Origin of the sequence: Bradyrhizobium frederickii (assembly GCF_004570865.1) — a bacterium.
Taxonomy (GTDB): Bacteria; Pseudomonadota; Alphaproteobacteria; order Rhizobiales; family Xanthobacteraceae; genus Bradyrhizobium; species Bradyrhizobium frederickii.
In genome coordinates, this window is record NZ_SPQS01000018.1 from 115,344 (window position 1) to 173,014 (window position 57,671).

Annotated in this window: 47 protein-coding genes and 2 pseudogenes (2 of these 49 cut by a window edge); 26 read left to right on the plus strand and 23 right to left on the minus strand. The window is 60.0% G+C overall.

Annotated elements, in window-relative coordinates; genetic code table 11:
* Both E4K64_RS27715 and E4K64_RS27720 read left to right on the plus strand, forming a co-directional pair.
* A protein-coding gene (locus tag E4K64_RS27715) for an RHS repeat domain-containing protein (protein ID WP_135166319.1) crosses the window boundary here: on the plus strand, window positions 1-1,405 show its 3' portion. Its footprint begins 2,504 nt before the window's first position; 1,405 of the gene's 3,909 nt are visible here — the last part of the coding sequence; its start codon lies off the left edge, out of view; the stop codon is at window positions 1,403-1,405.
* Window positions 1,406-1,657: 252 nt separating this feature from the next.
* Window positions 1,658-2,782: an acyltransferase family protein gene (locus tag E4K64_RS27720; RefSeq protein WP_135166320.1), complete on the plus strand. Its 1,125-nt coding sequence runs from the start codon at window positions 1,658-1,660 to the stop codon at window positions 2,780-2,782.
* Between the two features lie 27 nt (window positions 2,783-2,809).
* Here the strand turns inward: E4K64_RS27720 and E4K64_RS27725 are convergent, their stop codons facing one another.
* Both E4K64_RS27725 and E4K64_RS27730 read right to left on the minus strand, forming a co-directional pair.
* Window positions 2,810-4,099, minus strand: coding sequence for a polysaccharide pyruvyl transferase family protein (locus E4K64_RS27725; protein ID WP_235884796.1), 1,290 nt, complete (start codon window positions 4,097-4,099; stop codon window positions 2,810-2,812).
* Window positions 4,100-4,190: 91 nt separating this feature from the next.
* Window positions 4,191-5,648, minus strand: a complete 1,458-nt coding sequence (locus tag E4K64_RS27730) for a lipopolysaccharide biosynthesis protein (RefSeq protein ID WP_135166322.1) — start codon at window positions 5,646-5,648, stop codon at window positions 4,191-4,193.
* Between the two features lie 288 nt (window positions 5,649-5,936).
* Here E4K64_RS27730 and E4K64_RS27735 point away from each other — a divergent pair, with 288 nt between their 5' ends.
* Window positions 5,937-7,031 carry a glycosyltransferase family 4 protein gene (locus E4K64_RS27735; RefSeq protein WP_235884797.1) on the plus strand — a complete coding sequence of 365 codons (1,095 nt, stop codon included), beginning with the start codon at window positions 5,937-5,939 and terminating at the stop codon, window positions 7,029-7,031.
* A 21-nt stretch (window positions 7,032-7,052) separates the two neighbouring features.
* Here the strand turns inward: E4K64_RS27735 and E4K64_RS27740 are convergent, their stop codons facing one another.
* Genes E4K64_RS27740 through E4K64_RS27755 form a run of 4 tightly spaced genes read right to left on the minus strand, consistent with a single transcriptional unit; the run spans window position 7,053 to window position 11,813 of the window.
* Window positions 7,053-8,144 carry an acyltransferase family protein gene (locus E4K64_RS27740; protein ID WP_135166324.1) on the minus strand — a complete coding sequence of 364 codons (1,092 nt, stop codon included), beginning with the start codon at window positions 8,142-8,144 and terminating at the stop codon, window positions 7,053-7,055.
* On the minus strand, window positions 8,141-9,247 hold the full coding sequence (locus E4K64_RS27745; protein WP_135166325.1) for an acyltransferase family protein: 1,107 nt from the start codon (window positions 9,245-9,247) through the stop codon (window positions 8,141-8,143). Before E4K64_RS27745 ends, E4K64_RS27740 begins: the two co-directional genes overlap by 4 nt.
* Window positions 9,248-9,256: 9 nt before the next feature.
* Window positions 9,257-10,594 (minus strand): hypothetical protein, encoded by a 1,338-nt coding sequence (locus E4K64_RS27750; RefSeq protein WP_135166326.1) that lies wholly within the window; start codon window positions 10,592-10,594, stop codon window positions 9,257-9,259.
* A 7-nt stretch (window positions 10,595-10,601) separates the two neighbouring features.
* Complete coding sequence (locus E4K64_RS27755; protein ID WP_235884798.1) at window positions 10,602-11,813, minus strand: acyltransferase family protein; 1,212 nt, start codon at window positions 11,811-11,813, stop codon at window positions 10,602-10,604.
* 572 nt (window positions 11,814-12,385) lie between these two features.
* Between E4K64_RS27755 and E4K64_RS27760 the strand changes: the two genes are divergently transcribed.
* The 3 genes from E4K64_RS27760 (at window position 12,386) to E4K64_RS27770 (ending at window position 15,888) form a co-directional block, all read left to right on the plus strand.
* Window positions 12,386-12,976: a hypothetical protein gene (locus E4K64_RS27760; protein ID WP_235884799.1), complete on the plus strand. Its 591-nt coding sequence runs from the start codon at window positions 12,386-12,388 to the stop codon at window positions 12,974-12,976.
* A 31-nt stretch (window positions 12,977-13,007) separates the two neighbouring features.
* Complete coding sequence (locus E4K64_RS27765) at window positions 13,008-15,209, plus strand: Wzz/FepE/Etk N-terminal domain-containing protein (protein ID WP_135166327.1); 2,202 nt, start codon at window positions 13,008-13,010, stop codon at window positions 15,207-15,209.
* 388 nt (window positions 15,210-15,597) lie between these two features.
* Window positions 15,598-15,888: a hypothetical protein gene (locus E4K64_RS27770; protein ID WP_135166328.1), complete on the plus strand. Its 291-nt coding sequence runs from the start codon at window positions 15,598-15,600 to the stop codon at window positions 15,886-15,888.
* A gap of 39 nt (window positions 15,889-15,927) precedes the next feature.
* Here the strand turns inward: E4K64_RS27770 and E4K64_RS27775 are convergent, their stop codons facing one another.
* Complete coding sequence (locus E4K64_RS27775) at window positions 15,928-17,358, minus strand: undecaprenyl-phosphate glucose phosphotransferase (protein ID WP_135166329.1); 1,431 nt, start codon at window positions 17,356-17,358, stop codon at window positions 15,928-15,930.
* 27 nt (window positions 17,359-17,385) lie between these two features.
* On the opposite strand from E4K64_RS27775, the gene E4K64_RS41640 reads away from it, so the two are divergent.
* From E4K64_RS41640 to E4K64_RS27785, 3 genes are all read left to right on the plus strand, one after another.
* Window positions 17,386-17,508 carry a hypothetical protein gene (locus tag E4K64_RS41640; RefSeq protein ID WP_283812336.1) on the plus strand — a complete coding sequence of 41 codons (123 nt, stop codon included), beginning with the start codon at window positions 17,386-17,388 and terminating at the stop codon, window positions 17,506-17,508.
* A gap of 189 nt (window positions 17,509-17,697) precedes the next feature.
* Window positions 17,698-17,919, plus strand: coding sequence for a hypothetical protein (locus E4K64_RS27780; RefSeq protein ID WP_135166330.1), 222 nt, complete (start codon window positions 17,698-17,700; stop codon window positions 17,917-17,919).
* A 50-nt stretch (window positions 17,920-17,969) separates the two neighbouring features.
* Window positions 17,970-18,707, plus strand: coding sequence for a metallophosphoesterase family protein (locus E4K64_RS27785; protein WP_135166331.1), 738 nt, complete (start codon window positions 17,970-17,972; stop codon window positions 18,705-18,707).
* A gap of 77 nt (window positions 18,708-18,784) precedes the next feature.
* Here the strand turns inward: E4K64_RS27785 and E4K64_RS27790 are convergent, their stop codons facing one another.
* Window positions 18,785-19,063 carry a hypothetical protein gene (locus E4K64_RS27790; RefSeq protein WP_126260569.1) on the minus strand — a complete coding sequence of 93 codons (279 nt, stop codon included), beginning with the start codon at window positions 19,061-19,063 and terminating at the stop codon, window positions 18,785-18,787.
* A gap of 329 nt (window positions 19,064-19,392) precedes the next feature.
* On the opposite strand from E4K64_RS27790, the gene E4K64_RS41245 reads away from it, so the two are divergent.
* Both E4K64_RS41245 and E4K64_RS27800 read left to right on the plus strand, forming a co-directional pair.
* A complete protein-coding gene (locus tag E4K64_RS41245; RefSeq protein WP_235884801.1) occupies window positions 19,393-19,914 on the plus strand; it encodes a hypothetical protein in 522 nt (173 codons plus the stop codon).
* Window positions 19,915-20,443: 529 nt separating this feature from the next.
* Window positions 20,444-20,680 carry a hypothetical protein gene (locus E4K64_RS27800; protein ID WP_135166332.1) on the plus strand — a complete coding sequence of 79 codons (237 nt, stop codon included), beginning with the start codon at window positions 20,444-20,446 and terminating at the stop codon, window positions 20,678-20,680.
* Between the two features lie 2,012 nt (window positions 20,681-22,692).
* Here E4K64_RS27800 and E4K64_RS27820 read toward each other — a convergent pair.
* Entirely contained in the window at window positions 22,693-23,031 is a 339-nt protein-coding gene (locus E4K64_RS27820) for an H-NS histone family protein (protein ID WP_135166334.1), read from the minus strand.
* Window positions 23,032-23,422: 391 nt separating this feature from the next.
* Here E4K64_RS27820 and E4K64_RS27825 point away from each other — a divergent pair, with 391 nt between their 5' ends.
* Complete coding sequence (locus tag E4K64_RS27825) at window positions 23,423-24,202, plus strand: hypothetical protein (protein WP_135166335.1); 780 nt, start codon at window positions 23,423-23,425, stop codon at window positions 24,200-24,202.
* A 19-nt stretch (window positions 24,203-24,221) separates the two neighbouring features.
* On the opposite strand, the gene E4K64_RS40600 is transcribed toward E4K64_RS27825, so the two are convergent.
* Both E4K64_RS40600 and E4K64_RS27835 read right to left on the minus strand, forming a co-directional pair.
* Window positions 24,222-24,530: a hypothetical protein gene (locus E4K64_RS40600; protein WP_167772295.1), complete on the minus strand. Its 309-nt coding sequence runs from the start codon at window positions 24,528-24,530 to the stop codon at window positions 24,222-24,224.
* A 2,524-nt stretch (window positions 24,531-27,054) separates the two neighbouring features.
* Window positions 27,055-27,996 (minus strand): alpha/beta fold hydrolase, encoded by a 942-nt coding sequence (locus E4K64_RS27835; protein WP_135166337.1) that lies wholly within the window; start codon window positions 27,994-27,996, stop codon window positions 27,055-27,057.
* Between the two features lie 234 nt (window positions 27,997-28,230).
* Here E4K64_RS27835 and E4K64_RS27840 point away from each other — a divergent pair, with 234 nt between their 5' ends.
* The gene (locus E4K64_RS27840; RefSeq protein WP_135166338.1) at window positions 28,231-28,827 is read left to right on the plus strand and encodes a phasin family protein; all 597 of its coding nucleotides are present in this window, start codon (window positions 28,231-28,233) and stop codon (window positions 28,825-28,827) included.
* 550 nt (window positions 28,828-29,377) lie between these two features.
* On the opposite strand, the gene E4K64_RS27850 is transcribed toward E4K64_RS27840, so the two are convergent.
* Window positions 29,378-30,364 (minus strand): VOC family protein, encoded by a 987-nt coding sequence (locus tag E4K64_RS27850; protein WP_135166340.1) that lies wholly within the window; start codon window positions 30,362-30,364, stop codon window positions 29,378-29,380.
* A 479-nt stretch (window positions 30,365-30,843) separates the two neighbouring features.
* On the opposite strand from E4K64_RS27850, the gene E4K64_RS27855 reads away from it, so the two are divergent.
* Window positions 30,844-31,641, plus strand: coding sequence for an alpha/beta fold hydrolase (locus E4K64_RS27855; protein WP_135166341.1), 798 nt, complete (start codon window positions 30,844-30,846; stop codon window positions 31,639-31,641).
* Between the two features lie 858 nt (window positions 31,642-32,499).
* Here E4K64_RS27855 and E4K64_RS27865 read toward each other — a convergent pair.
* The 8 genes from E4K64_RS27865 to E4K64_RS27910 form a co-directional block, all read right to left on the minus strand.
* A complete protein-coding gene (locus E4K64_RS27865) occupies window positions 32,500-32,796 on the minus strand; it encodes a hypothetical protein (protein ID WP_135166343.1) in 297 nt (98 codons plus the stop codon).
* A 4-nt stretch (window positions 32,797-32,800) separates the two neighbouring features.
* The gene (locus E4K64_RS27870) at window positions 32,801-32,989 is read right to left on the minus strand and encodes a tyrosine-type recombinase/integrase (protein WP_135166370.1); all 189 of its coding nucleotides are present in this window, start codon (window positions 32,987-32,989) and stop codon (window positions 32,801-32,803) included.
* 78 nt (window positions 32,990-33,067) lie between these two features.
* On the minus strand, window positions 33,068-33,280 hold the full coding sequence (locus tag E4K64_RS27875) for a GcrA family cell cycle regulator (RefSeq protein WP_135166344.1): 213 nt from the start codon (window positions 33,278-33,280) through the stop codon (window positions 33,068-33,070).
* Between the two features lie 47 nt (window positions 33,281-33,327).
* Window positions 33,328-33,576, minus strand: coding sequence for a PilZ domain-containing protein (locus E4K64_RS27880; RefSeq protein ID WP_135166345.1), 249 nt, complete (start codon window positions 33,574-33,576; stop codon window positions 33,328-33,330).
* A gap of 765 nt (window positions 33,577-34,341) precedes the next feature.
* Window positions 34,342-34,887: a hypothetical protein gene (locus tag E4K64_RS27890; protein WP_135166347.1), complete on the minus strand. Its 546-nt coding sequence runs from the start codon at window positions 34,885-34,887 to the stop codon at window positions 34,342-34,344.
* 1,319 nt (window positions 34,888-36,206) lie between these two features.
* Window positions 36,207-36,521 carry a PilZ domain-containing protein gene (locus tag E4K64_RS27895; RefSeq protein ID WP_135166348.1) on the minus strand — a complete coding sequence of 105 codons (315 nt, stop codon included), beginning with the start codon at window positions 36,519-36,521 and terminating at the stop codon, window positions 36,207-36,209.
* A 702-nt stretch (window positions 36,522-37,223) separates the two neighbouring features.
* On the minus strand, window positions 37,224-37,418 hold the full coding sequence (locus E4K64_RS41255) for a hypothetical protein (RefSeq protein WP_135166349.1): 195 nt from the start codon (window positions 37,416-37,418) through the stop codon (window positions 37,224-37,226).
* A 677-nt stretch (window positions 37,419-38,095) separates the two neighbouring features.
* Window positions 38,096-38,848 (minus strand): Crp/Fnr family transcriptional regulator, encoded by a 753-nt coding sequence (locus E4K64_RS27910; RefSeq protein ID WP_135166350.1) that lies wholly within the window; start codon window positions 38,846-38,848, stop codon window positions 38,096-38,098.
* Window positions 38,849-39,538: 690 nt separating this feature from the next.
* Here E4K64_RS27910 and E4K64_RS27915 point away from each other — a divergent pair.
* From E4K64_RS27915 to terL, 3 genes are read left to right on the plus strand one after another with little or no spacing between them, the layout of a single operon-like run.
* Window positions 39,539-40,879 (plus strand): site-specific DNA-methyltransferase, encoded by a 1,341-nt coding sequence (locus E4K64_RS27915; protein ID WP_135166351.1) that lies wholly within the window; start codon window positions 39,539-39,541, stop codon window positions 40,877-40,879.
* Window positions 40,872-41,285, plus strand: a complete 414-nt coding sequence (locus E4K64_RS27920; protein WP_135166352.1) for a DUF5681 domain-containing protein — start codon at window positions 40,872-40,874, stop codon at window positions 41,283-41,285. The genes E4K64_RS27915 and E4K64_RS27920 overlap by 8 nt, the downstream gene beginning before the upstream one ends.
* Entirely contained in the window at window positions 41,282-42,724 is a 1,443-nt protein-coding gene (gene terL / locus E4K64_RS27925) for a phage terminase large subunit (RefSeq protein WP_135166353.1), read from the plus strand. The genes E4K64_RS27920 and terL overlap by 4 nt, the downstream gene beginning before the upstream one ends.
* A 147-nt stretch (window positions 42,725-42,871) precedes the next feature.
* Here the strand turns inward: terL and E4K64_RS27930 are convergent, their stop codons facing one another.
* Window positions 42,872-43,264 carry a hypothetical protein gene (locus E4K64_RS27930; protein ID WP_135166354.1) on the minus strand — a complete coding sequence of 131 codons (393 nt, stop codon included), beginning with the start codon at window positions 43,262-43,264 and terminating at the stop codon, window positions 42,872-42,874.
* Window positions 43,265-43,514: 250 nt separating this feature from the next.
* Between E4K64_RS27930 and E4K64_RS27935 the strand changes: the two genes are divergently transcribed.
* The 7 genes and pseudogenes from E4K64_RS27935 (at window position 43,515) to E4K64_RS27960 (ending at window position 48,839) form a co-directional block, all read left to right on the plus strand.
* Window positions 43,515-44,366, plus strand: coding sequence for a YqaJ viral recombinase family protein (locus E4K64_RS27935; RefSeq protein ID WP_430642532.1), 852 nt, complete (start codon window positions 43,515-43,517; stop codon window positions 44,364-44,366).
* Complete coding sequence (locus E4K64_RS27940) at window positions 44,350-45,492, plus strand: ERF family protein (RefSeq protein ID WP_135166356.1); 1,143 nt, start codon at window positions 44,350-44,352, stop codon at window positions 45,490-45,492. Before E4K64_RS27935 ends, E4K64_RS27940 begins: the two co-directional genes overlap by 17 nt.
* Window positions 45,489-46,064, plus strand: a complete 576-nt coding sequence (locus tag E4K64_RS27945) for a hypothetical protein (RefSeq protein ID WP_135166357.1) — start codon at window positions 45,489-45,491, stop codon at window positions 46,062-46,064. The genes E4K64_RS27940 and E4K64_RS27945 overlap by 4 nt, the downstream gene beginning before the upstream one ends.
* 35 nt (window positions 46,065-46,099) lie before the next feature.
* A pseudogene (locus tag E4K64_RS27950) lies at window positions 46,100-46,826 on the plus strand (YqaJ viral recombinase family protein).
* The gene (locus tag E4K64_RS41765) at window positions 46,810-47,310 is read left to right on the plus strand and encodes an ERF family protein (protein ID WP_347338633.1); all 501 of its coding nucleotides are present in this window, start codon (window positions 46,810-46,812) and stop codon (window positions 47,308-47,310) included. The pseudogene E4K64_RS27950 and the gene E4K64_RS41765 overlap by 17 nt, the downstream one beginning before the upstream one ends.
* 288 nt (window positions 47,311-47,598) lie before the next feature.
* On the plus strand, window positions 47,599-47,985 hold the full coding sequence (locus tag E4K64_RS42060) for a DUF968 domain-containing protein (protein ID WP_488225969.1): 387 nt from the start codon (window positions 47,599-47,601) through the stop codon (window positions 47,983-47,985).
* Between the two features lie 371 nt (window positions 47,986-48,356).
* Complete coding sequence (locus tag E4K64_RS27960) at window positions 48,357-48,839, plus strand: transglutaminase-like cysteine peptidase (protein WP_235884802.1); 483 nt, start codon at window positions 48,357-48,359, stop codon at window positions 48,837-48,839.
* A 73-nt stretch (window positions 48,840-48,912) separates the two neighbouring features.
* Here the strand turns inward: E4K64_RS27960 and E4K64_RS27965 are convergent, their stop codons facing one another.
* Complete coding sequence (locus E4K64_RS27965; RefSeq protein ID WP_167772296.1) at window positions 48,913-50,325, minus strand: mannose-1-phosphate guanylyltransferase/mannose-6-phosphate isomerase; 1,413 nt, start codon at window positions 50,323-50,325, stop codon at window positions 48,913-48,915.
* A 222-nt stretch (window positions 50,326-50,547) separates the two neighbouring features.
* On the opposite strand from E4K64_RS27965, the gene gmd reads away from it, so the two are divergent.
* Window positions 50,548-51,639, plus strand: a complete 1,092-nt coding sequence (gene gmd / locus E4K64_RS27970) for a GDP-mannose 4,6-dehydratase (protein WP_135166358.1) — start codon at window positions 50,548-50,550, stop codon at window positions 51,637-51,639.
* Window positions 51,640-52,317: 678 nt separating this feature from the next.
* On the opposite strand, the gene E4K64_RS27975 is transcribed toward gmd, so the two are convergent.
* Entirely contained in the window at window positions 52,318-56,514 is a 4,197-nt protein-coding gene (locus E4K64_RS27975; protein ID WP_135166359.1) for a cadherin-like domain-containing protein, read from the minus strand.
* A 661-nt stretch (window positions 56,515-57,175) separates the two neighbouring features.
* Here E4K64_RS27975 and E4K64_RS41260 point away from each other — a divergent pair.
* A pseudogene (locus E4K64_RS41260) lies at window positions 57,176-57,671 on the plus strand (GDP-mannose 4,6-dehydratase) (it continues 393 nt past the right edge of the window).

Below are 57,671 nucleotides of genomic sequence, written 5' to 3' on the forward strand. Positions count from 1 at the left end.
CTTCAACATCACCGGCCAGACCTACACGATCGAGCACGACATCTACGATACGACCGGATTCCTCACCACGCTGATCCGCAAGCACGCCGACGGCAGCATGGCGTTCAAGCTGGCGCAGAGCGCCGATGGGACCAAGACGACGGACTGGTACGACGCCAACGGCGTCCTCACCAGCGAGGTGTTCCAGAAGCCGAGCGGTTACAGCTCGACCACCGTTTACACCAACGGCGTGAAGACGGCGGCCTATATCACCAATGCCGACCAGAGCCACGACAATTACAGCTACAACATCACGGGTCAGAGCTACACCACGCAGTACCAGCACCTCGACCCGGCCGGCCGGACCACCGAGGTGACCCGCTGGCATGCGGACAACTCGCTCGACTATACCCAGGTCATCAACAGCGACGGCAGCAGCGTGGTCACCAACTACGATGCGTCGGGCGTCAAGAAGACCGAGACCGACTACCACGCCGACGGGTCGAAGGACGTCTTCCAGTTCAACGTCGTCGGCCAGACCTACACCAACGAGCACGACAGCTACGATACGACGGGCTTCCTCACCAACATCGTTCGCACCCACGCCGACAACAGCCTGGCCTTCACGCTGGTTCAGAGTGCCGACGGCACCAAGACGTCGGAGTGGTACGACTCCAAGGGTGTCATCACCAGCGAGGTAACGACCAAGAGCGATGGTTACAACTCCACCACCGTCTACACTGCCGGCGTGAAGACCGCTGCCTATATCAAGAATGCCGACGGCACGTCGGACAACTGGAACTACCACATCACCGGGCAGTCCTACACCACCCAGCATCAGCACCTCGATGCCTCGGGCAAGATGGTCGAGCTCACCCGGACCCACGCCGACGGCACTCTGGACTATACCCAGGTGATCCACGACGACGGCAGCAAGCTGACCGACATCTACAACAGCGCCGGCAACAAGACCCAGGAGATCGCCAACAACACCGACGGCTCCAAGGACGTCTTCCTGTTCAACTTCAACGGACAGGCCGGCACCACGCAGCACGAGAACTACAACAGCGCGAATGCGCTGCAGTTCTTCGACCAGACCAAGACCGACGGCACCCACAACGTCACGGCCGTCGCCAGCGGCGTCACGATCGAGGGCGGGGCAGCCAACGACGTGTTCTCGGCCGCACCGAACTCGACCACCATTGCCTACGACCACGGCCAGGACCAGATCCTCAACTTCCAGGCCGGCGACGGCGCAACTCACGACGTGGTCCAGATCTCGAAACTGCTGGCCACGGACTACAGTCACCTGCAAATCACGCAGTCCGGCACCAACGCGCTCATCACGTTCTCCGCCACCGACTCGATCCTGCTGAAGAACGTCTATGTCTCCAGCCTGACCAGCCACGACTTCATGTTCGTCTGAGCACGACGAAATTAGAGCCCAGACGCGCGCCAGCATCCTTCGGGGCCGGGACCATGCAGGGTCCCGGCCCCGTTCGCTTTTCGGGCGCCTGCCTCATCAATGGGCAGAGCGATGACCATCCGCAATTGGTTGGCGCCCATGAATTCGGACCGACCGCCGCGATTGCGCCGCATCGGCGAACGCGCTCAGCGAACTTGCGTCACAATTCGCCGCTAGACACGGAGACGACCCGCGCAAGGACTCCGAGGCCCGATGGAAGCCAGTGAAGCAAGACGTTTCGTCGTTCTCGACTTCTACCGTTTCGTCGCCGCGCTCGGGGTCTTTATCTTCCACCTGAAGCTGATCGACACGGGCATCTCGCCGGCATGGAACGGGTCCTATGGCCTGTTCGTGGACATGTTCTTCATCCTGTCCGGCTTCGTGATCTCCTACTCCTACCCGTCCGACGCACGTGGCGTGGCCGCCTATTCCCGCTTCATGATCCGGCGTATTGCGCGGATCTATCCGCTGCACCTCTTGAGCCTGCTCATCTTCGTGGTGCTCATCGGCGTCGGGCTGGAGCGCACGGCCCGCTCGACCCCGCTGGACTTCCTGTACAACATCCTGCTGCTGCAGGCCTGGGGCGTCACCGATCACCTCAGCTTCAACTCGCCGTCCTGGTCGATCAGCGCCGAGTTCTTCTGTTATCTGATCTTTCCGCTCTTGATGCTGTTCGCGCGCAAGGTCCAGCCGGTCGTGCTCGCCGCGATCGTGGCGGCGCTCTATCTGGTCCTCGCCCACGGCCATCTGCCGATCTGGCAGGAGCGGTCGCAGATGTATGGCGCCAATTTCGACTACGGAATGCTCCGCGCGCTGCCGAGCTTCCTGAACGGAATCCTGCTCGCCATTCTGTTCCGGATGTCGCATCCCTACCGCAGCAAGCGGATGATCTTCGCCGGCATCGGCATGTTCGGCGTCTCGGTGCTCGTCCTCAACGTCTTCGCCAAGCCCGACCTCGCCATCCTGCTGTTCTCCTGCGCCATCCTGCTCACGGCGGTCGGCGAAAGCGCCTTCAAGCAGTTTCCGGGCGCCCGCCTGCTCGGCCGGCTCGGCAACACCTCATATGCGATCTACATGCTGCACGATGCCGTTCTCATTGCCGTGTTCAAGCCATTGTGGACCTGGCTCGGACTGCGCCCTGATCAGTTCGGCCTCTTCGCCCTGGCGTGCTGTGCGGTCCTGACTGTCATCGCGGACCGCACCTACGCCTATTTCGAGAATCCCGCCCGGCGACTCATCAATCGCTGGGCCGACACCGCTCCCACCTCGCGCAAGGTCCAGACGGCGGCTGCCGAGACATCCATGCGTTTCGACAACACCGAGCGGGCAGTCAACTGACCGCCCTGCCGATGACATGAGGGGCGTTCAGGCGACCTTACCGTCGGCCGCCGGCACGATCTGCATCGCACTTTCACCCAGCAACGGCGCGATATTGGCGCGCGACAAGTCCATGACACCCGGCAGCGCCTGACGGACCTGCTGGCCGACAGCTTCGTACGCGCCGAGGAAGTGCAGCAGAAACCTCTCGAAGCTATCGCCGACAAGGAACTGCGACGGCGACAACAACAACTGTTCGCTGACGCCAAAGTGCGCGAACAGGCCCTGGAACTTGTCCTGATAGGTGATCGCTGCGACGGGCGTTCCCTGTCCCAGCGCCGCGATCGCCAGATGCATGCGGCCGGTGATCACGCCGTCGACCAGACCGACAACCGCCTTGATCTCGCCAGCCGACAGCACCTGGTCGACGTGATGCACGCGATCGCCGAGCGCGGGCTTGAGGCGGTCGGCCAGCGGCCGAAGACAATTGTCGTCGGCGATCTCGGGGCGGTAGTCGTGCGCCAACAACAGCCAGCTTGCATTGTGCTCGCGAGACAGCCGCTGCATGGCGCCCGCCGCGAGCTCTATCATTTGCCGCAGCTTGGCCGGCTCCGGCTTCTTGAACAACATCGGATGGATGTTGAAGACGAAGACCTTGCGGCCCTGCTCGCGCTGCCGCGCTATCTTGGCCGCGATCTGCTTCACCGCCGCCGTATCCGCCCGCGGCGTCAGCATGAACGCCGCATCGGTGACCAGATGGGCGCGCTTCCTGGCGAAATCGTCGAACCGCCGAAGGGATATCGCATCGCGCAGGTTCAGGACCACGCCCGGATCCAGCAGTCGGAACACCTCGCGCAGCGCCTTCGCCGGGCGGGAGTTGAAGCTGAAGCCGAGCACGCTGACCTTGGCGCCGAACGCCGCCATCAGATCGGCAACCAGCAGCATGCGCGCGGCATCCACCGGAGAATAGTAGCCGTCGAGCACGTCGGCCCCCAGAATCAGCCCGAAATCCGGTCTGGTGAGCGACAGCTCCTGCGCCACCGTCTCGTAGGAGAACGGCTGTCTCCAGAGTTCGAGCGGCTTGAAACCCATCGCACGCACGTCCGCGCTGGCCGCTGCGGTCGCGGTCACGATGTAGACCTCGAGATCGGGGTAGGCCCGCTTCACCTCCCCGGTGGCCGCTTCGATCATGGCCTCGTCGCCGCGCGACTGATGGACGCTCCAGGGATCGGAGGGGAGCACGACGAGCCGGCGCGGATTATTGCGCGGGGCGACATTGACGCCGACGTCCTTCCGGGCGATCTGCCACCTGCGCAGCTCGAGCAGATCGAGTGCCAACGGCGTATTCCTCGCACTGTTGAGCCAGCCTCGGAGCTGCCTGCGTACGGGTACGGGGATCAATTGCTTCACCACATCCTCCTCGTCTTCATCAAGCGGTCGCACCGCGCTTCACGACGAAATCAATCAGGGAAAGGACCTGCTTCCGCCAGAACAGCAGAAGGCCCGTCAGGTAGGTCACCCCAAAACAGGACGACAGCAGTCCAATCCGCAAATAAGGGTTCATGCCCGGCGTCGCCTCCCGGCACAGCACGACCGCGCCGTACGCCAGAACGATGGCACACAGGCAGCCCGCAATGGGACGCAGAAACTGGCCCCAGCTCAGGCCCAGCAGCCGAAGCGCCAGCGCGAACGTCACGGGAGTCACCACGAGCTGCGAGAACGCGAAGATCGTGGCCAGTTGGCCAATGTCGCGCGACGGCAGCAGGAACATGGCCGGCACGACCGTACAGAACTTCAGGATATTGAGCAGAAAGACGTAGTTCGGTTTGCCCAGAGCGCCAAAATAGGCGCTGTTGACGAACTGCACGGTCTGGACCGCGCCAATCAGCATCAACGGCCGCATCACCGCTTCGCTGCCGCCCCACTTCGCACCGAACAGCAGCAGGGAGAACTCCGGCGCGATCGCCGCGAGGAGCACAAAGACCGGAGATCCGATCAGCGCACCGAGGCTGACGCTGCGCAGGTAAGCGCCCGCGATGCGGTCCCGCTCGTGCGCGATCTTGGACAATGCGCTGAGCGCGACGTCCATGACCGCCTGGGTGAGCAGCTGCATCAGGATGATGTAGACCCTCGCACCGACCGTGTAGATGCCGAGCGCCGCGACGCCATAGAGCGAAAGGATGATCATGTCGATCGTCCGCACGATGGCGAAGTCCAATAGCCTGTTCAGCACGACGTGAATGCTGTAGCCGGATAGCTCACGAAAGCTCTTCAGATCATAGCCGCGCATCGGCAGCCATCGCGGCTGGCTCCAGAGCCACAAGCCGCTGATCGCGCTCTGAACGACCACCTGGATCACGAGGCTGAGGGCGCCGAACCCGGCATAGGCGCAGCCGATGCCCACGACGCCGGACACGGCGGTTGCCACCATGGTCCTGACCGCAAGCACGCGAAAATCCATCTGGCGCTTGTAGAGCGCCTCCTGAAACAGGGTCGCGGTCCCGATCGGAAGCGACAGACTGGCGGCGATCAGCAGCGGCGTGAGCCCCTGCACGTCGAGCCAATGCTCGATATGCGACGCAAGCAGCGCAATCAGAACGGCCAGGAGCACCGAGGCTGCAAACGAGCAGAAAAAGGGCAGCGTCACGTCGGCGGGCTCGAGCGTCCGCCGCTGGATCAACGCGTCACCGAAGCCGAATTCCGCGATGGAGCTTAGAAGCAGCAGGATGAAGGCCACCAGCGCGGCAAGGCCGAAATCGGTGGGGTTGAGCAACCGCGCCAATACCAGGAACAGTACGAACGACAACGCGCGGCCGCCCCAATTCTGGGCGAGCGACCAAAACAACGCCACCACGACCTGATGTTGCTTGCCCTGCGTGACGTTCATCAACAATTCGACCCAATTCCGACAGATCCAATCACAATCGCAGACTAGACGACGTGGCGCGATGCTGCCGCGACGTCACCGTCTCCGATCACGGCGGAGCAGTGATTGCTCGCGAGATTACGACGGAGTGATGGCAATCAGATGAGTGCCGTCACGAGTCCGATTTAGAGTGGAAGTGAGTTCAAATCGTGGACTACACTCCAATCAACCTTTGCGATGTGATGCAAAATGGATGCCTTGATGAATTCGCCTGCTCCGCGTTCTCTCCGTAGCTCCAAGCGTTTGCGCGTGGCGATCTACGCACCGCATTTTGCAGAATATTCCTACCGGCTCGCCTCGGGATTGGCTCACCATTGCGACGTCCGCCTTGTGCTCAACCGCAAAGATGCCAACCAGCAATGGGAACTGGCCGATATCGCCGTGGCGGCGCCGTTCGAGACACGCATCCGCGACCTGAGCCTGCGCCGCGGCGGCGTGATCGGCATCCCGGCCTCGTTCCTCGATATAATTTCGTTTCGTCCGGACGTGATTCATTGTCACGAAGTTCCGGAAATCTACACGTCCAAGCTGATCCAGTTCCTTCGTCCGCTCGGCATTCCTCTCGTGTTGACCGTTCACGATGCGATCCCGCATTCGGAAGGCGGCTCGGGCACCTCGCCACGTGAGGACAGCTGGCGTGGACGCATGCGCGCGGCCGCGTCGATCGTCACGACGCACGGCGAAAGCTGCATCGCCGATTTTCGGCGCGCCTCCCCAGACTTCAAGGGCGAAACGGTTTCCAGCATGCACGGCGTGCTCATGGTTCCGCCGGCCGGAGGTGCCGTCGCACCGGAATCCGCCCGGATCCTGTTTTTTGGACGGATGTGGGCCTACAAAGGGCTGGACGTCTTCATCGACGCGATCGACATGTTGGCCCGGCGCGGCGTGGCGCATGAGGCGATCGTCGCCGGCCGCGGCCCCGAGATGACGCGGCTCGGTGCGCGGATGGAGGCGATGCCGACCGTCAAGACGATCAATGCCTACATTTCGCCTGCTGATACCGGGCGGCTGTTTCAATCCGCAACGGTGGTCGCCTTGCCGTATAAGGATGCAACACAGAGCGGCGTGCTCGCATCGGCCTACGGCAATTCTCGTCCCGTCGTTGCCAGCGCCACCGGCGGCATCCCCGACGTCGTCACCGACGGCGTCAACGGGCTGCTGGTTCCTCCGGGCGATGCCGCCGCATTGGCCGATGCGCTCGAGCGCGTGCTGACCTCGAAGCCTCTTGCCGCGACACTGACCGATGGCGCACGGCAAACCGCGGCCGGCATTTTGAACTGGGACCGCATCGCCGAGCAGTTGCTGGGGTCCTATCACAAGCTCGCCGGTCGTACCGTGAGCTGACCGCGACGGGCACGCGGTGCCTCAAACCGATTGCCCGACCTTCAGCGGTCGAAAGAACATGCCCCGGATCGCCCCGTCCAACAGGCGCCTCAGCCTCACCTCGATCAGCTCATAGCTGATCGCGCTCGCGACCAACGACAGCACCAGCCCGAGCGCGATGAAGCCGGCCCACAGCAGCCAGCGATCGACGCCGGCGGCGACCAGCTTCAGGCCGATCACCTGCAAGGGGAACAGCACGAAGGGATGCACGAGATAGAGGCTGTAGCTGATCTTGCCGACATATTGCAGGGCCGGCGCACTCAGAGCCCGGCCGAGGCCCGACTCGGGGGCAAGCACCATGCCGAACAGCAGGAAGCCGGGAAGCAGCCCCACGAACGGGTGAAACAGCACCAGGCTCGCATACATCGCCGCTCCGCAAGCAAGCCCTGCGATCAAGCCGAGGCGCCCCGGAATAGCGATGCGAAAGCCGGTGGCGCTGAACAGCATGCCGATGCAGAAGAAGGCCGTGATCGGCCAGTGCAGAAGACAGGCGATGCCCAGCAGGATCAGGGGCGCAGCCAGTAGCCTGCCCCCGCTGCGCCACATAGAAAATGTCAGCGCGAACCAGATGTAGAATGCCCACTCATAGGTCAGCGTCCAGGCATTCTGCTGGGCAATGGGCAGGCCGAGCGCATCCTGCACGAAGAACAGGTTGGCTGTGAAGATGGCGAGATAGTTCGGCAGATCGATCCCACGGAAGAACTTGTAAGCGACGATCGGACCAATCGCGAACAGTGCGAGATGCAGGACGACGAACACGGGCATGATGCGCAGGACGCGATCGAAGAAGAACCGCGGCAGCGACCCATGCCGCACCAGGCTCGCCGGGATCAGAAAGCCGCTGATCATGAAGAACAGCTCGACACCGTGCCCGCCGACATTGATCACCGATTGCAGCCAGGCCCAGAGCGGCGGCAGGAATCCGGGATCCGGGATGTCGTACATGCCGCCCTTCGGCATGTCGTAGAAATGATCCATCAGCACGCTCAGCGCCGCAATGCCGCGGAGCCCCTGGACCGACGGGACGAACGATCCGTCATAGGCGGGGCCGGCTTGGTGCGGAAGCTTGGTCACTCTGCAGCCCCTTGGGTGCTGAGCGCAGGCTCGAGAACCACCTTCTTTCGGCGCGCCGAGCGGAACCGGTGTCCAAAGGCAATACTGGGTTTCTCGACGAATAGAAACGTCATCCAGCTGACGAGAAGCGACAGCGCCAGGTTCAGCAGCAGGAAGAGCGACCATCCGAGCGGCCCGTCGCCGAACCAGAAGAGGCGATGGATGAAGACGATCACGAACGGCGACATCAGGTAGACCGAGTAGCTGATCACGCCGACAAAGGCCATCGGGCGCCACGCCATTCTCTCGCCGAACACGGCAAAGCCGATGAAGACCAGCGCCGCGCAGACATAGGCCGCTCCAATCGAATAGCTGTAGAAGAAATTCTCGTGATACACGCCTCCGAACCGCCGGTCGGACAGGGTGATGGCGAAGATCGCATACAGCAGCGTGCAGACGGCGACGTGGGTCCATCGCAGCTTCCCGCCGATCACGGTGTCGCGGATGATCTTGCCCAGGAACATCGCCGACAGGTTCAACCCGACCTCCATCACCGAGGAAACGGTCCTGTTCTCCACCAGCAGCGCGGCGCTGGTTCCGATCAGCGCCGCCGCAACGACGATCGTCACTGCCGTGAAGCGCTGGTTCAGCAGCCCCATCGCGAACAGAATAGTGCATCCGACGTAGAACAGCAGCTCGATCGCCAACGTCCAGTAGAACACCCAGAGGTTCGGGACATTCACGAAGGTCTGCAACATCGTCACGTTCGCGGCGACCTGCCCGAGCGGATAGACCTTCGACTCCAGCAGCTGCATCGTCAGCAGCCCGATGACGAGCGAGGTCCAGTAGGCGGGATAGAGCCGGAAGAAGCGGCTGATTGCGAAATCCCGCACCGGCGTGGCGCTGTCGGGAAAGCTGAACGGAATGACGAAGCCGCTGACGAAGAAGAACAGCACCACGCCGAACCGGCCGAAGTTCATGTAATAGCCGAACACGTCGTGGATGGGCCAGTAAAAGGCGCCCGTCGGATGTTTCTCGACGATCACCTCGAACACGTGCTGGACCAGGACCGACAACACGGCAATGCCGCGCAGCGTGTCGATGAATGCGAGCCTTTTATGCATCGTTCGTTCTCACCTGCTTCCGCTCGCCGCCGGCATGTCCGGGCGGAAGCCTTCCAATGACGGCATCGGTTGCCGCATGACGACCGGTACGACGTCGCCCGCCCGTGCGGAGGCCGCACGGCGCGAGAACACCTCGCTAAAGCTCAATGCGATGATCAAGAGCCCGGACGCCGGACCGTAGTTCAGAACGGTGATCGTGAACAAATTGACGACGAAGATCAGCGTCAGCTTGTAGACGTCGGTGGCGCCGAACGTCGCCCGGAACACCATCACCATGAAGGCAACGAATGGAAGACCGAACATTAGATAGGTCCCGATGTAGAAATTGTCGACGGGCACCCAGAAATGCGCGAGCGGCGAGAACAGCTTCTGCGGGTAATTGAAACAGCCCGCGCCGCAGCCGGTCACCAGACCGATCGGCATCAGCTGGTTCATGTACACGAACGGCAACTGCCAGCTGTTGTTGATGCGATCTACGATGCTGAACAGAGTCGAGTGCGGCACCGCCGCCGTACCCGATGCGAGCACGATCATGAAGAACGGCACAAAGATCGCGGCAAACGACCACAGCGCAATGGCCCGAATCGCGGGAAACCGCGACTTCTCCGGCAGCATCCGCACCAGCACCAGCAGAATCAAATAGAGCACGAGGACGATCATGGTCGTCTTGCTGGTGGTCAGCTTGATGGCATAGATCGCGATGGAGCCGAACAGGAGGCACCAGGTGGTGCTCATGCGGATGGACGTGATCGCGAACGATACCAGGATGAAGAAGGCCGCCATGGTATTGTCGGCCGCAAACCCCATGAGGCGCTGGTCGTCGCCGCCATAGGCCCACCACAGCCGGCCGGCCTCGCGTACCGCGCCGAAGGATTCGTATTTATAGCCCACCCAGGGCATCAGGTAGAACTTGGTCAGGAGAACGCCGATCACCGACAAATAGAAGGTCACCGCGATGATGGACAGCAGCTTGCGGTACGAGCCGAGACTGGAATCGCAGAAGCAGAACCCGACGAACACCGGGAGCATCATCTTGAACGACGAGATCGCCGCATTGGCCGTGCCCATCATGAAATAGCCGAGCACAAGCGACAGCATGATCTGCACCAGCACCAGCAGCGCCAACGTGCTGCGATTGCGCAAGACGCAATGCACGAAGAACTGGATCAGGCACAGAAGCGCGACGCCGTCGGGCAGGTACCAGAGCGCATCCATGTGATAGATGCTGGTGTAATAACGGATCACGCCGCCGAAGGCGTCGCGGACCAGATAGACCGCGAGCGCGATCGCCTCGATGTTGAGGCTGATCAGCGTCATTCTGGGCCGTTGCAGCGCGAGCATCGTCATATTCGAATCAGTTCGTCAGCCGCGCCGAGCGCGCGGGAGATCGCGCGAAATCCCGACGGCTTCCGAGCGCATTTCGCATGAACTTGCCGCCGGGAATTTCGATGTAGAGATAAGTGAAGTGAGAAACCGCCAGGACGGCTGCCAGCGAGACCACGAGGTTCAACGTCGCCGGCAGGCCTGCCCACACCGAATCCAGCGCGGCGATCCGCCCCGCTCCCACGGCCCGCACGAAATATTCGGCGAGCAGCACCACGAGCGCGTGCACCATATAGATCGAGTAGGAACGTTTTCCGAGCCAGACCAGCGGCTTGGCCACCAGGATCCGCGGCACCAGCAGCGCATCCGGAAAGGCCAGCAGGCTGCCGAGGAAGACCGCAAACGTCACCGGCGCAAGGAAGGTCGATGCAGGACTGGTCTCCGCCACGGACACCAGCACGATGCTGGCTATCATGGCGACGAATTGCAGCGCGCCCTGAACTGCGGGGCCTGGCTTGGCCGGCAGTCGATCGACGATCCTGACCGTGAGCACGCCCAGAAAGAAGCTGACGAAGCAGCGCAGGATGCCGAAGTCAGTCTGAAGCCCGAGGCTCCTCTTGTCGAGCACGAAGATGATGAAGACCAGGCTTCCGACCGCAAGCGCGCCGCAGAGGACGTAGAACCACAACAGGGACCGCATGCGCTGGGCAAAGAGGACGATCAGGCCGAACACCAGGTAGGTGTAGAACTCGACGCTGATGCTCCAGCTCGGCGCGTTCCAGCTGAGATAGTCGATGAATCCCATCGAATGCAGCAGCAGGACGTTGAGACCGAAGGAATAGGCATTGTTCACTTCGAAGGCCGCCGGCGCGGCCACGACGACGCCCGCCATGACCAGGCTGATACGCAGCAGGCGAAACAACAGATTTGCCATCAGCATGACGATGTGCAGCGGATAGACCCTCGCCAGGCGCCGCACCATGAACTCGCGCAGCGAGAAGCGTCCGAAGTCGCTCTCGACGTAGCTGAGCGACATGACGATCCCGCTGAGAACGAAGAACAGATCGACCAGCAGCCAGGAGCTTCTGAAGAACGAGCAGTTGATCCACGCATTGTGCGGAAACGCCGCGAGGAACGTCGGCATCAGCAGCAGATGGTGAATTACCACCGACGTCGCAGCGATGCCCCGGATGCTGTCGAGCGGCAGGACATGCGCCTTCTCACGATGAACCAACTCCGTCACATCAACATTCCGTAGCTATTGCACCGCAGCAGTGTGTATCAGGACTCGCGCGCGTTCAATCTCTGCGATCGCGGACTCGCATTCGGCGCATGACGATCGACGATAATTTCAACGCTCGCAGTTCGTTCGGACATGCGAGCGCCAAGTTCACGCCACTTTTTGCTTGAGACCGCCGCGCATCGGCGCGCAAATCAATTCGGCCGTGATCATTGCGAGCATTTGCGTATAAAGTGTGCGCGAAATTCGGCGCTGTTGCGATGGAGGCCGGCGCTCGAGATTCATTTGTCTAATGTGAATGTCGCAGTAGAAAAAATTCTCTCATTGCCGGGAACAACAAGAGTGCGACGCGACTTGTGTCGGTTTTGCGACGCGTCGGTCCGCGAGTGCCTGATATGTTTTCACGTTGCAACATTCGTGAGCGCGACATGCCGATCTCGCAGGCATTGTAATTCGTCTCTTTGCAACCGACGCAATGTCGCAGAATGTTTGTTCGTCATCGACGATCGTGCGTCAGCTTTTGCGCCGCACAAAAAGATGACACAGTTACCTGCCAAGTTTCGCCTGTTCTCCTATTGCAACAGAAGCAAGGAACACGGATGGGCCGCGGACTAACACGTCGTCATGCACAGCCGCGATGGCTACCGACCGTCTTGATAGGTTCGGCGCTGATCGTCTGGAGCGTCGATGCTTGCCGCGCTCAGTGCGTCGAATTTTCGGACCGTGCCTCGCAACTGGAACTCGACACCTTCGTCAAATCGCCCTCCTCCCTTCTGGAGCGGCTGCGCAACGACAAGGAGAAGCTGAGATACCGGCTCGCCACCTATATCGCCACGAATCCCTCGGTGTTGCCGTCCGTGCAGACACTGATCTCCGCATCCACTTCGACGGACCGCTCCTCGATCGGCGCCGCGCTGAGGATTGCCGAAGGGAGGTGCACGTCGACGAAGCCGGAGGCTGCACGCAAGATCAGGGATTTCGTGCAGCGGGTCGGCGATCTCAACGTGCAATCAGGTTATTCCGCCGCGGGCGACGACGCCTCCGGCGTCCAGGCTCAAGCGCAAAACAAAGGCCCGACGCCGCCGCCCCGGGGAGGGGCGCTGCTCGACGGCGAATGGAAGACCAAGCTGGCCAATCCTTTCAAACCCGTCCCCCTTCCGAACTGATCAGCGATCGTCAGAGGCAACGAAGCAGACAATGTACCAACCCAGAGAACATTTTCAGTCGGGACACCGATTCGGCATCGAATTCGGCGGAGCGGTCCTCAGCTTCGAGCGCGTGGCGGACGTCCTGCGCCGGCAATGGCCGATCATCGCGGCGTGCACCGGAGCTTCGCTGGCCCTGGTAATCGTCTATCTGGTTCTGGCGCAACCCATGTACACGGCGAACGCCCGCATCATGATGGATACGCGTCAGACACAGGTGCTGGACAAGGACAGCAACGCGAGCAGCGCCCTCATCGACACCGGCTACGTCGACAGCCAGGTCGAGGTCATCAATTCGGACGACCTGATTCTCTCGGTCGTCCGTCGCCTGAAGCTGACGGAGGATCCGGAGTTCAATGGCTCCAATCCAGGCCTGCTGTCCATGGTCCTCGGCAAGGTCATGTCGCTGTTTGGCACCGGCGAGCCGGCGTCCCAGGAGCGGCTCGAACATGCCGTGGTCGAGGCGGTTCAGAAGAGCCTGAGAACCGAGCGCGTCCTGACGACGTATGTCTTGTCGTTGAACTATCGCTCGCGGAGCCCCGACAAGGCCGCCAAGATCGTCAACGCCATCGCCAATGCCTATCTCGTTGGCGCGCTGGAAGCCAAATATCAGTCCACCAAGCGGGCAACCGAATGGCTTCAGCAGCGCAGCATTGAGCTGAGCGAGCAGGCCACCGCCAGCGACCGTGCCGTGCAGACCTTCAAGGCCGAGCACAATATCGTCGGAACCAGCCGCGGCCTGATGTCCGAACAGCAATTGTCGGACCTCAATACCCAGCTGGTTCAGGCGCGGGCGTCGACGGCCGAAGCCAAGGCCCGGCTCGACCGGATCAACGCGATTTCAGACCAGGACGTCGCGCAATCGACGGTGACCGACGCTCTCAACAACTCGGTCATCACCCGCCTGCGCGCGCAATATCTGGACCTCCAGGCCCAGTATGCCGACTGGTCGAGGCGCTACGGCAAGCAACATCTTGCGGCAGTCAATCTGGCCAACAAGATGGAGGAGCTGCGCAAGAACATCGCCGACGAGCTGCATCGGATCGGCGACGCCTATCGCAGCGACTATGAGATCGCAAAGAGCCGCGAGGCCTCGCTCGAGAAGAACGTCAAGGAGCTCGTCGCCCAGGCCGGCGATACCGGCCAGGCCGCAGTCAAGCTGCGCGACCTCGAAAGCGCCGCGGACACCTACCGCAACCTCTACAACAACTTCCTCGAGAAGCTGCAAAGCGCGACGCAGAATCAGAGCTTTCCGCTCAGCGAGGCGCGCCTGATCAGCACCGCCACCAAGCCCGAACGCAAGAGCTCGCCGCGCACGGTGCTGGCGCTGGTGGGGGGCCTCGTCGGCGGCCTCTGCCTCGGCTTCGGTGTCGCGTTCGGGCGTGAACTGCTCAGCGACGTCTTGCGGACCCCCGGCGAGGTCGAGGAGGAGCTCGGCGTCAAGTGCCTCGGCGTCCTGCCCGATATCCGCCCGCCCACGAAGACCGGCCCGTCCGATCTGTCTCGCTACGTCGTCGATCATCCCTTTTCGCGGTTTGCCGAGACGTTGCGCAACATCAAGGTGTCGATCGACGTTGCGCGCCTGACCCGCGAGATCAAGGTGATCGGCATCGTGTCTTCCCTTCCCAAGGAAGGAAAAACGACGGTGGCGGCCAACTTCGCACAGCTGATCGCCCTCACCGGACATCGCACGGTCCTCATCGACGGCGATCTGCACACGCGCTCGCTCACCCGGGAGCTCGCCCCCAACGCCAAGAGCGGACTGGTGGAGGCTCTCAGCGATCCGGCGAGCCTCGGCTACCATGTGCAGCGAAGCAAGGAGACGGGCCTGGATTTCCTGCCCTCCGTCGTGGCGTCCCGCATGGTCAATTCGGCCGACGTCATTGGATCGAAGGCGATGGCCGAGTTGCTCAAGGTGCTGAGAGAGCACTACGAGTACATCGTGATCGACCTTGCCCCGGTGATGCCGGTGGCGGACTCGAAGGCCGTCAGCCTCCTGATCGACGCCATGGTCTACGTGATCGAATGGGGGCAGACGACGCGAAGTGCCCTTCAGGAGTCGGTTTCCGGGTCGGAAGTCCTCCAGAAGAAGCTGCTCGGTGCCGTGCTCAACCGCGCCAACCCGAAGATGCTCAAGCGCATCGAGGCGTACAAGGGGAAGCACCACAACAGCTACTACGTCGAGCATACCTAGGCGGCACCGCGCCCAGCCGATCTGGAACGACCTCGGGCCCGTTGCCATTTGGCAGCGGGCCTTTTTCGTGCTTTGCGGAATTGTTGCGTGAAGGCGGTCGAGCGCGCCTTCGCCTGCGCGAGCGGGGATTGCCCCAAGCCCCTGGACCTGCTCCGGTCTCCGTATTCGTCCGGAATCCACAACTTGCAGTTATTGCTCTAGCCAAAAACAAGGATTGACGAAGACGGTGACGGCTAGGACAGTGCGCCAGTCGGCCAACGTTTATCGATAAGACGAGACAATCCGGTCCTCGACGCCTCAAAATGCCGAAACTTTGGGCATCTTTCTTTCTGGGTTCCCTGAGGCTAATCTCGGCTCGTACTTGTAGTTCCTTTCCGGCGGGCTCGGAATGCTGATCGTCCTGACGATTTTGACTATTTGGGTCCTGCTCAACATCCTGTTCGTGTTGATCGTGGTTCCTCCACGCAAGGCGCGCCGGCAGCCGATGGCGGCGCCGACGCTCTCACCCGCGCCCATCGATCCGAGCCGACGCGACATCGAGCAGGACGAACCGTTCTCGATCCGCCATGTCATCGTCTCCGTTGCGATGGGGGCCTTCTTCGTGCTCGTCCCGCCGTTGCTGGCCTTGCGGGATGCGATCATGCGGCTCTTCGGCAGGTCGACACGAGACGGAACCTGAACTCCAGCGCCTGCACCTCAGATCATCGGGTCATTGGGGTCAGTAGGCTTCCTGGAACATCACGGCGGACGCCGTGCGGGCCATGATCTTCAGGTCGAGCCAGATACTCCAGTTGCTGACGTACCAGACGTCGTACTCGACCCGCTTTTCCATCAGATCGATCGTCGGCGTCTCTCCCCTGAACCCGTTCACCTGGGCCCAGCCCGTCAACCCCGGCTTCATGTGGTGCCGGTAGACATACTTGCTGATCAGCTCGTCATAATAATTGTCATGGGCCAACGCATGCGGTCGCGGCCCGACCAGGGACATATCCCCGCGCAGCACGTTCCAGAGCTGCGGCAGTTCGTCAATGCTCGTCATGCGCAGGAAGCGCCCGATCTTGGTGACCCGGGCATCCCGCTTGGTCGCCTGGGCGATGGTCTCGCCGTTCTCGCAAACGGTCATGGTTCGGAACTTCCAGATCTGGAACGGCCTGCCGTTGAAGCCGCGGCGCGATTGCCGGAATATGACGTTTCCGGGGGAATCCAGCTTGATCAGCACGGCAACGGTCAGCAGCAACGGCGTCAGCATCACCAGCGCGAACAAGGCCACGCCAACGTCGAGGCAGCGCTTTTGTAGCCGCTCCAGAATGGTGAGAGGCGGCCGCTGGATTTCGACCGCGACGGTTCCACTGACCGGCAGGAATGGACGGGCCACGAGATCAGCGACCGGGTCGTCCGGCAGCAGGCGTATGGGCTGTGGGACGGCGCGCAAATATGGCCCCAGCTTGCGAAGCATCGGCAATTCGTTCCAGTCGATCGCAAGCAGATATTCGTCGACGTCGGCCGAGCGCGACTGACGGATCACGTCACGAATCTGCCGCTCCCAGTGGCCGTCATCCCGATCGGCTCCGAGCACGAAATGGCGCATCACGTCGAAGCCATTCCTCCGCAGGTCCTTGAAGCGGCTCGACGTGAAGTCGAGCGGCTTGAGGCTGAGCAGGATCACCTTGCGATCGACCAGCCGACTTCTCGCAAAGCTGGTGCCGAACACCGCCTGCCAGACGAAGCGGAGGCTGATCAGGCCAAGTCCGCCGATCACAGCGAACACGATGACGGTGCCGCGCGATAGATTGTCCGTCGATTTCAGCAAGAAGGCCGCAACGGCAAGGATCGTCAGCGACGTCAGCCAGATCAGCACCGCCTTTCGAAGCTGCCAGACGACGTTGAGCAGACGGTGCGTGGCATAGACGTCCCGGAAATAGGCGACCGCCACGAACACCACGCCGACGAACAACCCCGCTCCCACCGAAGCACCGTCATTGGGCGAAGCGACGGCTGCGCCGTACAACGAAGCCCCGGCGGCATAACTCAACAAGATCAGCAGAAAGTCAGCCGCCATGACCACGATCTGAAATGGCCTCTGAAGAGAGCCACCGCGCGTCGATGAGAGCGTGTGAGCGTTTTCAGAACCATAAGTTGCAACAGCCATTCGAACCTCTGCCTATCGAGAGAGTGCTTGACGCTCATCGTGATGCTGAAGACTCGTCACTTCCCCGCACGGAAAGTGTTCAGTGATCGCAGCGACATTGTGGCGCTGCACGCAAAACTTTTGCGTCGCAAGGATCGTGAGCCGCGTTGAAATGCGCAGCGAAATTCGTTGCGATGAAAATGTCGTCACAGTGATGACATAGGAGCGAACGCGTTGCCCTATTTTGAATCAAGTTCCACATCCGACGCGGCACCTGATCGTCGCGCGAGCGCTTGCCGCTCATCTTTCAGGCGACGTAATTCGCCGATGAAGCACGACGAGTCCCTTGCGAGAATTTCGATGAATTTCTATCTGGGCGTGCAGCTGACAATTCGGCTTAGGCATGCAACTTTGCCGCGCTCTCGCATTCAGCAATGCAATTCTCGCGCACCGATCATTCGCGCCGCCCGCATGACCAGGTCGGCAAAAACTGCAGCGCCCTTCTTTTGGCGTGATCGAGCCGGAGAACAGGAACGCTCCCTCGCCGAATTCACGCTGTTCGTGTTGGATGGAAGCTCCTAGGTGCCGGCGACTTGGGGAAATTTTTCGACCACCCGATCGATTTGAGCGCCATGATATCTCTCGCCCGACCGCGTCCGCCGATTCCCAAACCGCAATTGCCGGAGGGAGTCCGCATCTATGCGATCTCGGATATTCACGGGTGCGCGCATCTGCTCCAGCCCATGTTGCGGGTGATCGACGCCGACGTTGCCCGCAGCCGGCCGCGCTATGCGGTCGAGGTCTTCATGGGCGATTACATCGATCGCGGCCCCAATACGCGCGCCACGCTCGACGTCCTGGTCGAACGGAGCCGTCGGGGAAACGCGGTGTTCCTCAAGGGAAACCACGAGGCATTTCTTGTCAGCGTGTTCGAGGATCCTTCGCTGTTCGAGGATTGGATTGCGGTGGGCGGCGCCCAGACGTTGATGTCCTACGGCCTCCCCCCGCCGGACCTGAAGCGCGACGAGCCCGCATCGATCATGCGCGATCTGATACGGGCAATGCCCACCGAACATCTGGAATTTATCGACAATTTGCGGCTGAGCTTCAGTTGCGGGGATTTCTTCTTCGTTCACGCCGGCGTTCGCCCGGGCGTGCCACTGGCCGAGCAGACCGAGCGCGATCTGCTTTGGATTCGCGAAGAATTCCTGCGCAGCGAGCAGCAGTTCGGCAAATATATCGTGCATGGTCATACGCCGGTCCGCAGCGCTGAATTCCTGGCGAACCGGGTCAACATCGACACCGGCGCCTATGCGACCGGCAATCTGACCCTGATGAGCATCCAGGGCAGCCGCATGCTCGCAGTGTGAGGTGACGACGGCCTGCCATTGCCCGCCGAAGCCGGGCTCGCGCCTCGGCAGGGCTGCCCACATGTCCTGATCGGACTCTAGTTGAGCAAGCAGGGCTTCTCCAGCCGCGCACGCGTCTCGGCCATCCAATCGTTCCAGGCTCGCTCGTGCTTGACGTAGAGCTCCAGCCAACGCTCCCCGTGTCCGTCCTGACGGACACTGCGCCGCTCGACAAGCAAGTCGGCGCCAAGGCGGGCGCCTGGATTATCGAGGGCTTCGAACTCGACCGTCTCCGAAATCGTCAGGCCGACAAGCACGCGTTGTCCCGCGCCATCCACGATGTAGCGCCGGGGCGCGTCCCTCTTGGGTTCGCTCATCTCATCATGCCCCCTTCGTATCAATGAGAGATCCTGCGTCCTGCCTGCGCGCCGAACATTGCCTAAAAGGCTCGTCGGGCGTGGCCGAACGTTGAGGTGGGAGTTGGACCGGCCGTTCGGCGCCAGGCGTCACGGGATGATCTCGCAGGGCTTCGCTGGATGCGCCAAGCACGCAACGCGTATCCCGAGATGAGTCCAGCGCTGAAAATGAAAGCGGAGAGGAATGCAGAAGTCATGGGAGTCGCCTTGGATAGTCCAGAACCTATCAAGAGCGAGCAGTGTGTCGACATCATGATTCTTGCCGACCTCTTGGCGCCGAAAGATTGTTCATGCCTGACCTCGGGAGTGCACGCGGCGTAATCTCCGCGCGCATCGATGGCAACGATCAGGATTCCTCCATGAGCAGCACTCTATATAGAGAGACGTCCTCGCAGACCCCGGCCTGTCCGACACCGTTGCAGTCGGGCAAGCCTGACGCGGCTTCCCGCGAACAGGAAATTTCGGGCCGACCGGCCGGCCCACGCCCTTGCAACCGTGCGGAACCCGTCGCATTATTTCGCATCGCATTTTACGAGGGATTCAATCCAATGAACTTCCGCGCTCTTATTCCATCAATTGCCCTGGCCGCTCTTGGCCTCGCCGTGACGGTCTCGGTTGCACCGGCCGCCGAACTCGCGCTTGCTACGTCGCACCGGGCGACCGCCGTCCAGGGCGGCTTTGTGCTGTGGGATGACGTGTACCCGCCCGCGATCTATGGTCCCCAGCTTCGCCCGGTCGAGGAAGTCGCGGCCATGAAGGCGCAGGCACGGCCAGTGTCCCAGCGCTGGTGGGGATATTGGTACGTGCGGTAGGTTCGACCGCACTCGGCTCAGCTGAACTAACAACGACCCACAACTGCCGCTCCCCTGCCAGAGGGGGCGGCAGTTTTGTTTGAGACCAAATGAGGGACGGGAGAGGATGTTTCCGCAATGAGACAATCCCTAAAGAGCTTCACCCGGCGCTTCGCGCCAACCTCTCTCTCCCGCAAGCAAGCGGGAGAGGTGAGCAAGCCGCCGCGCTAGTCGATCGGACCTAAGGCCATTCGGCTTTGGGCCACCAAGAATCTGCCATTGTGCAGCGTGCCGCTCACATTTTTCGGGCTCTCGTCCATGTGGCTCGTTCCATCGGCATCATATCGATCTGGAGATGGTCGTTACCCGACCCGAAATTCTGCAGGTGGGCCGAAGCCTCGTTACCGCCGAGCAAAGGTGCACCATCCACAGACTCGATGTGACCACCGGCGATGCCGATGCCCGATAGCTTAAAGCTATCATTGTCAGCGTCGAGATTGTGAATGGTATCGGCAGCACCGGCTGAGATGCTGACGAAACGGAAATTGCCATGGCCTGCACCGGCGTAAATCTCATCGGCACCGCGCTGGCAGCAATCGTCGTATTACCTGACGTGTTGCCGATCGTGATCGCGGCATCGACCTTCTCGACGGTGGTCACGGTGATGTCAGCAAGGGGAAAGCGGCAGGGTTGGTTCTGCGGCCAAAAGCACGCTGCTCCACGATTGAGCACAAATTGCCTCACAACTGTCATAGCGCTTCCACCGCATCGCAAATACTTCGTCTAGCAATCAATAATGTCAGGCGAGCTTTCGATGATCAGACATGCGGTCCGCATGCTGGCCATAATGTATTGCGTTTGCGGCCAGCCCGCCTACTCAAACGATGAATCTCAAGTGGTGACGCCACCGCTGTCATTCTAACAATTCTGCATTCAATATCCCGAAGATTGCCAACGCCACGACGACCCAAGAATCCGAGATTTGCGCTTCTCAATCCAACGTTGGCGAGAACTTGCGCAGATCAATTCAGCGGTGAATTTCGGCATAGCACCAAAGGATCCGTCCGCAAGTCGGCGAAACACCGAGGGGCAGATATTTCCTTACGAAGGTAATTGCGGCGCCGTCACAAAGCGCCAGGGGAAAACGTGGCTAGAACCCCACCACTCGACGATTGGGCTCCGCGTGAAATGTCCTGAAAATTCAAGCCTGCTGCAGCCAAAGCATACCATCTCGGAACAGGGAAATATCGATCGCGAACTGGCAGCGTTAGCAGGCAACCGGCAAGTCTTCATCGCGCCACCTGCTTGCGGCCTCATAAGCTCCCCGAAAGTGGCTTGCCCGCCTACAAACCCAATTTTGCCCGACCTGGAACGCGTCTGGGAGAGACAGTCGTCCGTCGCGCGACCTGCGCCTTGGCATCCAGCACCTTGTCTCCAGCTCGTGCAGCGCGCGGAAGGCTGATCTCGTCCGAAAGGCTCGTGCCTCTCCCTGGCAGACCTTCTGAACCAACGTTGGTGTTTCCTTGGGCCTGTGTTGCCGGCCCGGATCTGTTTCGGGATGACGCTCGGCCAATGGCCATTTGGTCCTCCTTGCTCGTGCCGCTCCCGACGGCACCGATCGGCAGGCCATTTTGCGCGTGGCCAGCCCCTGCATTTCGTGCGGCCTGGGCTGCCGCCCGCGACCTCGCCGGCGTGGCGGGCTGAACGTTCGGATTGCTCGGCTCGGCGTTGATGCCTGGATTTCCGCCGGTGCCCGTATCTTTCGTCCCCATTCCTGGGGTTGCTGACGAACCAGCGTTACCTGCCCCCGTCCCCATTCCAGAGGGTGCCGACGGGCCAGCGCTGGCGCTACTCGCGCCCGTCCCCGTGCCTGCGCCTCCGGACCCGGCACTAGCAATGCGTTCTAGCGCGAGGACCACCAGAAATGAGCTTGCGACGATGGCGACAAATAATGGAGGCTTGGCACGGGGCATCTGACGATCTCCTTTGCCAAACTTCTATTAACCACGACGCCGCAACTTGGTTCCTGTTGCTGCGAGACACGATCGTCGCCGACCCACACGCTTCTCGACTGGTAATTGGACTAGTTCGCCGAAACGAGCCGTCCGGCACCTGCTGACTCATCAGCGCACCTGGGCCAAGACCAGCCTTCCTCTCACGCACACTCTTTTGAAGGTGGATGCCCATTCGGTTGCGGTCGCCTACTAGACGCGGCCCTCTTGTAGCGCCGCCAGCTCTCCTAGAGCATTGCTGAGACAACCCCTCTTAAGGCCTGGCAACCCGTAAATTTCCCAAGTGTCGGCCACGAAGCTCGCTGGTTTACTGGTTCGAGCCGAGTGCCCGCAGCATGAAAACACCGAAGCCAAAGCAATGGGCTAAAGAGGAGACCCAACGACTGCTCAGGCTTGCCCGGCAAGGAGTTGGCGCCGGCAGAATCGCCGCCGAACTCGGCCGCTACGCGGGGTCCGTGAGGCGAATGGCCCGGCGGATGGGACTGCTGTTGAAGAAATAGTCATCGAGCGATTGTCGGTATGCCTACCCAAATTGTCGCACGGCTGAATCCTACAGCTCAAACTTTCGGCCAATCTCCCGCATCAACCACGAACGCAGCGTCGTTATGGCGGCCATAGAAGAGCGCGCGGTCCAGCCGAGAAAGATGGCCATTTCAATAGCGCGATGACAATCCCTCCAAGCATGGTTGTATGCCGGATTTCGACGATGCTGTGAAGTAATGCTCCCGGCCGCAGGATGGGGGCACAGCCGTCGCCGGCATTCTCATTCCAAATGCCGCAATCGCCTTCAATTCGCCTGGCGCTTTTGAACCGAAGCCCGCTCGATGAGGAAATCGTCTAACTTCCGACCGCCTCGGAGCTGCGGCTGCAGCCACCGCGGCAGCCTGCCGCGGCCGGACCATGTCTCCGCCGGGTTCTTGGGGTTGCGGTATTTGGGACGAACGGGCGGGTATGGACGGCGTTTACGATCGAACCGTGTGGCCTTCTCGGCTAGCCCAATCCTGTGAAGCCGTTCCTCCAAGTGTGCTTTTTGCACCAAGATTTTCTGAGTAAGGCTGGCAGTGACCTGCTGGTGAAACATCCAGAGCTCATCAAGGGAGAGCGAATTGAAATGGGCAGCGTCCATGGCGAGATCCGAGGTTAAAAACGAAGGCCCCAGCACAAAAGTCTGGGATGAAGGAGGAGGCAAGCCGCCAGACCAATGATAATCGCACAATCCACATTTAAATGCGGGAGGTGGCGAGGAGAATGGCATGAGGGCGGTAACATCATGGCGGAGCATTTAATTTGTCGGGAGGAGGTAACGCCCACTGAGGTGGCAAACCAGGGTCGTGACATCGAGAAACTGGCCGCCGGTCAGCTGCGCTTTGGCCCGCTTAACTGGGCGCATGGCCGCCCTGGCGTATTAATTCGACCGACCAGCGACACATTTAATTCATTGCGCTGCCAGATTTAAGTCGTATCGGGGCCCATGTTGCCGCGAAGTCTCGGGTGGGGGCGATCACCGGGAGTTTTCGATGTCCGGTCATTTGCGATGTTATTTCGCCAGTTTGGTTCTTCTTGGAGGTCTTGCGGCAACACCTGCGCTCTCCAGCCCGTTTACTGACTTGCTCAATCCTGCTCCTCGCGAGCCCGCTGCAAGCTCTTCGGCGCGACCGGAATGCTTGGCACAGCCCGGCAACCCGCCAGGCGCCGGCCAGCGCTGGGTGTATCGGCGGGAAGGCCGCAGCAAATGCTGGTTCTTGGCCGAGGGAGTCGCGACGGCGCGAGAACCGGGTCATCGTCGCATCGCTAACCGCACCGTCAGGCCCAAGGAGGACGAGGACGAGACCATGCGGCAGAGGCGGAGCCCTGTAAGCGATGCGCGCGCGGAGTTATCAAGCTCTGCGGCGGCGGGCGAGCCTCAACCGACGCCGCCGGCACGCGAAGTGAAGGTGGCTGATGCTACTTCTGTTTTCGATGCGGGCGCGCCAATCCTGATTCCGGCGACACCCGTCTCGGGTCTTCCCAACAGCCAACTCACGCCCGAGCAATCCGTGCCGCCCCAAGTCGACGCGGAGAAGCTTTCCGCTGCCGCGCGAGCCGACTCATCTCCAGTTATGCCGATGGGCGCGCGCGATGAACAGGTGCTCGGCGAGGCGCGCAGCCGGACGTTCACTTGGCTAGGTGTGGCGCTGATGATGCTGGGGAGCTTCTCGATCTTAAGCGCGAGCCGCGCACTTCGGCACGCGGTGAGATTACGCCACCGACTTGCTCGCAGGTTACCTGAAAGCTTCGGTGAGCTCCTCGCGCGCTGATATATCCGAATTGCAACACTTATAATGTTCCGCGCGTCTGCGCTCCATCTGGTACTGCCTCGGGACGATGTTCGAGTATGATGCGGTCCCTCTTGCGCTTGGGACTGCCATCATGCGGTACAAAGTGTTCATGGTGGACAGCGGTCGGCGCGTGATCTGCGCTGCAAAGCTTGACTGCATTGACGAGCAGGCGGCGAGACGTCGAGCCGAGCAAATGCATGGCGAGCACGACGTTGAGCTTTGGGACGGCGATCGACTTGTTGCGGTGTTCCGAAGTGCATCGAATGAAGATCTTGGGCGAGCGCGCGATCTTGGATAAACGCCCCATCTCGCCGCCGAGTTAGTTCGAACGTTGTGAGCTACGCCATGGCGGTTGCCGACACGTCGCAGGGACATACTCGCCCAGGTCGCTACTCCGCGCGATAAAGGCGTCGGCCTTCCCCAGTTAATTGTAGATACGAGGATCGCGGGCCCTCCGTGCGCAAGATCGCACCAGCGAGCCGACGAAGGTCAAGCTGCGACCCCGTCGGGTCTCCAGTCTAAACGGCTCTCGCTCTGCCGTCAGCTCTGGTACGCCGTCTTCGGCCCATTGTTCTCGCTTCTACGCGTCGGAGCTTACTTCGAAGCTTCTCCACCTCTCTAAGCTCCGCCACAAGCGCTTGCAGCCGTTCGCTCAGAACAGCACAAGTATAAGTCTGACGCGTACGCGACATCACATGCCTCAGAACATGCCTCTGAAAACGGCTAAACGTAGAAAATCGTGGGAAAAGAACAAGAACCGCTCAACCGAATCTCAATGAGCTAAAGCCGCAGCCGCCAGATGCTCCCAGTACTCTGCCTCTGCGAGCAGCCTCCAGCTTCTATCCGGTTGGAGCGCGGCAGTCTGTCGGCAAAGCAAAGCCATAGCGCGAAAGCGACGAGCAGCGTCCATTACGACCTCCCATGTTTTCTTTTCCCCAACATATTTTTCAATTTTGCGATGGAGTCATCACGATTATATCGAATAATCAAATTTATTATTGAATAGCAGGTAATTAAGTTCCGTTCGCGCGTGAACAGGAGTTGGTTTCGGTTTAAGCTTCGCATCGGTTTCGAATGCTAGTAGCCGGGGCTCTATTGCGCAGTTAAAGCGCACGAAAAGCCTGCGAGACAGCAACCTGCGAGACAGCAACACGAGATGCGAAGCTTCGTGCGCGATCATCGCAATCTCAGAATAGCGACCGGCTGGGCACGGCAGTACGGCGCGGAAATTTGCCACGGCTCTTCGTCGGCATGTCGGGTTCACTAAAGCGGTTGGCGCGAGCGGTGGGGTTGCTTCTTAATGACTAATTGAATGGTCCCATTAATCTTCGTCAACCGCGATCGGCGAGCGTCTTACCGCCTCAGCTCGCGTTGCTGTGCGCTCCACAGCAACCCCTCCTCGGAGAGGGCATCGACCACTGCCAGGCTCTTCAGGCCCTTCCGCGACCTCGATGCTCAGTCTGCCATCTAGCGGCTGGTTGCTATCGACATCGCAGAACTCTCCTGGGACATGCAACCTGGATTCTGCGGCATAGACTCCTGAACCTCCGGCGTTCACGAAGGGCACGTCTTGCCAAAGGTGCTCGGCGCAATGGTCCGCAATGCACCGTCCCCGCTTCGCGAACGAGTCTTGCTGGCGAGGCCCTGCATGGATCCCAAGGTCGTCAGCAAGCGGCCTTCGACGGACGAGATGACGAAGCATGAGGCGGCGCAGATGATGTAAGCGCCGGGATCTTTTGTTCGGGGGCGGGGCCGGGGAAAAGACCCGCCGAACATTCGATTGCCTGGTAACAGGGAATTTTACAGGGAAACCCCGGCGCAATCGCCGCCACCACAACCTAAGAAACGACAGAAACGCCTTCGAATACAAGCCTGTCGCCGTGATCGGGCGCCAACACAGAACAGGGAATTTTCGCTGAAGATCAGGGAACGGGCGGCGCCCGAACAGGGAACGCCCGTAAGCGTCCATTGCTCCCGCACTTCCCTCCTTCACTCTGGCGTGTATCTTGCGCGCCCATTCCTAGGCTACTGAGGCGACGTATTGATCCTGTTCGAGCGTCTGCTGAACGCCGCACACACCAAAGGAGTACCGCATCATCGCGCGGTGGACCGGCGGCGACCGCGTTCCACAATGTTGCATGTCTGCGGGCCGATTCGCTTGAGACTAAAAACCCAGTCCAGATGCCGCGGCTTTCGTCCTGCGGCTCTGCAGTGCGCGGGCCCAGCGGCATAGTTTGAGGTGAGTAGCGCGGCGGCGAGAAACTGCTCAATGTCGACCTGGCCCGGTCAGGACTGTTCGGGCGTGAGCTGGCTGCTGGGAAGATCGGGGGTCGTTGACCAATCGCACAACGAAGCAGCGACCTTTGAGAACACGACGGTCATTGGCGGCAGGCTTGGCCGCTTAGGACAGAAGGCTTGACCGTGCGGTTCGACGAACTGGTCCCATCGCCAATCGACAAGCGCTTGGGTGAGTGTGCTGCGGAAACGACTGGCGGCCTCTTGCGTTTACTTGAGCCGCACGCTTCGGCGCACAGTGAGACTACGCCAGTGAGATACCGGCATACCGGCTCAAGCGGATGGCGCGAGACTCCTGCAGCCTAAGGCGACTGCCGCCCGTCATTATACGGCTTGCCGAGCTAGAGTTGGCATAGCGATCCTTGCTCGACGGCCGCTTGCGCGGCGAGCGAATCCGCAAAGGAGACTTTATAGAAGAACGCCGCCGACAGCGGAGTCTGCTTTTGCGAAAGACGTGAGCCCAGGGTCATCTCTCCAGGCACATGCCGGAGCGTCTGACCGCGAAGTGGAACCACACAGACACGCCGCCGCCCGCCTTAAGAATGGGTCATCGAATTGATGGCATCGACGATGGCCGCCAGGTCTGCGTGCGTGACCATGTGTCCAGCATTCGGAATCAAGTGAACGTCGGACCGAGACAGCGCGTGATGTAAATCTCGCGCCTGTTTGCGTTCGATCACTTGATCCTCTATTCCATGGAATATGTGCACTTGCTCGCCCATGGTCGAATAATAAGTTTGGAATTCAGCTGCAGTTGGTATGAGGAGGGCGCTTTCCTCCGCAGCCGCCCTCAATTGTGTGGGCCTGAGAACGAGAGACGCCGGAAACTCATTCTTGAACGACTGCGGGACAGCGCGGGGCGCGAATATCTTGCGGAGGGCGGCCGGCAAGATCGCCCACGAAATGATAGGCGCGACAGTGTAACTGACCAAGTCGCCCAAGACCGGTATGGCTGGAGCCGACATGAGCCAGACGTCCCATCGGACGGTCGGGAAGTAGTATCCGGACGCAAGCACGAGACCTCGGATTGGAAAATCCTTCCGGACGGCGAGAGCCATAGCGACGAAGGCGCCCCAAGAATGGCCCAGCACCACAGGATTCCGGATCCCGAGCTGGTTGAGCGCCTTCCCCAACAAAGCGGCTTGAGCCGCTGCGCCCCATATTCGGAGCCGCGGCCGCTGACTATAGCCAAATCCCGGGCGGTCGAAGCATACCACGCGCTTGCTGCGAGCAAGGAGATCGACCAGCCCACTGATTGTGAAGTCCTGGATCATCGATCCGTTGCCATGGAGCAACACGACGCAAGGAGCCGCGGGATCACCCCGATCGATATAGTGGAGTACTACGCCGTCGCACTCCAGAAACTTACCAATCGGTGGATTCCGTCGTTCGGCCAATTTGGCGACGCCGATGTTACCGATGACGAGAAGGGCCAACATCACGGCAGCGGCGAGCAATACGGTTTCAGCGGTGGTCATTACTGAGCCAATGATTGGAGGGCCAAGATAATGGAGGGCCAAGAACATTGGCCCCGTACTAAGGGAATAATTGGAAGTTGAAGCGCTCGTTCCTGCGCGCAATGGCAGAGGATTGATTAAAAATCGCTCGCCCAGGAACAGTCGAAAAATGCCAACGTTTGCTCGCTTAGGATCACACCTGTGATGAAGAGCATAGGATCCGACCTCACCAACAACAAAATGATGGAGCGACCAATGGCCAATCCCCGCCCCGAGGAAAAGTCTGCGCAAAACCCTGAGGACACAATTCGTCGGGCCGCCGAGAGGACCGCTGAGCAGACCAGACGGATCGGCTTAGCTGCCGCCGAGGCCGGGGAGGAAGTGGCGCAAGCCGGCGGCCATCTCCTGCGGCAAAATGCCGAGATGTTGCAAAATACTCTGCGTTTCGGCCTCGATATGTCCACGGCAATGATGGGCCGCTCCACTGAACAGCTAGGTCGCACGTTCGGTTTGACGGGCGATGAAGCGCAGCGAGCAGCGGAACGCTCGGTTCGCAATGCCGAAGCCATCATGTACTCTACGACCGCGGTCGCAAAAGGAATGAACGGTGCGTCGCGCGAGTACTTCGATTTCGTTCGACAGCAGATCGAGAGGACCATGGACCGCATGAATGAACTCTGGCGCTGCCGAACTCCTCACGATTTGGCGGCCGTTCAGACTGATCTGGTGCGCGACACCATCAGCAGCGCCCTGGATACAAGCCGCCGGATGGCAGACTTGTCTCGGAAGGTGGCTGACGATGCGGGAAACCATATAACCCAGAGCATCGAGCGCATGCGGCAGGCTGCCTAGGCAGCAAAGATACGCTGTTCGGCTCACCTCCTGAAAGCGGATGCGATTGTCAACCACGCACTCAGCGGCTGGCGTCACTTCCTACAGGTAGGGGGCCGCCGTCTGGTCAAAATGAATTTCTTGACTGCATGAATCGGTGCGAGCAAGCCCTCGCGGCCGGCGCGACCTACGCGGCGGAGTGACTAGCACAACGAAGAGCAGGTTCAGCAGCAGCCAACAGCCGACCGCGATGAAAATGTACTTCATACCGCCTCAAGGGTGCCATCGGAAGAGCACTGCAAGAAGAGCGGCAGCAACGATCGCCAGCCAGATCATCGGAACAACGAAGGAGGCAAAATGCCAATCCACGTCGCGGCGCCTGGGCTGCATTGTGTCTCCTTACGGAGGCCATGCGTCGTCGTCTCAGCGGCCGCTATCGTCCTTGCCGTTGGGGCTGCCGCCTCCGCCGCCGTTGCCCCAGCCGTTGTTGCCGTGATGGTCGTGATGGACCGCGCCTGCGCCCGACTTCGCGATCGCATCCGATGTGAGGGATGTCGACTGAAACTTCAGGTCATCGCCCGGAGGTGATGGCGTCCCACCACGGACAAACGCCACTTAGCCTTTCGTAATTGCCTTCCATCACCTGAAGCGGGGCACGTCGCCCTTCAGGTGGCAACTGCGCTGGGGGCGGCGCGTCGCCAAGAACGGATTGCACCAATCCCTCATGCCCCCAGAAGCTGGCCAAGGTGCTCATTTCTATTGGCTGCCACGTTGCGACATCTACTTGGCGACCGCCCCAGCCATACTCGATGAGAAAATTCGATGGCGTTTGCATGTAGAACGACGTCATGTAGTCGTTATTGTGCCGGCCGAGTGAAACCTTCACCAGGTCGGCCGCCCGCGCGATATCGTAGCCTTGGCCGACATCATCCAGCGAGTACAATTCGACCAGGAGATGATGCATGCCTTGCCGAGAGTTCTCGAACAGTGCAAGGCTGTGATGACGGGCATTCGTATGCAGGAAACAGATTTTCGGTTCACGCGTATAGTCGCTTATCTGAAAGCCTAGCAACTCCCGATAAAAGGCCAGTGCCGCCTCAAAATCAGCGACCATGAGCACAATATGCCCCATGCCCTCCGCGCCGGTCCGAAAGCCGGCGATGTTGCGGCCAGGAGCAAAGGGCGCGTCGGCGAGCGATGGACCGTAAAACGCCTCCAGCCGGTTTCCCGCGGGATCGCGAAATGAAATGAGACCGCGAACAAACCGCTGATCAGCAAGTGAGGCCGGCTCGCGTCGTACGGCAACACCTGCTGCCTCGAGTTTTCCGGCCAGCACATCTAGGCTTGCGGCGTCAGCAACCTCCCACCCGAAGAAGCGCTCCGTATCCGCACGCTCCCGGTCAACGATGATGCGCTGACGGCGATCGTCCATGCGGAAGGAGCGGCAGGAAGCGGCCCGGTCTACCAACTGAAGCCCTACCTGGCGTGTCGCAAACTCAGACCACTCCTCGACGTTTTGTGTGCTGATACCAAGATAACCGAGTGCTTGAACTGGCATGAACGTTGCCCCAAGGTCAGCAATGTTTCAGATAACGATATCACGGTCGCGACCATTCGAGGACCTTCTTGGCTTCGAATAGGGTCCGTTTGCCCGTTGACAGAAAGACTAAATTCTACGTCCGCGAGACGCGAACCGCAATCCGCCATTTCTGGTTCTGGCCCATCTCGTCATTTCGCGGCGAAGCAACAATTCGGTCGCTTTCGGAGAGAAGCGGACATTCAGCGAGCGGCGCTTACAGAACCGGATTTATGAGTACGCGCCCTAGGGGCGTGTACTCATAACCGTCCGCTCACAAACGCAAACCGGAAGTCTCGCGCCTAAACTGTCATGGGCCGCTTGTGACCCATGGCGGAAGTCACCGACTGGACCAAAAGATTTCCTTCCAAGCTGGCCGAACTTGTCTTCCCCGCATCCAATTTTGGCGATTAGATAGTCCCACTGGTATTTAACCCATTTTGTTGCACCGGAGGGATTTCATGACCTTTTCAAACGTTACCCGCCGCAGATTGATCGGCGGTCTCGCGGCCGGAGTAAGCGCGGTCTCGGTAACTTCATCAAGCATCAGCAGTGCGCGTGCTCAATCCGCGCAAAAGACTTTTGTTCTTATTGGTGGCGCCTTTTACGGAGCATGGTGTTGGCATCGTGTCACCGAGAGGCTCGAAAAGCAGGGCCATAAAGTCTATGCGTTTACGCTCACGGGATTGGCAGAACGCTCGCACCTCCTCAGCAAGGACCTAAATCTCGACACGCATATCGCAGACATCGCAAATCTCGTCGAATGGGAAGACCTCACAGACATTTGCCTCGTTGCGCATTCGTATGCCGGATGTCCCGCATCGGGTGCTCTGGAGCGCATCGGAAACCGTGTGTCATCTATTGTCTGGGTGGACGCAATAAAACCCGCCGACGGCCAATCCTTTCGAGACCTGGTCCCCTTTCCGCTCGAGGAGGGCGCGATCAGCCGTCCTGCCCCCAAAGCGCTCCCTCCCACGGCTTTTAGCGACCCCAAAGACGTTGCGTGGGTTCTATCAAAGGTAACACCACAACCGATTGGTACTTGGCTGCAACCGGTGAAGCTCTCCGGTGCGCGCGAAAAGGTGGCGAAGAAGACCTATATCCGCTTACCCAAATTCCAACTGGCCGCCCTGGACAAAGCGGCAGGGGAGTGCAAATCCGACAATTCTTGGACTGTCCTCGAAAACACGACGTCTGGCCACTCGGTTATGATCGCCGAGCCGGATTGGTTGACTGACGTGCTGGTGAAAGCAGCGTGAATTCGATCTGATCAAGAGCAACTTCTGGGCCGCACGATGTCGGTTGTGGCCCAGCGATCCGCCTCGCCAGGCTTGCGAGTAATCCGCGTACGAATGACTTCCGCTCATGAGCCCGATGCGGACCTTGGGTGTGGTACGCCAACGCGGCGCTATTGGGGGCAGAGCGGACCTCGTACGGAGATGGCTGCGCAACTTTATGAGTACGCGCCCTAAATCACTCCCTTTTTCGCGACGCGCAAGCTGCGGACGTAATATCCTTGTCGCTGAACGGTCGACCTAATCTCTTCGCTTACTTTGAGAATTCGTTTTCTGCTCGTGCGCCACCTATTTGTAGAAAAAGCGCCTGGTATTGGGGAGCCTGTGCTGAGAACGAGCACGTCACGCTTGTCATTACGGTAAACATCAAACATTTTTCGTCCCCGCGATTCTATCAAAGCGAAATATGTTTCGTCATTGCGGTCGACCAGCTTACTAGCCTGCACGGCAGCGCGGGTTGCAAATATGCAACGCTTCGCGACGCATCTTCATCCCTTGCTGAGGCAGAGCGGGACCGGCGAGCAGTTCCGCGCCCCAGTCGCGTTGGCGCAGAAGCGAGGCTGGCTAAAGCTGCATGAGAGCGGCACGTATGCGCGGCTACCGGGCAACCAGAAGCATCGGGTCCGGTGAGGTACCGTGTGAATTCAGCAATTAAACTGTGATCTGGTTTGCGTTCATGACAGGCACAGCGGCCGAGCTATTGATATTTTAGGGGGAGTTGCGCTCCCGGCACGACTCGAGCCTGCAACCGGCGGAGTAGAAATGTTTTGGACGCTGAGCTAATCAATGGCTTAGCTCCTTGGTGTTACGCTGGCATTGCGCTCACATGCGAGTGAAAATCACGCGATCGGGCTCCAAGCGAAAATCGCAGCGGTGCTCGGCGTAAGCCGTGAATTCGGACAGAGCGAGTATGCCTGCGCTGTCCCATTCATCGAGCGCAACATCGCTGGTTGAGTAGAGTTGGGCCGCCTCGCTCTTGCTAATCCATCCGCTCGCGCCGACCGGTAAGCTTTTAAGAGCCGCAGATAGTGCACCTTCGGATCTGGCGTCGAGATGCAACGGCGAGGAGGAGGCGATGACCTTGTTTTGCCGAAACAGAGACTTAAACCAATCCACCATCAAATTAGCTCCCGAGCAATCGGGCCTGAAGTGCTTCGGCGGCGCATTGATCCGCGTCAGCGTCTGAAAGAATGTGCCCGTAGACGTCAAATGTAACCTTGATCGAGCTATGCCCCATCAGGCGCTGGATCTGCTTCGGGTTGTGGCCGTTTTCGATCCAGAGGGAAGCACAGGCATGGCGCAACGAGTGCATGCCGTACCATCCTGCCACAACCGTCTGCGGTGCACCAGCATCGTCCAGCACCGGCTTGGCGGCCTGGCTCGGGCTTGACTAACCAGCCCATTGCGGAAAAACACGCCCGCTGGTGCGGCTTACTCGGCCTTCCTGTTTACGGAAGCGCTGCAATCGACCGTAGACCGCCAAACGAGTGCGGCCTAACTGCCGGCCGATCTCGGTTGCAGTCATACCGGTTTCGATGAGCGCACGGAGCTGCGCCTCTTCCTCGGACGACCACGGACGAATTTCCAGTCTATTGTTGGACATCGCCTATCATCCCAGCGACAGCACAGATCATCCATGCTCACGCAGGATTACCCGAGTTCCTCGAACGCAACGCCGATAAGATTGCCACTGGACCAGATCAATCGGCAACTTCGAATGCTGCGATCTTTTTCAAGCATCAGTTTGAATGTGGAGTTCACGTATCGCTTCGACGGAAGCTCGATTGCTGCGCCTTGATCCGACATGTTGACCACGCGGCAACGCAAACTGGCGCCGTCGCCGAACACGTAGGCGACCTCGTCCACCTCGATGCGCTCAAGCTTTCGACGCTCGATCATTCTATGCTGCCCGCAACGAACTCATTCGTCCAATGTGCACCGCGTCTGTAGCAGCCGGAGTTGTCGCGCGATCTGCCTTGCCAAGTTCGATCGCTCCTTGGCGAGACTGCTTCTTTCCCCAACCATGTCGTGTCCGTCTCGTTCAAGCACCTCAATTAAGATGGCTTGGTTTTCAATGTAGAGTTGCTTGGCTGCAATTTCTCGGGGGATAGCTGTCAACTCATCGTCGCAATGTGAGGTCATGGGCAATCCCAAGGCAGGCCTGTCGGCGACTAAAACTAGATCCTACATCGCCGGTCCTGCGAAAACGTTACCCGAGCCGTTCGGCTCGGTGCCTGCAAGCGGGGCCAGATCGGCTCCGTATGAGGCACATCCTGTTACCTCAGCACCACCTTCCGACTTCGACCGCGCCCCGTGCTGGTTGGACCGAAGGTCACCGCACTCCGAACAGTCCTTCATCGCAGATTTCGTTCGGGCTCATGGATCGGCATCGTCTTCGTCCGCACACAAACAACCAGCGCCACACCGCGTGTTAGAAATGGACGATCCTGCACAAATAAGGCTGACCCGGAGTTGAATAGCCCGGTGGGCGAGCCATTGTTAGGCTCAGCGTTATGCGAATCCTTTAATAGAGGGCCATTGATGCCACGGCGCGTAGATTCCCAGTGGGGGCAGATCGGCATGGTGCGGCTTAAATCCGCGCAGATTTTTTCGCTCACTGACGCGCAATTTTATGAGCTCATCCAAGCCGCGCCGCCTGCCATCCTAGCCGGCCGAGAAAGCGATTGTCGTGCCCGGCTCAACGCCATCGGCGAAGCGCTGCGCAGAGACAACCTGCAACAAAAAGAGCCCCCGCGCTGGGTGGAGGTGCACAAGGCGCTGGCTGAGGTGCGGTGCTTGTGCCGCCGAGCAATCATCATTGGCACCTGAGGGGCCGCTGAACGTATTTTGCGCGCTGCCCGTGTCCTTGTATTCCTTTGTAGCCAGGGCCAGGCATGAGGCCAAAGCCAGCGGCGTGCCGACCGCGCACCTCGCGACTTTTGCGGAGGCGGCTGATCGTCTGGCAGCCGTTTTGAAGTGGCTGAACTTCGTCTCGCTAGACTTATTGTCCAACGCGTTACGGCAAACCAACGATGACGCGTGCGCAATCTGGCCGACGCGGTGCGGATCGCGCAGCGACTTGATGATGCTGCCAATTCGGCCCTGGAGAGGCGCAACAAGCGCGGTGGCCCGCGCCCGAAACCTATGATGATACAGGCCGTACTGTGGCTCGCCCAGCTCTGGGAATGTTATGGTGGTGAATTCACTCATACCCCCTACTCCACTATGACGGCGCGCCGCAAACGCCTGCAGGTCACTTCGTGGTCAAGTTCTTGCGTATGTGTGATCCCTCCTCTTCGCAACGACGGTCAGCCAATTCATGGCGGACGCCGTCGCATTCCGGAATCGTCGCCGGCAACAATCGGCGGGACTGCCTCGAACAACAATGGATATTGAAGTCAATGCGCAGGCGAAAACTGGAAAAGAATATCTGACTGGAGGTAGGACTGTACAATCAAAAGACGGCAGCATGAACGGGGCCCGCCGATACCATGGGGCTGTCGATGCGCGTCCCTCTCGCTTTGTGTTTCGGATTTGCTTTCGTTCGCAGGTCCGGTCGACAAGCTGCGGGTCCGATGCGCAGCTCAAGGACGGGGCACGTACGCCGGCACGGCTCGTCACTTCCGAATTTGTGGTTGGGCCGGTATGCGCTCCAGAACCGGCCGAGGCTTACCCAAGCCTGTAGTCCCGGAGGCAATCTCGCCACCGGCTGTGGTGCTGCCAACGCGCTCAAACGTGGTGGCGAATGCCGCGAGGGCTGCGACAGCTACCGCGATCGCGAACAAGAGGAACACGGTGCGGCTGGAATTCGGCTCAGTACTCATGAGCAACTCCACTCAGACGGCCTGGCAGCCGAGAGCCCGCGCAACGAAGCTCGGCAAACGGCCGTACAGCTTTGGCTTTGAGAGCTCGCCGAGTGCTCTCCAAATATCGGTACTGAGCCTGCAAACCACGGGATGTGTGCCGGTTCCAAAATATCTGTCGGCCAAACCGGTGCGTTGCTCCAGATTTGTCTCCTTGCGCTCGCCGGTCGACCACTCGGGTGCTTCCCAGACACTGCGGACAATGTAACGGGCGGCAAGAGCCGTCGCAGCGCCGCTACTTCCTCACCAGGACTCCCACCGCGCGCGCCATGCGCCTCACCGACCCGGCGTGACGGCCTAGTTCCGCGGCGATTTTGGCTGCGCCAACTCCCCGCCGAGAGAGCCTCACCAGCCGTCGAAGCTCCTGGTCTGCCCATTGCTTCGGTCTTGATGCCTTCATGTGGGCCCGTGATCTACACAAATCGAAGAGGGTTCTCCGCGGTAACGGTTATCCCGACAGAGGGGCTATGTAACTTTGGTCCAGGACGGTCGGTCTGGCGGCACCATCGAAAAGCACCGTTATGCCGGGTGTACGAATGCTGATTTCGACCACCGTCCCGGTCTTGTTGGCCAACTCTGGGAGCCGCATGATCCCAAGCTCGCTCATCTTGAACCGCGCGCCGACAGCAAGCTTGCCGGTCGTCTGAGCGGTCGTCCGATCCCGTCTCATTGCGGACCGAGTCGACGTTTTTCTGTGTTAGCCTTACCCTTTGGCTTTGCGGTGACGTACTGAACGCCGACGTGAGATCCATCCACCCAAATCAGCTCGCAACGCCGAAATGCCAGACCCGTGGAGGACAGAACCAAGAAGAATTCCTGTGCTTTCAGGGGGTCCGTTGAGCCCTCAACCTCAAGCTTAGCACCGCTTGCGGAGGCGTCGACGAGAATGCAGCTTCGTCGCCAGGTGCCATCGACACCCATGATGCTGACCATATGCTTATGTTCAAACCGGACACGGTAGGCTTTTCGATTGTCTTCCATCGTCCGCAATCCCCTATTTCAAAGCAGTTTCTCCAAATAAATGCGCCGCCTCCGTGCGCGTCTGTGCAATGAGTGAATCGATCCTCGCCGAGTGAGCCAGTAGCGCCGCCCTGGCTGCTCCATTCAATCTCGTCTGCCTCACGATCAACCGGATGCAGCCATTCGCGAGCTCAAGAAAGAAGATAGCCTGCCGGATATCGTCTGTTGTTTGAATGTCGAGCGCTTGAACTTGAGACAGCAGAACGGAAACGTGCGCCAGAACGTCAGACAGTTCTTGCTTCGAAGATCTTGTCTGAGACTTCGGCTTGTGAGGCTGTCGGAATCTGAGCACTGACGACATCGTCGCAAATCTCTAGTGCGAGTCGGCCATTGTGACCTGCTGCGCTGAAAGTGATCGAAGAAAAGAAAAGAAACGAATAGAACTATAGCCATGCGCGAGAGCATCCGGACAGGCCAACTCGGACAAGCCTGGCCATCACGACCACGCGCTCATTTTCCGTCGAATGCCCCAGGACTTTACGCCAAAGCTATTGACAAACAGTTATCAGGTTGCGAGCAGCCGTTATTGACGTATGCAAGTTGCGTCGGGACGCCATCGAAATTCGGCAACGTTGGCTCAGGAGAGACCTAGAAAGCAAAAGTAGAGCGCTGTTTGCCAATCATGCCGCCAAGATTCCACCTGCCCGATGCTTGCAAACTAGATCACTCCCTTTTTGCGACGCGCAAGCTGCGGACGTAATATCCTTGTCGCTGAACGGTCGACCTAATCTCTTCGCTGACTTTGAGAATTCGCTTTCTGCTCTTGCGCCACCTATTTGTCGAAAAAGCGCCTGGTATTGGGGAGCCTGTGCTGAGAACGAGCACGTCACGCTTGTCATTACGGTAAACATCAAACATTTTTCGTCCCCGCGATTATATCAAAGCGAAATATGTTTTCGTCATTCCGGTCGACGAGTTTACTAGCCCGCACGGCAGCGCGGGTTGCAAATATGCAACGCTTCGCGACGCATCTTCATCAAGCTGATCGAGGTGCCCTTCCTGAAGCAAGAGCGGGACCGGCGAGCAGTCCGCACCACAGTCGCGCTGGCACAGGAGCGAGGTTGGCTAGAGCTGCATGAGAGCGGCACGTATGCGCGCTTACCGGGGCAAACAGAAGCATTTGGTAGGTGAAGTTAGCGGGTGAATTCAGCGATTGAACCGTGATCTGGTTTGCGTTTACGTCCGGTCCCGAAAACGTACTGTCTGGGACTGGCAATGATTGGCAACGCGGGGGCTGCAGGCCCAGACAATTTCAACGGCGACGCTCGTCGCGGCGCCCTCGTCAGCCGGACAACTTGGACAGGACCAGCGCAAGCTAAAGCCACGAGGGCACCCGGACCAGCAGGACAGCAAGGGCTGCGCAATCGGTCAAACTGCGGCTCCGCTCTCGCATCGGCGATGATCCAGTCGAGAATCGGACGGTTACGGTTGCTCGCGCGAAGGCAGCACCGGGCTAAAGCCGATGGATGACTTCCGCAACAACCCCACGCTCGACGAGCCGCCACACGCTACTGTCCTGTGACAAAACGTTCGCTTCATCCGAACGGGGAATATTGCCGATGCCAAACATTCGGGGAGCCCAGCTCCTCCTCATCCATTCGTTTGATCCTCTGGCGCATCACGCCGTAACACTCGCAAGCGACGTTTTCGATTTGCGCTCGGTGGACCTCCAACGCGCCGCGCCGCTCCGCTATGATGTAGCCGATGCCCCGAAGTTTGCGCATCGTCAGCGACACGGTCGTTCGCCGCACCCCAAGAAGTTGGGCCAGCGCCTCCTGCGTCAATCTAATCTCGCTGCTGGCAACACGGTCATGTATCTCGAGCAACCATCGGGCCATACGGCATTCCACCGGGTGCACCGCGTTGCAGGCAGCCACATTCTGAAGCTGCAACAATTGAGTACGGAGATGGAGGCGCAGAACACGCTTGATGGCGCCGCTTTGCTCAAAAGCTTGTTGCAACCGTGGGACAGGAATCTGGAACGCAGCCCCGGCCATATAGGCCGTTGCTGTGACTGGCGAGTGCGACGGACCTAGAATGGAGAGAGCCCCGACCGCTCCTTCCGAGCCCATGAGAGTGGAAGCGACAATGTGTCCGTCCGCCATCTCGACCAGGAACGCCACGACCCCGCTAAGGGGGAAATAGACGTGTTTGAGCTCATCTCCGGTTCGCACCAATACAGCGTCTGACTCGAACGCTATCTTCTGAACGTGAGGCTCAAGCAAGTTGAGATCCGCTGGCGGCAAAGCCGCCAAAAGCCGATTCCCGAGGCCGATCTGGAGCGCCATTGCGAATCCCTTCGAGCACGCCGAAGCACCCGAAGCCTCAAACCAGCGATCGGAGGGCCTGTTCCAAATTTTCCCGATATACCCACGCGCGATATAGTCCGGCCACGGCTTCACACCTGCGGTCCCCGATCGGCGCCTTTGTGATTTCGTAGTGTCCGAACAGGCCAAGTCGGGAGAGGCGGATTAGCGCACCTCTAGGTCTGTCTAGGGTCAAGCGGCGGGCCCAACAGTCATCCTCGATCGCAGCGTCACTGGCCGTGGCGCCGCCTTATTGGCTGGAGTGGCCACGCACGGGGGCAGACAAGAACACGGGACTGCTAATCAGCTAATCACGATGATCTGGTCTGACGTTGCGAGGGGATGGGATCGGGCGAATGTTGCGGCCGGCGGGCTGCGCTGAACAGTTCCCATCCCTGGCACGCGAGTGAGCGTGTCGTTGCCGATAATCCGCAAACCGCATTCGAACATTCGGCCAGCCGCAATAGCTGCCCTTCATCAATCGACTTGCTACTAAGCAATACCCGACTCCCCGGTCCCTCTTGCAGCCACACACCACAATGCCTTCTAGTAGGGAAGCTTATCAATTCGTTTACGCAGCGCGAGGCGATTCAGGTTCTGTAAACATCGCCGATTTGCACGACTCACAAACTCCCGACAAACTCGCCCAAGATTTCCGAGAGGGAGGCTGGTTTGCAGACTCGCGACATCCGAAGCAATGGCTGTCCACTTCGCCATGACCTAACGCCACGGCTCGTACCGATTGGCGAGCTCAAGCAGCTCGGACATGAAACGCGGCGCCATCCCAAGGCGCAAATCAAAAAGCTGGCCGCAAGCCTGCAGGAATTCGGCGTCGTGCTTCCGGTCATCGCCGATCGTGACCGCCGCATAGTGGCCGGGGCAGCCCTCGTCCAGGCGGCCCAACAACTCGGCCTTGGCGAGGTCCCCGTCGTGCATCTGCACGATCTTACCGAGACGCAGCTGCGCAGTCTCAGATTGGCCCTCAACCGCCTCACCGAGGACGCCGGCTGGGATGAGCAAGCGTTGCGGCTGGAGCTGTCGGAGCTGAGCGAACTCGATCCAGGGCTCGACTTGCAGATCACCGGTTTTGCCATGGGCCAAATCGACTCTCTGCTGGCAGCTCCGGAGACAGATGAGGATGAAGTGCCGCCGCTGGAGCGGCGGCCACCGGTCACCCAGTCGGGCGATCTCTGGAATTTAGGCGAGCACCGGATCGTCTGTGCCGATGCAACTGATGCCGAGACCTATCAGCGCCTTCTGCAAAGCGAGCTGGCGCACATGGTCTTTGCCGATCCGCCCTACAACGTTCCGATCGATGGCCACGTCTCCGGCCGCGGCAAGGTCACGCATTCCGAGTTCGCGATGGCGTCGGGCGAGCTGACGGCGGCCGAATTCGAGGCGTTCCTGGCCACGGCGCTGGCGCAGCTTGCCGCCTTCAGCAAGCCGGGGGCGCTGCATTTTCTGTGCATGGATTGGCGCGGTATGGGATCCTTGCTCGCTGCCGCCGAGCCGATCTATTGCGAGCTGATCAATCTGTGCATTTGGAATAAAGCAAACGCCGGAATGGGATCGCTGTACCGGTCAAAGCATGAGCTGGTGTTTGTCTTCAAGAACGGAAAGGCGCCCCACATCAACAATGTTCAACTTGGCAAGCATGGCAGAAACCGTGCGAACGTCTGGGACTACGCCAGCCAGAACACCTGGGCCAATTCCGCCAAGAGCAAGCTGTCGCTGCATCCGACGGTGAAACCGGTCGCGCTGATCGCCGATGCGATCTGCGACTGCTCCAATGAGCACGACATCATTCTCGACCCGTTCGGTGGCGCCGGAACCACCATCATCGCCGCGGAGCGGACCCGACGGCGGGCGCGGCTGAGCGAGATCGATCCCCGCTACGTGGATATCACCATTCGCCGTTGGCAGCATGTGACCGGCAGGACCGCAGTCCACGCCGCAACCGGCGCAACGTTCGAGCAACGTGATCGCGCAACATCGGAGAATGAGCATGACTAGCAAAGACGACAAAGTTGGCTATGGCAGGCCCCCGGTTCATACCCGGTTCAAGCCGGGCCAATCCGGCAACCCCAAGGGGCGTCCGCGAGGCAGCCTGAACTTTGTGACCGACCTCGAACGCACGCTGCAGGCGCCGGTCAGAGTGATAGACAGCGGCAAATCACGCACGGTCAGTTCGCAGCATGGCCTGTTGCTCCGACTCAAGGAAAGAGCGTTCAAGGGCGAACCGCGTGCGCTCGATAAGTACGTGTCGCTTGCAGCCACCTTCTTCGCTAAGACCGAAGAGCCCGCATCCAAACCGCTATCCGCCGACGACCTGGCGATCCTCGAACGTTATCGGCAGGAAGTTCTCACCGAAGCCAAGGCTTCGCCGCAGGGCAAAACGGAGGACCAAGACAATCCATGATCAGTGTGATTGCGGCCCTGCTCCGTCGAGACCTGCGCTACTTCATCCATAAGGCGTTTTGCACCGTATTCCCAGGTTCGGACTATCTTCCGAACTGGCACATTGATGCGATTGTTTTCCAGCTGCTGCAGCTCGAATCCGGTGAGTGCCGCCGCCTGTTGATCAACCAGCCACCGCGCTCGCTGAAATCCCTGTCTGTGTCGGTCGCCTATGTGGCCTGGCTGCTCGGTCGCGATCCCGGCCGGCGCATCATCGTGGTTAGCTATTCCAACGAGCTAGCGGCTGAGCTGCACCGGCAATTTCGTATGGTGGTCGAGCCCGCCTGGTACCGCGACCTGTTCCCGGCCATGCGCATCGCGAGGGATACCGGCAGCGACTTGGTGACCAGCGCCGGAGGAGGACGCTACGCCACCTCGGTCGGCGGGACCCTGACGGGCCGGGGCGCCGACCTCATCATCGTCGACGATCCGCTCAAGGCCGAGGAGGCACTGTCGGAGCTCGCGCGCAAGCGCGTCATCGATTGGTACGGCGGCACGCTGGTGTCCCGGCTCAATGACAAAGACAAAGGCGGCATCGTCGTCGTGATGCAGCGCCTGCACCAGGAAGACCTGGCCGGATACCTGCTGCAGGCCGGCGGCTGGCGTCATCTCAACCTCCCGGCGATAGCACCCGAAGATGCTCAAATTCCGATCGGTCGCGGCAAGCATCACACCCGCCGCGCCGGCGAGGTGCTGCACGCGGCGCGGGAAGACAAACCGGTTCTGGAGCAGATCAAAGCCGAAACGGGCAGCCTGCACTTCTCGGCGCAATACCAGCAACAGCCGATTCCGATGGAAGGCAATCTGATCAAGCGGGAGTGGTTTCGCAGCTATCAGCAGCTGCCACCTGCTGCAGCGGCGGGCTACGTCGTGCAAAGCTGGGACGTCGCCATGATGACCGGAAGCGGCAACGATTATTCCGTCTGCACCACCTGGCGCATAGTCAAGAAGGATTATTATCTCCTCGACGTTTACCGCGGCCGTCTGCAATATCCTGACCTCCGGCGGATGATGATCGGGCTGGCAAAGCGCCACAATCCGACGACCATCCTGATCGAAAATGCAGGTCCGGGCATGGCGATGTTGCAGGAGCTGCAGCGCGACCTGCCCGACGGAATGCCGCGCCCCTTGGGCATCAAACCGGAAGGCAGCAAGGCGGACCGGATGGCGGCACAGTCGTTCAAGATCGAAGCCGGCCAGGTACACCTGCCGGCCGACGCCTCCTGGCTGGATGACTATCTGTTGGAATTGCTCGCCTTCCCGCAAGGTCGGCACGACGACCAAGTCGATAGCACCTCACAATTTCTGAAATGGGCGAGCACGCACCACATGTTCGACGACTGCGTTATTGGAGTGGTCTCGGTGAAGGTGGAGCGTGGCTACGATGGCTCATACATGTAGAGCAGGCGCTCGGCGCCTAGACTGACTGTTCGGTGCCGCGCCGTCAGGCCCAAGCCGCGCGGTTCGGCCCCTTTGAACCGACAATCAATGCGTGGCCGGTCCCGGCGGGATGTCGAGATTTTCTCCAGAACGAAGCCAATCGCAAGCCTACACTGGCGCCGACCTGAGTAATCGAAGCGCGCGCTTCTGCGCGGCCAGCGCGCTGCGCTCGTAGCGCTCAAGCCCCTGGAGCCGCCGCGCAACGTTGCCGATAGGGTCCTCGCAGAGCGCGACCAACAGTGCGTGGCGGACCAGTCGCACCTGCCATAAGTCGCGCTTGGCATGCGCAACGGCGGCTGCCATTTCCGATCCAATCTCACGGCCAAGGCCCGAGCGAATTGCGATCGTCGTTGCGATTTCGGGATCATCGGGCTTGCACCTCCGGGCGAGTCCATGGCGCAAGGCGTTGCAACTGGACTTTGCTTTTCCGCCCGCCGTTTTGGGGCCGGTGCTGCGCTTTGCATTGCTGCGATTGGCTTTGATTTGTCGAATTGACGCCATCTCCGAGCTCCTCGGGTGGGGGCGGGTTGCGCCCCCCGAAAGCTCGCTCCAAGGCTTTGAGTCATCAAGCATTTTCGCGCCAAACGAATCGCAAAATGGCGGCAGAAAAGACTGGCATTCCCGCGCAAATGGAGCGTTAATCACCGGACCGGCCTTGGGGCCTTTGGCCCCGGTCTCTCCCCTCGCAGCGGCGAGGGTTTTGGCGGTGCGGCGGCAAGCCGCGCCAACCAAGGAGAGACCGGTGACCACGATTGCAACCGACGGCGCCGCGGCGCCCCGCTCCATCGTCACGTTGAACCGCCATGACCGCCGCGCCTTCATCGGCGGCTCGGACGCGCGCATCATCATGGGCCATGACCAGGACGCGCTCCTGCGGCTGTGGCGGGAAAAGCGCGGCGAGATCGCGCCGCCAGATTTGTCCCGCAACCTGGTGGTGCAGCTCGGCCTCGCGACCGAAGCGCTCAACCGCGGCTGGTACCAGGCCGCCACCGGCCACGCGGTCACCGACATCCAGAAGCGGGTGCGGCATTCCGTCCATGGCTGGATGGCGGCCACGCTGGACGGCCTCGTCGCCCCGACCGGCGCGGTGTTCGAGGCCAAGTTCATGCTGCCCTGGGGCTTTACCGAAGAGGCCGCGGCGGACAAGCACATGGCGCAGCTGCAGCACAACATGTGGGTGGTCGCGGCGCGCGCGGCGGTGCTCTCGATCATCACCGGCGGCGGCAAATGGGTCGAAATCACCGTGCATGCCGACCCGCTCTACCAGCACCTGCTGCTGACCGCGGAGAAGAAGTTCTGGCGTTGCGTGCAGAGCGGCGAGCCGCCGCTGCTGTTCGGCATCGAGACCCCGCGGCCGCGGCTTGCCGCGGTCAAGGTCGTCGACATGAGCGCGTCCAATGTCTGGGCCGAGTGCGCGGCGATCTATCTGCGCAGCCGCGACGCCCATGCCGAGCACGAAGTGGCCAAGGCCGAGCTCAAGAAGCTGCTGCCCGAGGATGCCAAGGAAGCCTTCGGCCACGGCGTTCGCGCCAAGCGCTCCAAGGCCGGCGCCGTCAGCTTTGATCCGGTCGAGATGGAGGCCGTCCATGCACCAGGCCAGTGAGCAGATCGGCGCGATCGCGGCGGCGCTGGCCCGCGCGCAAGCCGAGCTGACCAACCCGGACAAGACCCTGACCGCTCAGATCCGCTCGCCGTTCCTGCGCGACGACGACCGCACCTTTCGCTACGCCTCGCTGGCGAGCGGCCTCGACATCGTGCGCAAGACCTTGAGCCAGCAGGAGATCGCCATCATCCAGACCACCCGGGTCGAAGAAACCACCGGCCACATCCACCTCACCACCCTGCTCGCCCATTCCTCCGGCCAGTGGATCTCCTCGGACTGGCCGGTCTGCGCCGCACGCGACATCGAGGCGCCGCATCGCATGGGGGCGGCCCTGACCTACGCCCGACGCTACGCCCTATTCGCGCTGGTCGGGATTGCCGGCGAGGATGATCTGGACGCCCCGGACACGGTCGCTGGTCCCCCGGCGCCGCCCAATCTCAAGGCCTCGCCTGGCAAGGGCGCTCTCAACCGTGCGCCGGTGCTGCGGCCGGGCGAGTCCGCCGCGCTCCGCGAGCAGCTGTTGCGCCAGCTCGACGCGCTGCCCGCCAGCGCCGATCTGCTCAGCTGGGCCATGGCGAGCCTGCCGCTCAAGAACAGCCTGCAGGAGCCGGATGCCCGGCGCGTCGAGGCCGCTTATCAAGCCAAGCTTGAGGACGCTGGCCGTGCTCAGGCCGAGCAACCCGCCGTCCTGGATGGCGCCCCAAGCCCAGCCGCGCCTGCTGCTGACGCCGAGGCCGCGCTGCAGCCCGCGCTCACCGAGGCCGGACTCGCTCATCCCAAGGAGCCGCCCCGCAAGCGCAGCAAGGCGCACCTGTTATTTGTCCGGGAGCAGCCCTGCCTGGTGTGTCGGCAAACGCCCTGTGATGCCCATCATCTGACATTCGCCCAGCCGCGGGCGCTCGGCCGCAAGGTCAGCGACGAGTTCACGGTGCCGCTGTGCCGCGTCCATCACGAGGAGCTGCATCGGCACGGCAACGAACGGGCGTGGTGGGCCAACCTGCAGATCACCCCACTGCCGCTCGCGCAGGAGCTGTGGGCGGCGAGCCCGGTCCATGGTCGGACCGACAGCGCGGTCGGCGCCGCAGCCGTCCTCGCCAACCTGGGCGCGGAGGCCGCGCCCCGATGAACAGCCCCTTCCAAACCGCACGCGAGCTGACCGCCACGGCGCTACCGGCCGAGTTTGCGGCCTTGGCGCCGCCGCCCCTGCTGCTGCCCGGCGAACATCTCGATCATTACCACGCGCTGCGGCAGGCGATCTTTGCGGACCTTGCGCCCCGGTCTGCCATCGAATGGCTGCTCGCGATCGATGTCGCCGAACTGTCCTGGGAGATCCAGCGCTACCGCATGTTGCGGCACAAATTGCTCGAGACCTATCGTCAAAAGGCGATCGAAGCGGCGCTCCGCCAGATTGACATGGTCGGGATCGATCCCGACTTCGAACACCAGGCCGAATACTACACGCAGCAGAATGCGCTGAGCTGGCGGATTGATCCGATCGCTGCGACCGAGATCGACGCCCGCCTTGCTGCCTATGGCTTCGATCAAGACGCCATCACCACCGAAGTCTACGTCCAGGCGCGCGAGGTCCTGGTCCTGTTCGAAGGCCTGCTCAACGCCGCGCAAACCAAACGCATGTTGCTGCTGCGCGAGATCAGGCATCAGCGCTTCGTCAGCGCACCGATGCGCCGGCCACACTGAAAGATCAGATCGATATTCCCGACCGTGCACTCTCGATTCCAGCTTACGCTTCCAGATGTGTTCGCTTGCCGGAGAATCTCTCAGACAACTTGATCGTTCAGCTTGGCACCGTGACTGAGGTCCTGAACCGCGCCTGGCACCAGCGGGCAAGCGGTCACACCGTCAAAGACATCCAGAAGCGGGTTCGCCACCCCGTGCACAAATGGATGGCCGCAACGCTGGACGGGACCGTCGAACAGACTGGTGCGGTGTTCGAAGCCAAGTTCATGCTACCCTGGGCTTTCACCGAGAAGGCCGCAGCCGAGAAGCACATGGCTCAGCTGCAGCACAATATGTGGGTCACCGCATCGCGCAGCGCCGTTCTCTCCATCATCACCGGCGGCGGCAAATGGGTCGAGATCAAGATTCACGCCGATCGGCTGTACCAGCTCCTCCTGCTCACGGCTGAAAAGAAGTTCTGGCGCTGCGTTCAGAGCGGCGAGCCGCCCGTTCTGTTCAACATCGAGACGCCCCGCCGAGGCTGGAGGCTATCAGAGTGGTCGACATGTCCAGCTCCAACCAATGGCAGAGCTGGCGGCGACCTACCTGCGGACGCGAGAAGCCCACGGCGAACACGAGACGGCGAAGGCGGATCTGAAAAAGCTGATGCCGGAGGACGCCAAGGAGGCAACGGGCTACGGCATCAAAGCCAAGCGGTCCAAGTCTGGCGCGATCAGCTTCGAAGTCCAGGCGACGGAGGGGCACCATGCATCAGTCCAATGAACGCATCGGGACTATCGCGGCCGCCCTTGCCCGAGCCCAGGCTGAACTGATGAACCCCGAGAAGACCCTGACCGCAGTCATCAGGTCGCCCTTCCCGAGGGAGGACGACCGGACCTTCCGCTACGCGTCCCTTGCCTCCGGCCTGGACATCGTCCGCAAGACGCTAAGCCGGCAGGAGATCGCTATGATCCAGACCACCCGGATCGAGCAGCCAACTGGCCAAATTTACCTCACCACCCTGCTCGCCCACGCTTCAGGGGAGTGGATCTCTTCGGACCTTCCGGTCTGCGCCTCAAAGGAGGTCGAGGCCCCGCACCGGATGGGCGCGGCGCTGACCTATGCCCGCCGCTATGCCCTATTTGCCCTCGTGGGAATTGCCGGAGAGGACGACTTGGAGCGCCTGATGTCGTCACGGGACCTCCAGCGGTCCGCGAGCCTCAGCTCCCGCCAGGGACGAAAAGAACGCCGCTTGCAGGGGTTTTGAACCGCCTCCCCGTGTTGCCGCCAGAGCGCTCCGCCGAGCTCCTACAGCGACTCCTCGCCGAGCTGGCTTCAGTGGAAGGTAGCGATGGGCTCCTCGCCTGGGCAAAGATCAACCTCACTCTCAAGAACACTCTCCTGGAGGGCGACGCTCGCGTGCTCGAAGCCGCCTACCAAAAGAGGATCGAGGAAGTAGCCGCTCTTGAGCTGGATTCAACGGATCAGCGGCCTATATCGGCGGTCGGTACATCACTACCTGAGGGACATGCTTCGGGCTTATCTGACGAGGTGCATGCGGCTGCCCACACCGCTTCTAGACAGCAAGTCGGCCTCGCCTTTCCAAAAGAGCCGCCGCGAAAACGAAGATCACCTCGCCTTCATCCGCGCTCAAGGTTGTCTCGTCTGTCAGAAGAGTCCCGCCGACGCGCATCACCTCAAGTTTGCTCAACCAAGAACCTTGGGGCGCAAGGTGAGCGACGAGTTCACAGTGCCGCTTTGCCGATCGCATCATCAATCCCTGCACCCGGCACGAAGACGAAAGAGCCTGGGTGGAGCACTCCGCAAATTTTCGCCCCTGCCGATCGAGGAGCTTTGGCATGCAGACCCCGTCCAACTCGCGGATCGCGCAAGCGCCACTGCACCAACATCACGCCCGCTATCGGAGGCACAACGTCGATGAATGGTTCTGGCAGACTATCTCTAGTTCAGTCGACGGGCGTCTTGCCGCCTGAGTTCGAGGCACCATGTCCTCCGCCTCAACTTCTTCGAGGAGAGAACAATTATCATGCGGCCCAGACCGCCATCTTGAAGGCCACGCCTGCGCAATGGTCGCCCTCAGCCCGATCGAGATCGAGCGAACGCCTTGCTCCACGAATGGGCATAAATTGCCTCACAATTGTCATAGCGCTTCCATTTGCATAGCAATATACTTCGTCTAGCAATCAAGAAATGTCAGGCGAACTTTCGATGATCAGACATGCGGCCCGCATGCTGGCCATAATGTATTGCGTTTGCGGCCAGTCCGCCTAATCGAACTACGAATCCCAAGCGGTGACGCCACCGCTGTCATTTTCACAGTTCTGCATTCAGTATCCTGAGGACTGCCAGCATCACGATGATCGCAGGATCCGAGATTTCCGCTCCTCAATTCAACGTTGGCGAGAACTTGCACAGATCAATTCAACTGTGAATTTCGGCATAGCGCTCAAGGATCCGCCCGCGAGCCGGCGCGACGCGGAGTGGCAGATATTCCCTTACGAAGGCAATTGCGGCGACTACGCCGTCACCAAGCGCCACCTGCTACTGCGATCCGGCTGGCCGAGCTCCGCCCTGCTGCTTGCAGAGGTCGTGATCAAAGCAACCGGCGAGCATCACCTAGTGCTGCTCGTGCGCGAGGGAAGAGCGGTCCTTGTGCTCGATAATCTAAGTCCGGTGGTGACGCCGCTAGTGGATGCGTTGGATCGATTTACAATCGTGCGGGCGGAGTCAGGTACGGATCCACAGCGGTGGACACGGGAAGTTGCGGCGTTCTAGCTGCTTCGACCGCATGATGTTGGCGGCTCTCATTGTGGGAACAGAGAGACACTCTGTTGATCTTCAGAAACTCTCATGCCCGTCGATAGTCGTCTTCAATCCGGATGATGTCGTCTTCCCCGAGATAAGAGCCGGTCTGGACTTCGATCAGTTCCAGCTGGATCTTGCCGGGATTCTCCATCCGGTGGACGGCGCCCATCGGGATGTAGATCGACTCGTTCTCGTGCACCGTCTTGACGGTCTCGTTGACGGTGACCTGCGCCGTGCCGCGGACCACGATCCAGTGCTCGGCGCGATGGTGGTGTTTCTGCAGCGACAGCCGCCCGCCCGGCTTCACCACGATGCGCTTGACCTGGTGGCGCTCGCCATTGTCGACCGACTGATAGCTGCCCCAGGGCCGGTGCACCTTGAGATGCTCCTCGGTGACCTTCGGCGCGACCGCCTTCAGTTTCGTCACCAGGCGCTTCAGCCCGTTGGCATCCTTCTGCCGCGAGACCAGCACCGCGTCCGCGGTGGCGACCACGACGAGATCGTCGACGCCTTCGAGCGCGACCAGCGCGGAATCCGTGATGACGTTGCAGTTGCGGGAATCCTCGAACACGGCGGTGCCGTGCGCGGCATTGCCCAGCGCGTCCTTCTCCGACAATTCCCACACCGCGTGCCAGGAGCCGACGTCGGACCAGCCGCACGACACCGGCACCACGGCCGCGCGCGCGGTCTTCTCCATCACCGCATAGTCGATCGAGATCGCCTTCGCCGCGCCGAACGCCTCGGGCTCCAGCGTGACGAAGCCGAGATCGCGGCCGGCATTGTTGACCGCATTGGTGACCGCCTCGACGCTTGCCGCATCGACCCTGCGATATTCGTCGAGCAGCACGCTCGCGGGGAACATGAAGTTGCCGCTGTTCCAGAGATAGCCGGAATTGACGTAGTCGGAAGCCTTCACCGCATCCGGCTTCTCGACGAAGCGTGTCACCGCATGCACCTCGCCCGAGATCACCTCGCCCGGATTGATGTAGCCGTATTCGGTCGCCGGCCGCTCCGGCTTGACGCCAAAGGTGACGATGCGCCCGGCATTCGCGGCCGCAAGACCCTCGCGGCAGGCGGCGACGAAGGCGGCACTATTCTGCACGACGTGATCGGCAGCGAGCGCGAGCACGATCGCCTCGCTGGCGCGGTTCTGCGCGAACACGGCGCCGGCCGCGATCGCAGGGCCGGAATCGCGCCGCATCGGCTCGAGGATCACATCCGCCTCGATGCCGATCTCGGCGAGCTGCTCCAGCACCATGAAGCGATAGGACGCGTTGGTGATGACGATCGGCCGGTCGAACAGGGAGGGATCGGACACGCGCAGCAGCGTGTCCTGGAATGTCGAGCGCGCGCCGAACAGCGGCAGGAACTGCTTGGGGCGCACCTCGCGCGAGGCGGGCCACAGCCGCGTGCCGGCACCGCCGCACATGATCAGGGGGATTATGCGTTTGTCCAAAATCTGAAGCTCCGAGCAAGATCAGTCAAATAAATCGGAAAGGTCAATGTAGAGCCATGACACTAACTCGGGAACATGAATCCAAAATAACCTTATCGATACAGTCTATTGCCTATTCCGCAGACCTAGAAAGCCGTTAATCTAAGCTTGCTTTTTTGTCCAGCCCATCTCCCTATTGCCTCCGTTTTCGAGTACGAACGGCTACCGAACCTAGAGATTATTATGACAAAGAAACGTGCACTTATTACTGGCGTAACTGGCCAAGACGGCGCCTATCTCGCTGAATTGCTACTAGAAAAGGGATATGAAGTCCACGGCATCAAGCGTCGGACTTCACTGTTCAACACGGATCGTATCGACCACCTCTATCTGGACCCACACGAGCCGAATCCATCGTTTCGCCTGCATTACGGTGATCTAACGGACTCTTCGAGCCTGATACGGATCGTGGGCCAAGTGCAACCCCACGAGATCTACAATCTCGCTGCACAAAGCCATGTGGCCGTTTCCTTCGAGGAACCAGAATACACGGCAAACTCTGACGGCCTCGGCACCCTTCGAATTCTCGAAGCGATGCGGATAGTTGGATTAGAAAAAACGACCCGGTTCTATCAGGCGTCGACTTCCGAGCTGTATGGCTTAGTCCAGGAAATCCCGCAAAAGGAGACTACGCCTTTCTACCCGCGTTCGCCGTACGCTGTAGCCAAGCTCTACGCATATTGGATCACGGTGAACTACCGCGAAGCCTATGGGATGTATGCCTGTAACGGCATCCTCTTCAACCACGAATCTCCTGTCCGCGGCGAGACCTTCGTGACCCGAAAGATCACGCGCGCTTTGGCGCGGATCCATTTGGGCCTGCAGGAGCGACTTTATCTGGGGAATTTGGACGCCCTGCGGGATTGGGGACACGCGCGTGACTATGTCGAAATGCAATGGCTGATGCTACAGCAGGATAAGCCAGAGGATTTCGTGATCGCTACGGGCGTGCAGCATTCTGTACGAGATTTCGTCAATGTCGCTGCCAGCGAAGTCGGCACGACAATTCGCTGGGAAGGAAGCGGCATCGAAGAAAAAGGATATGACGCTAAGACCGGCACGTGTGTCGTCTCCGTTGATCCCCGCTATTTCCGCCCCACCGAGGTCGCGACGCTTCTTGGTGACCCGTCAAAGGCCAAGCAGAAACTTGGCTGGGAACCCAAGACATCGTTCGAAAGCCTGGTTCGAGAAATGATGAAGGAAGATCTCGAATCCGCAAAGCGCGACGAACTCATCAAGCAGCACGGGTTTAGATATTACCCGCGCCACGAGTAGTTTTCGTAGACCAAGGCGCTCGATCCAAGCGAATGAGCATCCGTCGCGGCGCATTTTTGATCCATCACGGAGCCTAACCGGGGTACCTCACGACCGACGATAACCCCAATGTCGTCAGCAGCACCTTTCAGGCCGGTATTCTTTTGTGCTATCCTATTGTTCGGTGCCATCGCCTCCGACCATCGGTGCACAATCGTGCGTCGATCCCGACGCTCAATGGCGCGCCTTTTTCCTTCTGCGTCGAAATGTTCGCAGAGAGCCGGCGCCACGCTGAGTTGGCAGAAGCAAGCTCAAGAGCGGCCGAATCTCCGGGCGGAATCACAACACCGCACCCGCACGTGCTGAGATCATGTCGAGTTCGGCGTGAGCGAACGATCGGGCCGCACAGGCACGCTGTCGTACCATTTGGAAGATTGTCGTTCTGATAGAGCTCTTACCGGAGCCTAGCTTTGGAGCCGCCATCGTTACGAACTCTTGAGGAGTACTGCTATCGGCCCAGAATGGACGCGCGCTCGACGCTTTGAAACCGAAAATGATTGCCGGCTCAGCACTAGGCTCGTGATCTGTCACGCTAGTTCAGGCATTCGGCGTCTCAAGATACACCGGCCCCGTCTCCGGAGGAGAGCGGACGAAGTGAGTCGAACCGTTCGAGTAAATCCACCGCGCGCTCGGTTAAAGCTATGCAACAAATGAATAATCCAGAGCACCGAGATGCGTGACACCCGCAATCGTGAACTTATCAATTCCTCCAGCGTAATGAATGGCCCATTCATCTCCTTCAGCGGTTAGATACGCGCTCGCGTCATAGCCCTTGAGAAGTAGTTTGTCGTGCTCGGCTACAGAGCTAGTATATACATGGAAGTCGGAAATCGTATCGTGCCCGTTACCCTTGCTATAGACAAAGGTATCGTTACCTCCGCCTCCGAACAGCCAATCGTCGCCACCTCCGCCGTCGAGAATGTCATTGCCACTTGACCCTGCCATTCGATTTGCAAGCTCGTTCCCCGTTCCATTCAAGCCCCCCTGCATCAGGCTTAGATTTTCGACATTTGGCGCAAGCGTAAGCGAAACGCCCCACACCTGAACTGTATCGACACCTTCGCCTGGTTTCTCAACAATGATGGTATTTGCAGAACCAACGACATAGGTGTCGTCGCCCGCGCCGCCGACAAGAGTGTTGCCCGTCCCACCCGTCTTGAGATTGTCGTTCATGGCGGTGCCATAGACGTACTGATCAGCCCGGGTGCCGCTCCAATAGTTAGCGGCCGTACCGCTACTTGGCAGAGTTGCCGGAAGCTGGAAGTTGTCACTCACGAAATCGGAAATCGCGGCCCCGCGAAAGACCAGTGTCTCATACGTCGTCAACGCGAGGTAGACGTCTGATCCGACCTGGGTCATCGAAGATTTGATGTCACTGAACGAGGTAAAACTAAAACCCGTTAGCGCAACGACATCATACTCACCCGCGCCCCCTAGTTCGAAATCAGTGATAATGTCAGATCCATCCCCCAGATTGACCACAAACTTGTCACTCCCGCCACCTCCCGTAAGAATGTCGTTGCCTTGCCCACCGGTGATGACGTTTGCAGCTGAATTGCCGACGATGATGTTAGCTTGGCTGTTGCCGGTCCCATTGATTGTAGCGCCCCCGGTCAGGATGAGGTTTTCGACGTAGTTGGAAAGCGTGTAGGAGACCGATGCTCGCGCGGTATCAACCCCGCCCCCCGCAACCTCAATGATTTGGGCGCTAGCATCCATGACAATATACGTATCATCGCCAAGACCACCGGTCATGAGGTCGGCGCCGCCATTTGCTCCTATTAGATCGTTGCCGCTAGTGCCCGCGAGAGTGTCGGCGCTGCTTGTACCAGCAATCGTGCTAATTGAAGAGCCGCTCGACAGAAGCGTATAATTTGCCAGTGTGTATTCAGATAGCTGGTAGGCCTCAATCGTATCGATGGTCAGGGTCGCGGTAGATCCTGCGGCAGCGGTTCCGGCCCAGCCACCCATGGCGAGATTAGCGATCATGTACATCGCCGTGTTCATGTCTGCAGGCGTGGGAGCCTTGGCGATCTCGGCGCCATCGACAAAGAACGTCAGATCATATGGCGTCCATTCAACAGCAAAAGTATGCATTCCAGACGTAAGATCACCCGTATTTGCCCAAGCACCGGGAGCGGCCGTCGATCCAGTCGACGAGTGGACTTGCCAATGAGCCTGATCCGGATCCTGCCCGAATGCCTCAAACACGTCGAGCTCGGCGCTGTACTGCCCATTGATCGGCAGCAGCCAAAAGGCAGGCCAGGCTCCCGTCGTGCTGGGCAACGTGGCCGACATCTCGAAATAGCCGTAAGTTTGGACGAAGCTGTTTTCGCTCGAAATCATGCCAGTGTAGAATTGCGCTCCGCCGACATATGAGCTGACGGTCGGAGGCACCGGCTGAGCAGTGATCAACAGCTCACCATTCTCGATGGAGAAGGGATTGAGACCAAGCGAGCTTGATGCTTGCGTTCCCGGCAAGCCAGAGAAGCTGCTATCGACGTAAACCCCCTGCTCCCCACTCAACAGGTAGCTGGCTGAGCCGCTCCACGCGTAGCTAGTCCGCCAAGTCAAGCCGGGATCCTGTCCCGCTGACAGCGAATCGAAATTGTCGCTAAACGTCTTCACAAGTCCCGAGAGCGGGAGCACAATATCGACGTTGGCTGGTACAAGGTCTTGAACATCGGCGTGCTCAAGGGTGATCCTCTCGCCATTTCCGAGCGCAAGGTAGACATCCGTGCCAGCTTGCGTCATTGCAGCCTTTACGTCGCTGAAGGTCTTGAAATTCGCGCCGCTAATCTGAAGGATATCGCCGCCGGCTCCCGCGGTAAAATCAGTGATGACATCATTTCCGCTTCCGGCTTTGATCACGAACCTATCTGTGCCGTACGCACCTGTAAGCACGTCGTCGCCAAGGCCCCCATCGATCATGTTGTTGCCGGCGCTACCAATAATGATGTTGTCAAGCGCATTCCCGGTGGCCGGCGCCGAGTTGCTCCCGGTGAGGGTCAGATTTTCGACGTTTGGCGCGTTAACGAGGCTATAGCCGTCATACTTTGCAGCTGAGATCGTATCGACACCTTGGCCGGCTTGTTCGACGACACTCGTGCTGCGGTCGTAGACGATATAGGTATCGTCGGCGGCGCCACCGACGAGAGTCACTGCCGCGCCGCTAGCCTGGAGCTTGTCATTTCCCGAAGTTCCATAAATCGTGCCGGTCACCGCAGCGGCTGGCGCATAGGTGGCGGTCGCACTTAGGGGCAGAGGATTGTCCAGTTGGATATTCGCCGCAACCAGCGACGAGACCGCAACATTCTTCAGCGTCACGGTTTCGGTGCTGGAGAGTACTATCACCGCATCAGAGCCAACCTGCCTGGCAGCCGTCAGTAGATTCGCATATGTTGCGAATCCGTAGTTCTGCACTCGCAGCACATCACCGCCGATGCCGGCTTGGAAATCGCTGACGATGTCTGAGCCAAATCCTTTAGCGACCACGAAGAGGTCACTGGCTCCGCCTCCAATCAACACGTCGTTGCCGGAACTTCCAAATAAGATCTCGCTTGTAGGAGCCGACGGTTGTGTCGCGGCGAGGGTCAAACTGGCGGTCGAGGTTGTTGTCAACGACCCATCTGATGCCGTGTAGTTGAAGGTGACGGGTCCATTGTAGTTCGTAGCCGGCGTATACGTCCAAGTACCATTGCCATTGTTGACTATGTTGCCACCACCGTTCGCCACGGTCACCGACGTGATCGATAGCGAGGAACTGTCGACGTCCGTGACTCCGGCCAACAAGGTCGCAGCATTGATCGTATAGGCGACATCCTCCATACCTGCAGCGAGCGCCACCGACTTCGCCGCCGGGGCATCGTTGACCGCCGCAAGGTTCAAGCTGGCGGTCGAGGTTGTTGTCAACGATCCATCCGACGCCGTGTAGTTGAAGCTGAGCGGTCCATTGTAGTTCGCCGCCGGCGTATACGTCCAAGTACCATTGCCATTGTTGACTATGTTGCCACCACCGTTCGCCACGGTCACCGACGTGATCGATAGCGAAGAATTGTCGACGTCCGTGACTCCAACCAACAAAGTCGCAGCATTGATCGTATAGGCGACATCCTCCACACCTGCAGCGAGCGTCACCGACTTCGCGGCCGGCGCATCGTTGACCGCCGTAAGGTTCAAGCTGGCGGTCGAGGTTGTTGTCAACGATCCATCCGACGCCGTGTAGTTGAAGCTGACCGGTCCATTGTAGTCCGCCGCCGGCGTATACGTCCAAGTACCATTGCCATTGTTGACTATGTTGCCACCACCGTTCGCCACGGTGACCGACGTGATCGATAGCGAAGAATTGTCGACATCCGTGACTCGAGCCAACAAGGTCGCAGCATTGATCGCATAGGCGACATCCTCGATTCCTGCCGTCAAGGTCGCGGAGCTCGCCACCGGCGCATGGTTGATGGCGTCATCGAGGAGGAGAACATTCACGGCGGTCAGTGAATTCAGTTTTACATTGCTGAGCGTAAGGGATTCGCTAGTTGACAGAGAGACAACGACGTCAGACCCGACTTGCTTCGCTGCAGCTTTGAAGGCGGCGAAACTTGCAAAGCCATAATTCTCGACGCGAAGTACGTCACCACCTGCACCACCGGCGAAATCGCTAACAGTGTCGGAACCAAATCCCTTGGAGATCACAAACGTGTCGCTTCCGGCTCCTCCCGTCAACAAATCGTTGCCGTTGCCACCAAAAAGCACGTCGTTGCCGGAAGTACCGGTTACAATGCTCGCGTAGTCGACCTTCTGAGCCTTTGCCGAGGTGGCCGGTGGTGCCGATTTTGCCATGAGTGTTCCCGCCGTTTGATGCGGGAACGATCCGAACTTTCCTCAAAGATTCGATTATCCAGATACAAACAAATTGAACTAGAACTCACCTGCCCTTCGCTAACTTAACGTTGAGCTTAGTGGGGTTCTCGGACAATCACCGACTACTTGCGCCCCGTGCATTGCTGGAGGCACATAAGCCAGTATGCCTAAGGTGACTAGCGCCGCTGACACAATGTTCGGCACAATCTGGCCGCAGCTGGCGCGAGCACTAGCCTTCCTTCCTCTCCATGACCGAGGCTTACCCTGGAGTTCGCCTGCTTCCGGCGGAAGACGCTTCAGAAGAGGGAAAGGACGGCCTACTTGAAGTCAAGTTAAGTTAACGCGACATTTGTGGTCCAACCGAAACCAACCACTGTTAATTTAGGATTGAATTTATCGGACGGAAACTTCTCCCATTGACTTCATTTCCGACTAGGAACGGCAGCGAATAGAGACTGTTCATGACAAGAAAGTGGACTAGTTACTGGGCGTGACGGGCCAAAACCGCGCCTGTTTCGCCGAATTGCTCCTGCCAAAGAGATAGAAAGTCCACGGCACCAAGCGCCGGACCTCTCTCTTCAACACAGCCCCGTATCGATCACCTCATCTGGATCCTCACGAGCCGAATCCAGCGTTCCGCCTGCACTATGGTGACCATATGCGTTGTCGGCCAGGTGCAGCCCGACCAGTTCTACAATCTCGCAGGCCCAAAGCCACGTAGCCGTCTCATTCGATGAACCCGAGTATAAGCCAACTCCGAGGACCTCGGCACTCTTCGAATTCTCGAGGCTATGCGCATCGCCGGCTTTGGCAAAACGCGCGTTTGTTCAAACGCAAAATCTTAACTGTATCGTCTGGTCCAGGAGAACCCGCAAAAGAAGACAACGCCTTTCTATCCGCGCGCGCTCGCCGTACGCGGTCACCAACCTCTGAGCTACCGGATCACGGCCAATCGCCGCGAAACCTATGGGATTTAGCCTTCAACGGCATCCTGTTTGACCAATGAATCCCGTCCGGGGCGAGACCTTCGTCACCCGGAAAGAATCACGCGTGCCTCGGCGCGCATCCATTTGGACTTGCAGGAGCGGCTTTATCTGGACAATTTGGAAGCCCTCCGCGATTGCGGGACACGCGCG

Coding starts and splice junctions, on each gene's coding strand:
- E4K64_RS41765 (WP_347338633.1), top strand. CDS start 46,810: ATGCATCAGTCCAATGAACGCATCGGGACTATCGCGGCCGCCCTTGCC.
- E4K64_RS27940 (WP_135166356.1), top strand. CDS start 44,350: ATGCACCAGGCCAGTGAGCAGATCGGCGCGATCGCGGCGGCGCTGGCC.
- E4K64_RS27870 (WP_135166370.1), bottom strand. CDS start 32,989: ATGCACTCGTTGCGCCATGCCTGTGCTTCCCTCTGGATCGAAAACGGC.
- E4K64_RS27975 (WP_135166359.1), bottom strand. CDS start 56,514: ATGGCAAAATCGGCACCACCGGCCACCTCGGCAAAGGCTCAGAAGGTC.
- E4K64_RS27880 (WP_135166345.1), bottom strand. CDS start 33,576: ATGATCGAGCGTCGAAAGCTTGAGCGCATCGAGGTGGACGAGGTCGCC.
- E4K64_RS27775 (WP_135166329.1), bottom strand. CDS start 17,358: ATGGCTGTTGCAACTTATGGTTCTGAAAACGCTCACACGCTCTCATCG.
- E4K64_RS27720 (WP_135166320.1), top strand. CDS start 1,658: ATGGAAGCCAGTGAAGCAAGACGTTTCGTCGTTCTCGACTTCTACCGT.
- E4K64_RS27850 (WP_135166340.1), bottom strand. CDS start 30,364: ATGCCAGTTCAAGCACTCGGTTATCTTGGTATCAGCACACAAAACGTC.
- E4K64_RS27890 (WP_135166347.1), bottom strand. CDS start 34,887: ATGAGTGAATTCACCACCATAACATTCCCAGAGCTGGGCGAGCCACAG.
- E4K64_RS27865 (WP_135166343.1), bottom strand. CDS start 32,796: ATGGTGGATTGGTTTAAGTCTCTGTTTCGGCAAAACAAGGTCATCGCC.
- E4K64_RS42060 (WP_488225969.1), top strand. CDS start 47,599: ATGCGGCTGCCCACACCGCTTCTAGACAGCAAGTCGGCCTCGCCTTTC.
- E4K64_RS27765 (WP_135166327.1), top strand. CDS start 13,008: ATGTACCAACCCAGAGAACATTTTCAGTCGGGACACCGATTCGGCATC.
- E4K64_RS40600 (WP_167772295.1), bottom strand. CDS start 24,530: ATGGGGCGTTTATCCAAGATCGCGCGCTCGCCCAAGATCTTCATTCGA.
- E4K64_RS27875 (WP_135166344.1), bottom strand. CDS start 33,280: ATGTCCAACAATAGACTGGAAATTCGTCCGTGGTCGTCCGAGGAAGAG.
- E4K64_RS27825 (WP_135166335.1), top strand. CDS start 23,423: ATGTCCGGTCATTTGCGATGTTATTTCGCCAGTTTGGTTCTTCTTGGA.
- E4K64_RS27745 (WP_135166325.1), bottom strand. CDS start 9,247: ATGCATAAAAGGCTCGCATTCATCGACACGCTGCGCGGCATTGCCGTG.
- E4K64_RS27910 (WP_135166350.1), bottom strand. CDS start 38,848: ATGGCGCTCCAGATCGGCCTCGGGAATCGGCTTTTGGCGGCTTTGCCG.
- E4K64_RS27835 (WP_135166337.1), bottom strand. CDS start 27,996: ATGACCACCGCTGAAACCGTATTGCTCGCCGCTGCCGTGATGTTGGCC.
- E4K64_RS27730 (WP_135166322.1), bottom strand. CDS start 5,648: ATGAACGTCACGCAGGGCAAGCAACATCAGGTCGTGGTGGCGTTGTTT.
- terL (WP_135166353.1), top strand. CDS start 41,282: ATGATCAGTGTGATTGCGGCCCTGCTCCGTCGAGACCTGCGCTACTTC.
- E4K64_RS27790 (WP_126260569.1), bottom strand. CDS start 19,063: ATGAGCGAACCCAAGAGGGACGCGCCCCGGCGCTACATCGTGGATGGC.
- E4K64_RS27780 (WP_135166330.1), top strand. CDS start 17,698: ATGAATTTCTATCTGGGCGTGCAGCTGACAATTCGGCTTAGGCATGCA.
- gmd (WP_135166358.1), top strand. CDS start 50,548: ATGACAAAGAAACGTGCACTTATTACTGGCGTAACTGGCCAAGACGGC.
- E4K64_RS27920 (WP_135166352.1), top strand. CDS start 40,872: ATGACTAGCAAAGACGACAAAGTTGGCTATGGCAGGCCCCCGGTTCAT.
- E4K64_RS27820 (WP_135166334.1), bottom strand. CDS start 23,031: ATGGACGCTGCCCATTTCAATTCGCTCTCCCTTGATGAGCTCTGGATG.
- E4K64_RS41255 (WP_135166349.1), bottom strand. CDS start 37,418: ATGTTTGATGTTTACCGTAATGACAAGCGTGACGTGCTCGTTCTCAGC.
- E4K64_RS27770 (WP_135166328.1), top strand. CDS start 15,598: ATGCTGATCGTCCTGACGATTTTGACTATTTGGGTCCTGCTCAACATC.
- E4K64_RS27930 (WP_135166354.1), bottom strand. CDS start 43,264: ATGGCGTCAATTCGACAAATCAAAGCCAATCGCAGCAATGCAAAGCGC.
- E4K64_RS27750 (WP_135166326.1), bottom strand. CDS start 10,594: ATGACGATGCTCGCGCTGCAACGGCCCAGAATGACGCTGATCAGCCTC.
- E4K64_RS27855 (WP_135166341.1), top strand. CDS start 30,844: ATGACCTTTTCAAACGTTACCCGCCGCAGATTGATCGGCGGTCTCGCG.
- E4K64_RS27945 (WP_135166357.1), top strand. CDS start 45,489: ATGAACAGCCCCTTCCAAACCGCACGCGAGCTGACCGCCACGGCGCTA.
- E4K64_RS27895 (WP_135166348.1), bottom strand. CDS start 36,521: ATGGAAGACAATCGAAAAGCCTACCGTGTCCGGTTTGAACATAAGCAT.
- E4K64_RS27785 (WP_135166331.1), top strand. CDS start 17,970: ATGATATCTCTCGCCCGACCGCGTCCGCCGATTCCCAAACCGCAATTG.
- E4K64_RS27840 (WP_135166338.1), top strand. CDS start 28,231: ATGGCCAATCCCCGCCCCGAGGAAAAGTCTGCGCAAAACCCTGAGGAC.
- E4K64_RS27800 (WP_135166332.1), top strand. CDS start 20,444: ATGGCCTGCACCGGCGTAAATCTCATCGGCACCGCGCTGGCAGCAATC.
- E4K64_RS41245 (WP_235884801.1), top strand. CDS start 19,393: ATGCCTGACCTCGGGAGTGCACGCGGCGTAATCTCCGCGCGCATCGAT.